Here is a 54,599-nt window from a genome sequence, read left to right on the forward strand (position 1 = left end):
AAAGAAAAAACCCATAGGTGTCTTGCGACTTCTCCCGGGGAAGGAAGGAGGGGGGTCCAGACGCCGCCACCGCGTACCGAACTCCCGCTGCCGGACGGCGAGCTGCTCGGTCAGGTACCGCACGGTACGGCTGGACAGATCGATCGACGACGGGCAGACAAGCACGCGAAGCTCCTGGCGGACACGGGTGATCTTGGTCGAGAACCCATCTACCAGGAGCTTCCTCGCTCCGTACAGCCCGCACCGACCAACATCACGGCCCCACGGTCAGGTTGGAAAAGGCTCACGGTTGAATGGACACCGGACTGGGCGCGGAGAAGCGCAAGTACTCGATCACCCAGGAGTTCCGCAATCTCTTCGCCGGCGCCCGGGTACGGGATGTGGCGTCGTTCGACGCGGGTCCGCTGGGTGGCCGCCTGAGCTACGGATACGGCGATGGCCGACGGTGATGGTCGCACGGGCGGGGCAGTCATCTGCGCATGGAGCGACGCGGCTACCCTCGGTGCCCTCACCTTCACGGATGTGACCGAGCTCCCGAAGCCGCCCGCAAGGCCGCTGCCTTCCGGGCAGCCGCGGAGCACTGACTTCCGACACTCCACGGAAAAGCGAGGACCATCCCCGCCACCGGTGGATGCATGGAGCTTGGCCGGGCGCCTGCGGCGCGGGCCGCGTCGGGAGCGGATGGGCGGGATCCCGCGCACGAGCGGTTCCAGGCCGAGGCTGTCGTGCATGTTGGCGCCGGAGATGCCCAGGGACAGGGGGAGCCCGTTCCGGTCGGTGATGAGGTGAATTCTCGATCCGTTCTTGCCACGGTCGGTCGAATTCGGTCCGGTCAGTGGCCCCCTTTTGCTGCCCGGACGCTGACGGAGTCGATCGCGCACCGCGACCAGTCCAGCTCGCCGCGGGCACCGAGTTCGTCGAGGACGACCCGGTGGAGCCTGGCCAAGACCCTTTCCCGGCTCCACTGGGCGAAGCGCCGGTAGACCGTGGGCCAGGCCGGACCGAACACTGGCGGCAGTTGCCGCCAGGTGCAGCCCGAGGTAGCCACGAAGATGATCGCCGCCAAGGTCTCGCGGTCACCTGCTCTGCGTCGGCCCCCGCCCTGCGGGGGCTTCACCTCTGTCGGCGGAACCACCCGCCGAACAACGTCCACAACTCATCCGGCACCAACCGCTCAACCAGATCCGTCATGCACGGCTCAACGAATCACGCCAAAAGAAACGACGTCTTAGGAGACCAGTGATGACGACCATGGAAGCTTTAACCTTCTGCAGCCGTACAAGATCGCCGAGGAGACTTTCGTCATCCCGTGGGCCCTTGAGGCCCCACCGGTCGGCCACTTCCCGATGAATTCGATGGTGATTCGGGGAGCCGAACCGGTCCTCGTGGACACCGGGGCGCCCGCAGTGCGCTCCCAGTGGTTGGAGGCAGCCTGGTCCGTCGCGGATCCTCTGGACGTACGGTGGATCTTCCTCGCCCACGACGACCGCGACCACGCCGGCAACCTCCTGGCGGTCCTTGCGGAATGCCCGAATGCGACCCTGCTGACGACATGGTTCTCCATCGGCCGCATGGCCGAGGAGGGGGAGACCCCCATCAACCGGTGCCGCTTCATGACCGACGGCGACACGATCGACACGGGCGACCGCCCCTGTACGACAACCCCACAACCCGCGCCCTCTTCGACCCGAAGACCAACGTCCTGTGGGCCGTGGACACCTTTGCCACGAACGTGCCGACCCCCATGCCCGGAATGGCAGCGCTGTCGCCAGACGAATTCCGCGACGGCCAGTTCTTCGGCGGAAGCCTGGTCGCTCCCTGGGTCGCCCTGCTGGACGCCCAGAAGTTCAGGACGGTCGTCACCGACTTCCAGCACCTGAACGCCGAGGTCATCGCCGGATGCCACTGCCCTGTCCTTCGCGGCTCCCAGATCCCCGAGGCCTACGACCTTCTCCGTCAGCTCCCCGAGATCCCACCGTGGGTGGAGTTCACCGAGTCCGACCTGGACCAGTGGATGGCGGTTGCCGAGAGCTCGGTCCCGCCGGAGCAGCCGCGGCCGTCGGGGGCGTGAGCGGCGCCGCCGCGGAAACTTTGCCGTAACACGTACGCAACACGCCTACGCCGTCCGAGAGTTCGCGCCTCGGTGCGAGGGACCAACCATCGGAGCCCGGACCGATGGTCTATTCGCGTACCAACCCACAGACCGGCGGCGATTATTGCCCATTCTTTGGCAAGAATTTACCCTTCCGCGGGAGGTAATGCAAAGGCAAAGTGGAGGTGTGGCTGCTGTCAGTCGTGCCGGGGACCAGCCCTGGGCTCACACCATTGGCGCGCCGAGAACCTCAACCCTCTGACCCGACCACACCGCGCTCCGGCCCCCACGCCGCAGCGGCGCAGGAGGCAGGCCACCATGAAGTCACTGATCGACCATGCCCGTTCGTTCGCCACAGCGCATGTGGCGGACCCCCAGCACACCGCGCGGTTCCGCGCCCTGGAAGCGGGGCAGTCCCCGCAGGCCCTGTTCATCACGTGTTCCGACTCCCGCGTCGTTCCCGCCCTGATCACGAGGGCCCGGCCGGGCGAGCTCTTCGAACTGCGCACGGCGGGGAACGTCGTCCCGCCCTACCCGGAGGGCGACCGCCCCCAGGGCGAGGCGGCCACTGTCGAGTACGCCGTACGTATGCTCGGTGTCCGCGACATCGTGGTCTGCGGACACTCGCACTGCGGTGCCGTCGGCGCCCTGGTCCGCGGCGACGACCTTTCCACCATGCCCGCCGTGCGGGGCTGGTTGGAGCACGCGGTGCCGCACGACGCCTCGCTGCGCTCGCTCCCCGGCACCCCGGCCGTCGCCGAGGCCGTACAAGCCCATGTGCTCGCGCAGTTGGCGACGTTGCGGGGTTATCCGTGCGTCAGTGAGCGTCTCGCCGACGGGTCGCTCACCCTGCACGCCTGGTACTACGAGGTCCACACCGGCGCCGTCCGCGCCCATCGGCCCGCGCCGTACGACGCCACCGGGGCCGGGGCGCGCGTCGCGGCCGTCAGATCCGGCGAAGAAGGGCACTCCGCGTTCGGGCCTCTCTGAGCGCTCTCACTGCGGGACTGCGTGCTTACGGCGCGCAGCACGCTTCGCGGAGACCGCCCGTCCGAGACGCGTCTGGGTCCGCATGCGTAGGCACATCCGCACGCGCATGAGCATGTCGACATGCTCATGCGCGTGCGGATGGGCTGCCGCTTCACATCCCCTTCTCCTGCCGAGCCGAGCCGAGCCGCGCAGCGCGCACGCGCTCGGGGGCACGCCCGTGCCCGTAGCCGTGCCCGCGCCCGCGATCCGCGGGCGCCGCGCCACTGGCGGTGCTCGGCACCCCTGAATCTGTCCCCCGGCCTGTCAGACCGACCGAGGAATTCCCACATGCCCCCAGTCCCTCCTTCCTGCCATCCTCCTTCGGCGAGTTGCGCCGCCCGGGCGTGCTGCGCCAGGACGTGCTCGCCTCGCTCGTCGTCTTTCTGGTGGCCCTGCCCCTGTGTGTCGGGGTCGCCGTGGCGTCGGGCGTCCCGGCCGAACTCGGCCTCGTCACCGGTATCGTCGGCGGCCTCGTGGTCGGCTTCCTGCCCGGCAGTGCCCTGCAGGTCAGCGGTCCCGCGGCCGGCTTGACCGTGCTCGTCTTCGAAGCCGTCCGGGAGTTCGGGCTCAGCATGCTCGGCGCCATTGTGCTGCTGACCGGCGCCCTCCAGATCGTGCTCGGCCTCCTGCGCTGCGGACGCTGGTTCCGCGCGATATCCGTCTCCGTCGTCCAGGGAATGCTGGCGGGCATCGGCCTGGTGCTGATTTTCGGTCAGCTCTACACCATGGCAGGACAGAGCCAGCCCCGCTCCGGCCCCGACAAGATTCTCGGGCTTCCCGGACTCATCGCCGACGTGGTGCGGGACGGCACCGCGCTGACCGCCACCGCGGTGGGCCTGGGCACGATCGCGGTGCTCGTGCTGTGGCCGCGGCTGCCCGCCAGGGCGCGGCTGGTGCCCGCACCGCTGGCGGCCGTCGCGCTCGCCATCGCCGTGGTCGCGGCCCTGGACCTGGACGTGGCGAACGTGACCGTGCGCGGCCTGGTGGACGCCATTCAGCCGCCCGGTCTCGGGGACCTGGCCGACCTGGGCGGCGTGGCCGTCCTCGGTACGGTCCTCGCCTTCACCCTCATCGCGTCCGCCGAGTCCCTCTTCAGCGCGGCGGCCGTGGACCGTATGCACGACGGCCCGCGCACGCACTACGACAAGGAACTGGTGGCCCAGGGTGTCGGCAACACGGTGTGCGGCATCCTCGGCGCCCTGCCGATGACGGCGGTGATCGTACGCAGTTCGGCGAACGTCCAGGCGGGAGCGCGCACATCGCTCTCGCGCATCCTGCACGGTGTGTGGCTGCTGCTCTTCGCGGTACTGCTGCCCGCGGCGATCGGCATCATCCCGCTCGCCGCCCTGGCCGGGGTGCTGGTGCACGCGGGCTGCAAGCTCATCCCGGTCAAGGACATCGTTCCGCTCTGGCGCGCGCACCGCGGCGAGGCCATCGTCCTGGGGGTCACCGCCGCCGCCATCGTGCTGACCAACATGTTCGACGGCGTGATACTGGGCCTGGTCCTGGCCGTGGCCAAGTCCGCCTGGGAGACGTCGCACATCCAGGTCGACGTGCACGAACTGACCGGCGGGCGGCTGGTGGTGCGGCTCGTGGGCAGCGCCACGTTCCTGCGGCTGCCGCGCATCCTGGAGACCCTGGAGGCACTGCCCGAAGGCCGGCCCGTCGAACTGGACCTGACCGGTGTGCGCCACCTCGACCACGCCTGCCAGACCACCCTGGAGAGCTGGGCGGCACGGCACAACCGCGTGAACGCCGAGCCCGTACGGCCGACCCCGGAGCACCGTGACCGCGAGTCGCCCGCCGAGCCCGTCCCGGTGCTCCCCGGCACCGTGAACGCGGCCCCCGCGGTCGCGGCGCACGGCAAGGGGGGGGGAACGGGGAACCCCACCCGCGGGGCCCGGGGGGGGGGGGGGGGAAAGGGGTTAGAGGGGGGCGCAGCCGGGGGGGGGCCGGAGCGTTCCCCCCCCCACACTCCGCCGAGTCCCCGGCTCCGGCTGTGACCCAGCGGGCAGCCCGGCCGACGAAACAGCAGCTGGAACGTCCGTCAGGGGCCCTCCCCGGCGGGGCGCTCCGCCCTGCCCGCGTGCCGTCCACTGCGGACGGCGACGAGGTGGGCCACTTCCCGCCATCCTCTTGACCCTTCATTGACGATCCATTGGGCTTTTCTTTACCTTTGGTGAGCGGGTTGCCGGAGGTCCGTCCCCCCGGACCCGTGCCCACCGATTCCGTACACACGAGGAGGTCCCTCATGGACAAGCTCATCAAGCAGATGACCCAGGACACCGTCTGGACCAAGTGGGTCGCGGCCAACTCGGCGCAGGGCGCCAAGGACGGCTGCATCAGCGCTGCGCCGAAGTCGGGCTGCATCAGCGCCGTCGGCAAGACCGGCTGTATCAGCTGACCCACCCGTACCTCACCAGCTGACCCACCCGACACCTGCGGGAGCCGTGCGTCGCGTCTGCGGCAGGCGGCTCCCGCCCCTTTCCCCGCGCGACCCCACGGAGGCCCCATGAGCCCGCAGCCCAGCCCCGACGTCGTGGACCGGGTCCGGGACATCCCGCTCTACCGGGCGTCCGTCGCCCGGGGTGACTTCCCCATCCTCGAAAAGCCGGAGATCGCCCGCGACTTCCCCGACAACTGGATGACGCCCCGTCTCGCGGACGCCCTGGAGGCGGGCGAGGCCGAGTACGTCATGTCGACCGGCACCAACCACGCCCGGATGCAGCTGATACGGCCGCCCTACTTCCTGCTCCGCTCCTACTACCGGCTGTGGAGCGAACACCCCGACCTGCGCGCCACCTGGGAGGCCGGGGCCGCCCGCATCTCCCTGACGACGGTGCTCGCCACCGAGCACGTCGCGCGCGTCAACTCCGGCAAACCGGGGGCCACTCCGGGCGACCGGTGGCTCGACGGCCGCACGCTCTACCTCAACCGCACCCTCGACCCCGCCGACTGGGACCGCGCCGAGGTTCGCCGGATGCTCGCCGAGATCCGCGACGTCAGCCGGGCCCACCCGGTCGGCGCCTACCACCTGGACTGCTCCGGCTACCACCTCGCCCACCTGGTGCGGAAGGTCGACGCATGGGGGTTGTGGGACGAGTTCCCCCGCCCCGGCAGCATCGTCCACGCGTACGAGTACACGCCCTCGAACGTCCGCGCCCTGCTGCGCGAGCGCTTCGGCTGCCCGGTCGTGGACCTGTTCGGCAGCACCGAGCTCGGCTACCTCTACTCCAGTGACCCACACACCGGCCGCTACCGTCCGCACCTGGACGACATGAGCGTCGAACTCATCCCGGTCGCCCCCGGCAGCGGCATCCACAGCCTCATCGTGACCAGCCTCCGCAACCCCTATATGCCGCTGGTGCGTTACCGCTCCGGAGACTGCGTACGCACCCTGGACGGTTCGAGCGACCCCACGCGCATCGGTGTCTTCTGCGGTCGGGAGAAGGAACTGCTCCCCACCCCGCACGGCCCCGTCGCCCAGGCCGACCTTGACGCCCGTATCGCTGCGGTATCCCGCCGAGTCTTCCTGCACCAGCTGCGCCTGACCCGTGCGGCCTCGCCTGCCCGGCCGGGCCCCGAGTCCGTCAACACCCGTAGCCTGTCCGGTCCTTCGGACATCAGGGCTGCGGCCGTACCGACGCACCCAGAAGGCTCAGCAGGTGCACCGGGGGAGAGCGGCGCAGCCCTGCACTACACCACGTTCGACGGCGCCCCGCTCGACGCGACGGAGACGGCGGACCTCATGGCGCAGGTCTGCGAACTCACCGGCCGCGACTGCACGCTGGTCCACCGCACACATCTGCCGATCGGCCGCTCTGGCAAGTACGCCTGGCTGGCCGGCCCCTCCTGAAACCGCAACACCACCCGGCCACAGGCGCACACCCGGTCACCCAGGCAGCGCCCACCCGCACCCGCCGACCCCAAGTCTCCGAGCCGCCGAACCCCCCTGTCCCTCCGCGTCCGAACGGGATCCCGCCCATGACGCTGTCCGCAACCTCCGCGCCCCTCGCGGTCGCCACGTCCCCTGCCACCCCCGCGCCGACCGCCGTCGAACTGCTCGGTACCGCGTTCCACGAGGAAGTCGTCGGGCACTTCACGGCCACGACCGGCCACGACAGCTCCCATGTGCGGCACCAAGTACGCGAGTGTCTGCGTTACTTGTACCTGGTCTCGCAGCACCCCGAGCGGCTCGGCGGACTGTTCCTGCCAGTGGAGCAGGAGATCGACGAGATTTGGCACTTCCTCATCCTGCAGACCCGCGAATACCGGGAGCTGTGCGAAGACCGCCTGCCCGGCGGGTACTTCATCCACCACCGCAGCATCGCCTACGCCAACTACACCGCAAGCCCTGACGAACGGGCCGAAGAGAAGGCGCGAGTAATCGCTGCCGAGGAGGCCCTGCGCTGGATCCCGCTCTACACCGCCTCGTTCGGGCCCTTCGACGAGGACGCGCTCCCGCACTGGACCATCGTGTGCTTCCTCAACGAGCAGTTGGGACTCGACCTGGCGGAGATCTCCGCGCTGGATCCGTCCGGCAGGACGACCGAGTGACCTCCGCGCCCGCCCGGGACCCGGGGCCCGCCCCGCCGGAGGTCCAGCTCCGCATCCTGAAGGTGCTGGTCTTCTCGCAGGCACTCGGCGGGGCGGGGATGGCTGCGGGCATCACCGTCGGAGCACTGCTCGCCCAGGACCTGCTCGGCTCCACCGGGCTCGCCGGACTGCCGGTGGCCCTGTTCACGGCGGGCGCCGCGGCCGGGGCACTGGGCACCGGACAGATCTCCCAGCGGTGGGGGCGCCGCCCCGGACTGGCACTCGGCCACGCCACCGCCGCCGTCGGCAGCGTCGGGGTGGTCGCTGCCGCCACCGCCCGTACCGTCCCCCTGCTGCTGTTCTCCCTGTTCGTCTACGGGGCCGGAACGGCCACCAACCTCCTCGCCCGGTACGCCGGAGCCGACCTGGCCGCGCCCGAGGAACGCGGCCGGGCCACCGGGACCGTACTGCTGGCCACCACGCTCGGTGCCGTCGCCGGGCCCAGTCTGGCCGGACCCACCGGAGCCGTCGCACATGCGTGGGGCCTGCCCCGCCTGACGGGCCCCTTCCTGCTCGCCGTCGTGGCGTATACGGCTGCCGCGCTCGTGCTGGCCCTGTGGTTGCGCCCCGACCCATTGCTGCTGGCGCGTGAGCGGCAGAGCGGACAGGCGGCGGAGTCCGGCGGGCGGCACGGTCACTCGGGTGGGGCGGGAGTGGTCGCCGGCGCGGCGGTGATGGTCACCGGGCAACTGGTCATGATCGCGGTCATGACGATGACTCCGGTGCACATGACCGGCCACGGGCACAGCACCCAGGCGGCAGGGCTGGTGATCGCGCTGCACGTCGGGGCGATGTTCCTTCCCTCGCCGCTGACGGGGTTGCTCGTGGACCGCGTCGGGCGGCTGCCGGTGGCCACCGCGTCCGGCGGGGTACTGCTGGCGGCCGGGGTGCTCGCCGCACTTGCCCCGCCCACCGGAACCGCCGGGACGGTGCTGCTGGCCGCGGCCCTGGTACTGCTCGGCGTCGGATGGAACCTCGGCCTGGTCAGCGGGTCGGCACTGGTCACGGACGCCGCCGCACCCGAGGCACGAGCGGCTACCCAGGGCCTGGTGGACGTGGGGATGGCCATCGCCGGGGCGACCGGCGGCATGGTCTCCGGGCTGGTGGTGGCGGGGAGCGGGTACCGGTGGCTGGCCCTCTGCGCGGGCGTGGTTGCCCTGGCCGTCATTCCGCTCGTGGCCCATGCCTCCCAGTCCCGCTCGTACGGCGCGCCGTCCCTGTCGCGCTCGACGGTGTAGCGGGGCGGGGGTTTGAGGGCTTGGGCGATTCACTGGTCTGCGCCAGCCGGGAGGTGCTGGTGACCCTGGATGGTGCGGTATTCGGAGGGGGTGATTCCAGCGGCGATGCGGAAGGTGCGGGAGAACCGGTCGGGCTGGGGGTAGCCCCAGCGTGCGGCGATGGTGTGGATCGTGAGGTGCCGCAGGGCCGGGTCAGCCAGGTCCCTGCGGCACCGGTCGAGCGGTTGCTGGCGGATCAGGGCCTGGGCGTGGTGCCGTGGTGCTGGAAGACGCGGTGCAGATAGCGCAGGGAGACGTGGTGGGCAGCGGCGACGGCTTCCGGTCCGAGCGCGGGGCCCGGCAGATGCTCGGCGATGAAGGCGGTCATCCGAAGGAACAGCGCGTTGTGGCCGGACGCGCCGGAGATGGCCGGGCCGCCGGACGAGGCGTCATGGTCGAGGTGGTGCTCCAGTACACACCCGGCCCGCGACGACATCGGCGGCCAGGTCGTACGCCACTTCGCCCTCCCGAGCAGGTGCTGCATGCCGTCCGGGGTCCTGTCCCCGGCCCACTCGGCAATGGTCCAGCAGTTCTTGCGCGGCAGGTCCGACAACAGGCCGAGTACCAACTTCCGGGCCCGGCGTCGGGATTCGACCCGTGTGAAGCGTCCCGCTATCCGGCTCGTCAGGCCCTCGAACGCCTCCTGCCAGCAGGCAGGGTCTACGCTGTGACCTGCGGCCACCGCATGATCGTTTGTCTTCACACACCGATGATCAACGGTGGCCGCACCCGTCTCCACACCGCGTCAGGTCGCGCAGCGTCTGCCTGCCGTCCTGTGTATCGGAGGGCATGTGCAACGTGGCGAAGTCTGGTGGGTCCAGTTCGACGAGCGGAGGTTGGTCGTACTGCTGTCAGGAGACGACGCGTCCGGGTTCCAGGTGATGCAGGTCGTCGCTCCGGCGGGCCTCGACATCAGCGGTCTGGGCATCGAAGTGACGGTCGGCGCCGGTGAAGGGATGCCGCTCGAAGGCGTGCTGCGGCTCGCGTTCCCGCGTCCAGGCTTCACCCCGTGCACGTGGCTGACCACCGTGTCCCGGGACGACCTGATCGAGCGGGCGGCCGTCCTGCCCTCCAGGAAGCTCAGCGAGATCGACGATGCCCTCCGACTCGCTGAACAAGCACAGGAGCGGACCCCGGCAACGACCGCGAAGCTCAGCGAGATAAGGGACGCCCTCCGTCGCGGTGAACTCGGGTAGACGGAGAAGGAGCCGACGCCCGCGACGGCATGGGCGATCTCGGGCGAGATGATCCACGCTGGACACCTGCCGCCTCGACGCCCCTCACCATCGAGATCACGATCTACGGCTGGAGTACTAATTGCAGTACTAATCGTCTGGACCGCTCCCGCACCTGGCAGCGCAGGATCTCCTGGATCCGCTGGTCAAGGCCGTCCTGGCGCGACAGAGTGAAGTAGTAGAACACCGACGACCAGGCCGGGAGGTCGTGCGGCAGGAGCCGCCACTGATCACGGCGACCCCCTGGGTCGCTCAGCCGGCAGCCGCGACACGGGCCATCTGCTGGTCTGCCAGGGTGCGCCGGGTGCGGAAGTTCTCGCGGTAGGCGTCGTGGACCGTCGCGTCGTCGTACTTGAGGAGCGCCTCGTCGTTCGTCGTCAGGGCGCTCTTGGTGTACGGGTGGCTGCCGGTGAAGACGAGGGGGCCGATCGCGTCGTAGCCGCGTGTGTGCCGCAGCGGCCGCGGAGGCGGCTCTGATGCTCCGGGCAGCTCACCCCGGGCGGGCGCACAGTCCTCGCGCTGATCGCCGAGGGCCGCGCCGCTCCCGCGTGAAGCGAGGGCAAGACATCACATTGGCGGTCCTTGCTTGGCCGCACGCCTCGATCCAGGGTTCGCGGAGGCGGCACATACGGCGGCTGCCAGCGCGGCGACCAGCACAGCTGGGTTGATGTAGCCGGGAACGGACTCAGCAGCGTAAGCCCCGCCCCCCTTCGTCTCGCAGACGAACCGGAGAGGCACGTAGTTGACGGTGTAGTCGACGACGTGCAGCGCTCGCTCCCATTGGCCCGGCGTTCGGCAGGGCCGAAGAGGCGATGAGCCGGCTCCGCCGTCTTCCGCTTCCAAGACCGCACCGGCGACGACAAGCAAGCCCCACGTATAGAGGGCCGCCGCGACCGCTCCCAGGAGGGCGGCGGTGCTTCGCAGCCATACCTTGCGGTCGGCACGGCGCAGGCCTTCCCGATCAAGTGCGCCCAATCCATAACCGACGAGGGCGAAGGTAACGCCCAGCCCAGCTGGGATCAGCAGCAGAAGCAGCAACACCATCTGTCGAGCCCACCAGAACAAGGATCTGATGACTGTGGTGGATCCCATAATTCCCGCAACAAGAGCGTCACAGTTCACGCGCGGATTCCGAGCAATCCGATCCGGGAGCCGCCGTGCCCCCCGGCGCCGTCCGGGACGCGGCGGCACCCTCTGAGCCGGGCCTCGCTCAGCTGGCCGCCAAAGGGCTGCGCTCGCAGAGGGGCTCCCCCACTCACCCGTGCCCGACTGCCCGACTCCCGTGCAGCGGCGAGCCCACGCCGCGCCGATGGAGGCGGGTTGGTCCACGACCACCAGGACGGTGCCGAACCTGGCCCTGCGCTTGTCGAAGTGCATCACGGTGGCGGCGCCGCGGCGCGGTCGGGCCGTGGGGGACGCCCCGCTGTCGCGCCCGTTGCGCCCGTTGCGCCGGTCCGGGGTGTCCCGGCCGGACACGCAGCCCGTCGCGGCGACGGTCCCGGCCACGACGCTACGGCGCGCCGGGCCCCGGCTGGGCTGCGGTATCACGGTCTCCCCCTGGCATGACGAACACACGGGCACCCCGGCCCGGCCCCGGCACACCCGCCCCGGGGTCGGTGGGTGGGGGGCTGAGGGTGATGCGGGGGGCGCCGGGCGGCGTCAGACCATCGACGGTGCGGCGTCAGACATCCGACGGTGTGCGCCACCGCGCGCTCGGCCTTCTCCAGCCAGCCGGTGTACCAGCGGGCGAAGGTCACCGGCTTCTCGTCGTCGTCCAGGAGCGGCACCAGATCGGCGTCGTCCGCCCGGCCGTCGGACCACCTCGTCCCCCGGTGGCTGCCGCTGATGATCAGCCACTCGCGCTGGGCGCAGCCGAGGTGGCAGAGCACGATGGCGCCGGCGGTTCGCTCGGGGGCGAACAGGAGGGCCTCCCACCGCTCGTCCCACGCTTCGATGGCGTCGTCAAAGTCCTCGATCTCGTCGAAGTCCTCCTCCTCGGGGCGCTGGGCGAGGAGTTCTTCGAGGGGCTCGGGGTCCGGGCCCTGCTCGGGAAAGGGCAGGGCGAGCAGGGAGAGGTCAGCCAGGTCGGCGCCGTCGCCCTCCCAGCCACCGGCCCTGCACCCGCTGTACGGGAAAGAGGCCGTAGGCGGGACCGGCACCGCCCGCGGCGACGTGGAGGAGGAAGGTCCGGTACTCCTCCGGCAGCCGGACGCCTATCTGCTCCTCCAGTTCAGCGAGGGCGTCCTCGGTGAGCGGTTCCTCCAGGAGCCACCGATGCCCGAGCGTCCCGAACACGTCCTTGCTCGCCGCCCGAGCAGCCACCGCCTCGACGCGTTCGCGTATGCCTGCCCACGTCCCTGCCCACTGATCACCGTTTGCCCACGGTAAGTGGGGTCACTGACAGGGGGCGGGGTGGCAGGGGTATGGGGCGGCGGAGCGGGAGCCGCCGCCGCTGAGCCGGTGGCGGGCGGGCGGGCGGGGCTGCTGGTGCGCGCGGCGGGCACGGAGGGCACCCTTGCCGAACAGCAGGCCCAGGGCGTAGCACGCGTCGCCGCACCGTTCTCTGAAGTGCAGGCTCGGGGCGGGCACGCCGTGTGCATAGCGTCCGCTCACAATGGGGCCGTTGTGCGCCCACACCGCGACTTTGGCAGGCACGCCGTCACCAATGGCGGATGTCTGGCACCTACCTCAGCTATCTGCTGTCCTCTCTTCTGGCCCGACGCGGTGCGGTGTTTCGACTACGAAAGCCCCGAACCGTTTGTCACTTTCCATTCGGATTGATGGAGCAATACGCAACAACCACTACCAGGCTGACGCAAAAGGCGACCACGACCGGCGTGAACCTTTCCTCCGATGCTGGAACCACCAGCGCCACGGGGGGACTTGGCCTGACCATTATGCCGGTTCCTCCGCTCCGGTAAGCCGTCGCCAGGGTGCCCTGACGGGTCGCCGGGGGCGGCACGGCAGAGGCCGGGACAGGAAGTGGCCTGCTTTCGTGCGCCTTTTGGCGCGAGCCGGGTCCCGGCGAAAGGCTCGCAACCCGTTGTTGGGACGACAAGACGAGAACGAGGCAGGGGACGGCCGTTTCTGCACCGGCAGACGTGCTGTGGCCCTCCGCAGGGTCGGACCGGCAGGCCCACACGCGAGGGCAGCGTCTGCCACCCTCGGGAGGAGCGACACCGACGGCGGGGAAACGCCGACTGTTGTCAATCAACCCGCCCTACGACGAAACCCTGAGGCAACATGCCAACCGAACCACGAGGAGGGACGCCCCCCTGGGCCCGGGCTCTGGGGTTCCTCATCCTGATTCTCCTCGCTCTGACGATCTGGTCCCTGGTGTCCTTCCAGCAGTCCGGCGCCATCCCTTGGTGAGGTCGCTGACCCGTCCGTACACGGCGCTCACATCCGGAGTCGCTGCCGTGCACAGGCCGGAGAGGGGGAAAGGGGAACGTCAGCCGCGCCGCGCGAACACTACGGCGATCAGGACGTACGTCACGCCGGTCACTCCCGTCACTCCGGTCACTCCGGTCACTCCGGTCACGCTGCAGAATCATGGGAGGCCGCTGTGGCCTCGGATCAGTCGTCTGCGCGAAGGAGCGTGCTGGTTCCAAGTGCCTTGGATTCGGCGCGTTCATCCCTATGGGTGATTGGTCGGCCACTGCTTGTTGCAGGGCTCTTCCGTGGACTTCACTTGCCTCAGCCGAGCAGGCGAACGCTGAGGAGTAGACGTGCGTACATGGAGGACGGCGGCCACGGCCGCTTCAATGGCGGCCCTGGCACTCGTCGGTGGTACTTCGCCCGTCGCCGCGAGAGGAGCGGGAGGTGGCGACCCGTCCGCTCCGGCCGCCGTATCCAACGCTCAGGGAGCCGTCGGCGGCAGCGCGGAGGCCGGGAAGTTCGGTTCGGACGCGGACGCCTCGGCGGTGATCAGGTGTACGGGGCAAGTGCAGCGCCCGCACAACTCCACGCACGTACCGGGCACCATCAACGTCGTCGTGACGGTCTCCTGCACCGCGCCGGTGCCCCAGATCACCACGCGGGCCGCTCTCTACAAGAACGGACACCTCGTCAACCAGTCCGCGCTGAGGACGCAGAGGAACACCGCTTCCGCGCAGAACAACGCGGCGGTACGGTGCAGCCCCGGCAAGTACCGCGGCTGGATGTACTTCAAGGTCGTCTTCCCGCCCGGCTACCAGCCGCCGACCGCCTCCTCCAACGGTTTCGGCCAGGAAGTGGCTCTCCACTGCTGACGCCGGGACATTGGTAGGGCGCCCGCGCGCCCCCTGTTGTGAGGGCGCCGCCGGGGCCATCGGGCCCCCGGCCCACCGGCCCACGGGAAGGAGTCCGGCGTGCACCCCATCACCGCGCGGATTCTGCGCCTGCGCATGGCGGAGCTCGACCGCACGGTCGATGATCCGGTCACTGACGCGGGCATTGGTCCGGCCGCCGACGCGGGCGCCGCGCTGCGCCACTTCACCTCCGTCATGACGCGGTGGACCGAGCCCGAGATGACCGCCCTGGCCGGCGGTACGGCCGTCCTCGAACCCTCCGAAGTCCCGGGGGCAGATGAGATGGCCGACCGCTGCCTGCTGCTCGGCCGGCTCGCCCGGGACGAGAGGAGTCTCGTCCTGGGTCCTCTCGACCCGAGCCGCCAGCAGTGGATCGGCACCAGCCCGCACGAACTGGCGCCGCAGCGGCACCCCGCCCTGGCCCGGGAGCGGTTCAGCGCTCCGTGTGCCCAGCCCCGTACGCCCAGCACGAAGCCGTTCCATCTGGGGCTGTACACGTCCACCGCGTCACGGGACGGCGGGCCGGGCATGTGGCGGATGTACCTCGACCAGGGGTCGAATCTCCACCCCCGACCCTGGCAGACGTGGCACCTGCCGGTCACCGTCCCCGCCACCGCCGTTCTCGACATCACCGGCGCGGGCGACTGGGCGGCCTTCGTCCGGCGCTATCCGCTCGTCCACGGGCGCGACGTCTACCCAGACTGGTCCGCCGTCGCCCGTGACTTCGCCGGGGTGCACATGACCCTGCGCGCGATCGTCGCGGCCCAGGGGTTTCGTATCCTCATGGACGACGGGCTGGCCGCGGCGGCGCCGTTCTGGGACGTCGAGTCGGTACTGTGGCTGCGCTGGTGTTTCGCCGACCCGCGCCTCGTAGAGGTCACACCGTCCTCGTAGAGGTCACGCCGTCCCGCGCCTCGTAGAAGTCACGCCGCTCTACGCCGCTGACAGATGGCGCGTCGAACGCCGGCCTTCTGGCCGCTGTGCCGCAGTGGCTGCCGGCTTGCTGGACAGCAGAAACAGCCGGGTGTCGTCCCGGCCGTCAACCATCGCTCCCATGTGCTCTGCTCACCGCCCAGCCACGAGCAGCACCGGCTTGCTGGCGCTCGCGAGCGCGCCAGCGTCCCTCGCTCACGCGGGCCGGGGCCTCCTGGTTCCCTTGCGTCCACACTGGTATGACCGTGCTCATCATCGAAGCCCAGTCCCCGCCCCTGGAAAGCATGCTGGGGGAAGCTGCTCGGGGATAGCAGTAGTCCGGCTCAACGGCAGGTGATTTACCCCGGGGGAAATACGCGATCGTCCACAAGGGGGTGGTCCGGGGAGTCGAGCCACAAGGTGTGCTCTCCGTCCGCGTGCACCGTCAGTCCGTGTCGGCCTACGCCGGCGCGGCCGTTGTTCTCCCAGGACGCGTAGGCGGCGGCGATCTCGTCCCACAGGCGGCGGGGGCCTGCTTGGGTGACGGTGAACTCGGTGGTGTGGGCGCCGTCGTAGTCAACTGTCGCCCACGAAGTGCTGGTGGTGTCCTCGACACGGAGGCGGACGGGGGCGTGTTCGCCGGTGGTGTCCCAGGCGAAGAACGCGCCTGGCACGGTGAGTCCGATGTGGAATTCGGCGTCCAGGTCTCCGCCGGCCACTGCCCACGGCGAGAGGTCCGTCGCGGACGTGGACTCCTGGGCCCCGGTCACCTGAGCGTTCACGCGGTTCGCGGTTTGCTGTTCGCTGCTGGGGCGCATGGGCATGAAGGAGGCGAAGTCGTGGAACTGGCCCTGTGCGGTGCCGGTCGCGCTGACGGTGAGGGCGAGGGTGCCATAGCAGCACCAGGCTGACGTCCACGGCGTCACGATCCGTCCGCCCGGGGCGGTCTGGGCGATCCAGGCGGGCGGAACCTGGTCGACGGAGAACGTGGCCAGCACCCGGGCATAGGGCGCCGAGCCCGGGTAGCCCTTTGCTGCATCTGCCTGGACCACGGTGGGCGCGTACCCGGCGGCCTTCAGGTTCCGCTCGCCCTGTTCGGCCAGCGCTGGGTCCAGCTCTACCGTGGTGACGGCGCCCTGCCCGAGCAACGCGCACAGCAGCGCCGCGTTGAAGCCCGTCCCCGTGCCCAACTCGATGACCTTGAAGGACTGTTGCCGGTTCCGTTCGGGGGCGGTGACGCCGGTGTGCTGGAGCATGCGCAGCACCATGGAGGGCATCGATGCCGACGATGTGGGCAGGCCATCGGTGAAATGGGTGACCAGGGTCTGGTCCGCGTACGCCGCGGCCATCCACTCTTGCGGCTCGGTAGTGCGGTTGATGGGGCGGTAGCCGCCTTGGCCACCGTCGAGCGCGGACTCCAGCAGCCGCTTCGTCAACTGCTGGAGCAAACCGCCCTCGCCGGTCAGCTGCAACCCGTGCGCCTGGGCCCGGGACACGAGCTCCTCAATGAACCGCTCGCCCAGTCCTGCTTACGGTGCCTTCTTCACGACCTCTGCCCGGGACTCTGCTGTGGCTATGTTCTCGCTGGTCATACAGGTGATCCTCCATGATCGGAGTTACACCGTTCTATTTACAGGCCCTCGCGTCGTCGGCGGTAGTGGGCCTTGGCGCCGGATGAGGCGGTCAGGGAAGCGAAGGACCAGAGGTAGCCGGCGTGGTTGAGCCGGTCGTTCTTCACCCGGCGTCGGGTGATGCTGGACTTCTTGCCGGAGGCCCGGGTGATGGGCGAGGAGCCGGCGTAGGCCTTGAGGCCGCGGGCATCGGTGAACCGGGTGTGGTCGTTGCCGATCTCGGCCAGCACCCGGGCGCCGAGCTGGAGGCCGAGTCCGGGGAAGCTGAGGATTACGTCAGCGTCCGGGTTGAGGGAAAGCCTCTTCCACCGCCTGGGCCAGATCGTCGGCGGCGGTACAGGCGGCATCGAGCTGGCAGAGGAGGGCGAGCATCTGCTTGCCGAGGGCGTCCTCGACCAGTGGTGGCTGGTGGGCCCAGTCGGCGTGCAGGGCGTTGCGGAGCCGTTCGGTGTTAGCGGCGAGGCCGCGCTTGCGGCCGGCCCGCTTGAGGGCCGCCGTGATCTGCGGGCGGGTCAGGCGGCCGGCCTGGGTGGGGGTGGGGGCGAGTTTGAGGAGTTCGCGGGCCTCGGGGCGGCAGAGGCCGTTGGTCCAGGCGGCGAAGGCGTCCAGGGCGGCGGGGTAGTACTCGCGCAGCAGGGAGCGGAGCTGGTTGGAGATCTGCTGGCGGTTCCACGTGGCGTCCTGTTGAGCGCGGGCCAGGACGGCGATCGCGCGGGCCAGGTCGGAGTCGTTGGGCAGGGTGCGGTGGGCGTGCATGTCGGTGCGCAGGGTGTTCGCCAGGACGAGTGCATCGCCCGGGTCGGATTTCTTGCGGGAGACTGAGTGCCGGTCGCGGTAGCGGGAGGAGGCCAGCGGGTTGATCGCGAAGACCTGGCGGGTGCCCTGCCGCAGCACGGCGACGAGCAGTCCGCGGGACGTCTCGATGGCCACCGGTATCGGGGCTTCGGCGGTGTCGCCATGCTCGGCAAGCAGGTCTAGCAGGATCTTGTAGCCAGCGGCGTCATCGGTGATGTGCCGCTTGGCCAGTAACGTTCCGGTGTCGTCGACTAGAGCGACGTCGTGTGTCTTCTCCGCCCAGTCGATTCCGCAGTAGATCACGGGGTTCCTCCCCAGAGTCTGTTCGGATGTTTGCGCTGGTCACGAGCGCATGCGGGCCACGCAGCGACCTAATTCTGGGCCTCAGCCGCGAGGGCTGGGCCGACGCCTCACTAGCCGTGTTCGTGGCACCAGCGCACCACGCGGGCCTCGGTCTATCCCGGAGCTCAGACGGCTCGCGAATATCGAGAGGTCACCGTGCGGTGGGCTCGTCCCACCAAGACCAACGAGGGATCAACAGGTAGGTATTGACGCTACCCACGAGCCAGGGGTTCGGCGAAGTGGTGTGCCGTCCGTTTCGTGATCACGTGAGTCCGAGGAGGGCGAGCGGCCTGCTGGCGTCGCGGGCGTTGTGTCGCAGGCTGGCGGCGATGTTGGTGCTCCCGGCGAGGCGGAGGGCGCCGATGGCGAGGTTGCGCCAGGTGGCCATGGCGCGGGGTGCGGCGCCGGTCCGCAGCTGGGAAGCGTCCTCGGCGAACGTCACGTCTCTGACATGGTGCAGGGCCTCGACCTTCCAGTGGCCGCGGATCAAGGTGGCGAGCTCGGCGGGTGTGGCCTTGCCGGCCGTGAGGCTGGTGACCGCGTAAACGGTCTTGGTGCTGATCCTGCCGGTCTTGCGGTCCACGCGGCGGCGCTTGAGCTGGACGGCCTGGCGGGCCCCGGGGAAGAGCAGGTTGTTCACCGTGCACACCTTGGTCCGGCGGATCTCGCCCCGGCCGTGCCCGGTGTCGCGGGTCCGTCCCTGCAGCGGAATCTGCTTCCACGGAAGGGACTTGAGCTGCCTGCGGAGCTTCTTCTGATTCCCCTTCACGATCACGATGTAGTGCGCGTCCCGGCCGAGCAGGTACCAGGCGTGCTCGCGTTGGGTGTGCATCGCGTCGCTGGTCACGACCACGCCCGCGAGGTCGGCAACCGTCTCCAGCAGCGGCTCGAAGCAGGTGATCTCGTTGGTCTTCTCACCGACATCGAGCTGGGCCAGGACCAGGCCGCCGACGTGGTCGCACGCAGCGAGCAGGTGGATCTTCCGGCCCTCGGCCCTGGCCGCGCCGCGCAGGCTCTTGCCGTCGACCGCCAGCCCCCGCAGCCGGCCGTCAGTGCCGGAGCGCCGGTCGGCCAGCCAGTGGCCCACCGCCCGGTCCAACGCGTCGCCGTCGATGCGGCCCAGCAGCCGCCGCACCGTCGTTTCCGCAGGCAAGCACCGCTTCGGGAACAGCGGATCTGGCCGAACGCCAAGGCGTTTCAAGACAGAGGACGGGGCGTCAGCGACCCACTCGCCGACCGCGAGCAGGGAAGTTGCTCCGGCCAGAACCGCGCACGCGGTCAGGGCGAGCACGACGACCAGTGCGTGCCGCACACCGCGCGGATCTCGCGGGTCGGGCACCTCGCGCAGTCGCTCCAACAGGCCCGGGATCTCCTCGAGCACGGCCTCGGGCTGCTGACAGAGTTGGTCAAAGGCAGGCGGGATCGGCGATGATGCGTCGGCAGGCACGGTCTTCCACTCGGATCACGGGGCGTCGAGAACTCCATGATCTTGGAAGCCCGTGCCTGTCACCGTTCCCGGAACCTCACCGACCCCGCAGACTGCCACGAACCGGACGCCAAGCAACTACGCCGAAGCCCTGACCCACGAGCACCCGCACCGCCCGCCGCTCTGATGCAAGGCGTCGATCGCCATGCAACGTTTAGGCATCACGGTGCGGTACTCGAACAGCACGAAGGAACCGCGGGTCCCACTCGGCGCTGCTACGAAGGAATTAGACACCTCAGGCGATTAGCAGGTCAAGCGGCGACCGGGAGTTCGGTGGGGAAGGCCGTGCTCTCATCGAACAGTGTGTGGTTCTGGAGGCAGTGGTAGAGCTGGCCGAGCATGCGGTTGAAAAGGTTGCGCTGTGCGGCGGCATGCCAGTCTCCGAGGTCGTCGCGCCGCCTGCGGTAGTGGGCTTTGGCGCCAGGTGAGGCAGTGATCGCGGAAAAGGCCCACAGGTAGCCGGCGTGGTTGAGTCGGTCGTTCTTCACCCACCTGCGGGTGATGGACGATCTCTTACCGGAGGCGCGGGTGATGGGTGAGGAGCCGGCGTACGCCTTCAAGCCGCGGGCGTCGGCGAACCGCTGCCGGTCGTCTCCGATCTCGGCCAGGACCCGGGCGCCGAGCTGGACGCCGAGACCAGGGAAACTGAGGATCGCGTCAGCGTCCGGGTGCTGGGGGAAAGCCTCCTCGACCGCCTCGGCGAGGTCGTCGGCTGCGGTGCAGGCAGCCTCCAGTTGGACCAGAAGGGCCAGCATCTGCTTGCCGAGCGCCTCCTCGACGAGCGGCGGCTGGTGGGCCCACTCGGCACGGAAGACCTCGCGGAGCCGTTCGGCCTCGGCTTCGATGCCTCGCTTGCGGCCAGCGCGCCTGAGCCCGGCCTGGATCTGCGTGCGGGTCAGCCGGGCGGCCCTGGCGGGGGTGGGGGCGGTCTTGAGGAGTTCGCGGGCCTCGGGCCGGCACAGGCCGTTGTTCCACTTGGCGAAGGCGTCCAGAGCTGCCGGGTAGTACTCACGGAGCAAGGACCGGAGCTGGTTGGCGCACTGTTGCTTGTTCCACGTTGCGTCCTGCTGGGCGCGGGCGAGGACGGCGATGGCCTGGGCCAGGTCGCTGTCCTGGGGCAGGGGGCGGTGGGCGTGCATGTCGGTGCGGAGGATGTTCGCCAGCACGAGGGCGTCGCCGGGGTCCGACTTCTTGCGGGAGACGCTGTGGCGGTCGCGGTAGCGGGCGGCAGCCATCGGGTTGATCGCGAAGACCTGCCGCTTCCCGGTCCGCAGCACCGCCACGAGCAGGCCCCGGGAGGTTTCGATCGCCACCGGAATGGGGTTGTCCTCGGTATCGCCGTATTCGGCGAGCAGGTCCAGCAGGATCCGGTAGCCGACCGCGTCATCGGTGATGTGCCTCTTGGCCAGCAGCTGGCCGGAGTCGTCGACGAGGGCGACGTCGTGAGTTCGTTCGGCCCAGTCGATTCCGCAGTAGATCAAGTTACTTCCCCCCTGAGCGTTGACTGTTTGCGCTGGTCACGAGCACATGCGGGCCACGCAGCGACCTAATTCAAGGACTCGACCCCATGGCCGGTCCGCCACCTCAGCAGCTGTTCGTGGCGCCAGCTCACCCCACGGGCCTCGGTCTAAGCGGGAGCTCGAACGACTCGGGCGTATCAAGAGGTCACCGTGCGACGGGCTCGCACCACCAACACCAACGAGCGATCACGCGACGGGTGTTGACGTGGTGGCGGCCGCGAAGGCACCGAGCGTCACCGCTCTATGCGGAGGCATCAGTGCCGTGTTCGCCGAAGGCATCCCGCTCGATGCCCACGCGACCGCCACCACAAGATCCGCCGGACCGTCCGCCGCTCTGATGCGAGGCGTCAGTCGCCAGGCAACGTTTAGACGTCACGGTCCAGTTCGAACAGCACCGCAAGGCTCACAGCTCCTCGTGGCTCCGCTAACACGGAATTAGGCAACGTTCGCCCTTTCGACGGGCATGACTCCGTCTCGTGTGGAGCAGCAAGTCATGCGCGATGGTGCGACGCGGCCCAGGATCGCTATGTGAACAGGCGGACGTCGCCGTCGCCTGATTCCGGCCCAGACGTGGCAGCCCCATGCCGCGTCTCCGCGATCTGGAAGGACCCAAATGCCGATCGTCCTCATCTCCCCCGAGTTCACACAGGAGCAGTACGAGGAGACCAACCGCAAGTTGACGGGGGGCAAGAACCGGATGGAATCTCCAGCCGACTGGCCCGTAGAAGGTTTGCTCGCACACATCGCGGGACAGGGCGAGAGCACCTTCCGCGTCGTCGACGTCTGGGAGTCCGAGGAGGCCCTCAACCGCTTCGCCGAGATCCTCATTCCGATCCTCCGTGAGGCCGGTGTCGAGGGCGACCCGGAGGTGTATCCGGCACTCACATATGTGTCCGCCTAGGTGATCAGCTGCCTCGGGGCAGTGCTGTGCCCGTCCCAGCGGCGTGGATGCCGCCGACGGGGAGCCTTTTCACGCGATCGAACAGCGTCAGGTCAGCCAGTGCCGCAACAGGAAGGAGCTCGCGGCGGAGTACCGCCTGGTCATCTGGGAGCCGCAGTCCCGGGAGCCTGTCATGAACCACCGGGTGCTGCGCTGGCTCAGGCCACGTTCGCGCGGGTGACGACCGCGCGGAGGCGTTCGTCGGCAGCGTGCTTGTTCCGCCAGATGATGTAGCGGCGGATCATGCTGCCCTGCTCCTTGTGGCTGGTGTGGTCGGTGCCGGCCAGCGCGAAGTAGCGCAGGGCGGTGAACTGGGCCTCGATGCGGTTCAGCCAGGAGCTGTTAGTCGGCGTGTAGGCGAGCTCGACGTTGTGCGCCGCGGCCCAGTCGCCGACCCGGCTGTCCTTCTTCGTGGCCAGGTGCGGGGAGAAGTTGTCGAGCACGACCGCGATCCGGACCTGAGGCGGGTAGAGGCTGCGCAGGTAGCGGCAGAACTCCAGGAACCTCGTGCGGTGCTTTCTCGGCTTGACATGGCCGTAGAGCCTGTCCTTGCCCAGGTCGTAGGCGGCGAACAGGTGCCGGACCCCGTGCGGGCGGGTGTAGGTCGCCCGTCGGCGGGGCCTCGGCTCCCGGCCGGGGTCCTTGTGCTGCCCTCCGCGCTCCGCCCACTGCCGCTCCGGGTGGGGCTGGAGGTTGAGCGGCCCGAACTCGTCCAGGCAGAAGACGACTTCGGGCTCGCCGTCGTCGGGTATGACCTCTCTGTCGGCGATCGCGTAGAGGTGCTCGACCCTGGCCTTCTTGGCGGCGTAGTCGGGGTCGCGCGAGGTCTTCCATGTCTTTATGCGTTGAAAGGAGACGCCCTCCTCGCGGAGCAGGATCCGAAGGACCTCGTGGCTGATGTCGTCGACCACCCCCTCGGCGACCAGCAAGTCGGCCAGTTTGGCCAGGCTCCAGGTCGAGAACGGCAAGCCGTGCTCGATCGGCTTGGACTTGGCGATCTTCTTGATCTCCCGGCGCTCGGACAGCGTGAAGGTCCTCGGACGGCCGCCCTTGTACTTCGGGTAGAGCGAATCGAAGCCGTCCACGTTGAAGTTGTGGATCAAATCCCGGACCCGGTCCGCGCTGGTGAACGTCACCCCCGCGATCTTCGCCACCGGCATGCCCTGCGCGGACAGCACCACCATCTGCGCGCGCCGCCATGTCACCACCGACCCAGTACCCCTGCGGACGATCCGCAGCAGCCGCTGCCCCTCATCGTCATCAATCTCTCGGACGCCTACCCGTTCTGCCACGCGCACAGCCTGGCGGCACCCCGCTGGCAGGACCAGCATCCGAACGGTACGTCACATGACAACAGCGCAAACGGTTGCTGATACGGCACTGTGTTCCCGTCGCAACGGACCGCGGCTCCGGCTACGTGCCGCGCCCCGCCGAGCCGGAACCGCAGCTGGTTTGCGAGGAGCTCATGGTGGTTCGCTTCGCCCGGCCGGAGCCGTTCCGCGAGCCGGCGTGCATGCCGGCCGGGATGCCCTGGTGGCGGCGCTGGGCGCGCCAGATACTGCCGCGCCGCAAGGGCCCGAAGCTGCTGCTGCTACCACGGCGGTGACTGGCGCACGGTCAACTCGATGGCGCTGGAGGTGCTCAAGCGGGCCCGGGCGCAGTCTGTGGACCCCGAGGACGTGGAGGAGTTTGCCATTGCCCACGCTGACGCGGCGGGGGCCAGCCGGTGGCAGATGGAGGCGCTGGCCACCATGTTCAACACCGCGGACGCGATCCAGCCCGACAGCGACAACGGCTACATCAACCGCCAGCACCGAGCCCAGGCCATGCTGGAGCAAGGCGTACGCCGCACCATCGTCCTGCGCCACATCGACGAGCCGTAGCCGCCCCGCGCTCCCGGCGTGCGCCCGCATCAACTCCGCGCCAGACATCACCCCGGCGATCGGTGCGGGGCTGTAGTTCACCAGGGTTCGGGCTGTCCGTGTGTGTCGGTATCCGGGTACATGAGTTTCTTCGCCTCGGTGAGGTTCCGAAACCCCAGGGGCGACAACATCAACACGGGCAGCCGATGCACTAGCTCCCAGAGTCAGACCTCCCGCGACATCCTGTTGTCAGACCCCGCCCGTAGCGTCGAGAGGGAGGGTCTGGAACAGCCGGGCCTCCGTTGGCGCGGGAGCGGCCCCATGGGTGAGATCAACATCGGTAGCAAGGACCTCAACCGACTGCTGACCGACAGCAGCACCCACGGGTCCTCCTACCAGCAACAGTTCGCTCGGCTGGCGGCCTCGCACCGGGGCCGGCCCGTGGCCGACATCCTGCCGCTGCTGCGCCAGGCGGCGGACCAGGCACTCCTGGGGTTCACCCCCGCTGATCTGGTCGAGCAGGCTGAGGCGATCAGCGCTGGTGCGCGGTACGTCCTGTGCATCAAGGTCACTTGATCAAGGAATTGCCGGGCGTGGTCCTGTGAGACGCGAGTGGCTGATCAGTGGGTCAAAGCACCGGCCCGGCGGGGACGCTGCCCCAGCGTTGTCGACCTCAGTCGAGCACGCCGAGGGCGGTGTCGGGCCTGCAGAAGCCGCACGGTTCGACACCGTCGGCCAGGGCCTGGCGGGCTGTGTCGCGGTCGACGGAGGTCATACGTTTGGCGTGGCGGAGCAGCCAGCAGTCGCCGGTGTGGACTGCGGTCAGCAGGTGCGGTCCTCCGAGGGCGTGCTCGATGGTCCACTCCGGCGGTGGCGGCCGCCGCCACTGGCCTTCTTCGCGTTCGGCTTCCTGCCGCCTCACGTCGGCGATGGCCTGGTCGATGCGGGCCAGCCACATGCTGTGCCAGGCCCGCAGCGTCTCCAGCCGGGGAAGATCGGGCGGCAGCAGGCCCGGAGGAAGCGGCTGGGTCATGGGGTGAAGTCCCGTCGCGTCATGGTGGCCGCGTCCCATCAGTACCAGCCGGCGCGGCGGCCGCCGGGCAGAGCGGGCCACAGCATCAGGTGATAGGCGCGCCGCTCATCGGGAGTGTCGTAGTGGGCCATCGCCACGGCCCGGTGGCGGCGCCTGCCGATCCACAGACTGATGGCAACGACCTCGTCGGGGGTGTAGTCGCGGGTAAGGCCGGCGGGCGGAGCTGGAGCTGGCGCCGCATCACGCGGGACCCGGGGCACGTTCATCAGGGGGACTGGCCCGCATGAGTCGCGATGGTCCGGTCGTGCCGAAGAGGAAGGATGTCATGTTGCGCCATAATCCAATTAGAGCACCTGTTCGATTAATGCGTCACGCGGAGAGCCCGGCCTGTAGGGCTACCCACCAGAGACGGATCGTCGTACCCGGATCAGCTGCGGCCCGCATGGCGGAGGGCGTCGGCGAGCTGGTCGTGGGTCATGGCGGAGCGGCCCTTGATGCCGGCCTTGGCTGCTTTGTCGTAGAGCTCGGTCTTGGTCAGCGACTGAAGCGACCCAGCCTTCGAGCTACTGGCGCGTTTCTTTGCTGCGGGCTTCTTCGAGCGTGCGTTCGTCTTGGAGGTGCTGGCTTTCTCGCCGGTGTCCTTGGGGGAGCGGGCGCGTTCGACGGAGGCGCGCAGGGCTTCCATCAGGTCCACGGCGCCGGTGGCCTTCGGTGCCGGTTCGGCCTTCTCGACGCGTCCGCCGGCCTGCTTGGCCTCGATGAGCTGGGCGACCTTCTCCTGGTAGACGTCGTGGTAGTCCTCCGGCTGCCAGTCGATGGCGAGCGCGTCGATGAGCTGGCGGGCCATTTTCAGCTCGCCGGCGCTGGCCTGCCCGGCGGTCTTGGGGAGATCGGGGATCTCTTTGTGCGGGTCGCGGATCTCATCCGCCCAGTGCAGGGTGTGCAGGGCCAGCAGCCCCTTCTCGGCCTTGACCGCCACGAGGTACTCGCGGCCGCGCATCACGAACGTCGCGATCCCGGCCCGGTTCGACGCCGTAAGTGCCTGTCCCAGCAGGCTGTAGACCTTCGTGTACTCCCTGCCCTTCGGACCGAGGTAGTAGGTCTTGTCGAAGAAGACCGGATCCACACGGTCCAGGTCCACGAACCCGGAGACCTCCAGACTCTTCGAGCGGCCCGGAGCGATCTCGTCCAGCTCCTTGGGCTCCACCAGCACATACTCCTCGCCGGTGTCGAAACCCCTTGACGATGTCCTCGAGCTCTACCTCCTTGCCGGTGCGCTCGTTCACCCGCTTGTTGCGGATCCGGTCCGAGGTGCCGCGCTGCAACTGGTGGAAGTGGACCGTGTGGCTGTCAGTCGCCGTATAGAGCGCCACGGGCACACTCACCAGGCCGAAACTGAGAACCCCGGTCCATATGGGTCTGGCCATCCGCTGCTCACCACCTCGAAGACATTCCCCGAGGCCGGGCGTATGCCCCCAGCGAGAGCCGTCATTCGCCCGTACCGGGCTGCCAACTTCAGTGACCGCCCGGCCGCCGGCCCGGGTGGCGCCACCCCCCTATCTGCGCATACTCCGGCGGCGAGACAGGCCTCCTCGCGAACTCCGAGCCCCCCACCCCCCCCGTCGTCGGCTCCCTGCGCGCACCCGGCGGCCCGGGGGCCGGGTGTCGCAGACCGCGTCAGTCCCGCCCTGTCGTTGTCTCGCCCGCCGTATGACAGCCGGCAAGACCTGAGCAAGGTCGATGTCCAGCTCCGTGAAGCCGATGGCCGGCTGAGGGTGTTCACCCGAGTGCAGCCCCTGTTCGCCCTGCCGCCCCGGCAGCGACGGCCCCCGGCTGTCCGGCTCGTCCCTGGCCAATGGGTCCGCTGGCAGCTCAACTACCGCTTCAGCAGCGCCCTGGGGATCCGGGACTGGACGTACTGGCTGGACACGTTCAACATCGCGTATGGGCCTGTGGATGCCGACGCGTTCTTGTCCGCGCCCACCGTGTTCATCGACGAGTGCGGACCACTCCGGTAGTTCAAGTGGCTGTGGTCACGCATCAGATCGTTCTGCCTGGGCCCTGGTCTGCTGGAGGCGGTAGGAGTCGGTCTCGTCGATGCAGAGAAGGTCGACGCGTCCGTAGCGGCGATGGTCTTGGCCAGCTTTTTCTCGTCGGCCGCTTCGACGAGCTCGTCGACCAGCTTCGTCGCCAGGACGTACTTGACCCGGTAGCCCTTCATCGCGGCCTCGGTGCCGAGCGCGATCAGCAGGTGGGACTTGCCGGTGCCCGAATCGCCGATCAGGCAGAGCGGGTGGCCCTTGCGGCCCCAGTCGCAGGACCGACGTTACCGGCCTGCAGTTCCTTGACGTCGGCGGGTGAGTTTCCGCCCCGGCCCCGTCAGCGCGAGCTCGTTACGGCAGTGGCTCCCGCCTGCCCGCGTGCCAGGTCTTCCCCCGGCCAAGGGCAAGCCCCTGTGCTGTGGCGCGGTGCGGGGCCTGATGGCCATGGCTCGGCCCTGAGCGGTGGCAGACGGTGGGGGACAGGCGCACCGGACCGGCGGAGAGGCGGGTCGGGCGGTGGAAGCCCCGATCGGGGTGGGGCAATGGGGTCGGGCCGGTGAAGCGCGGCATTCGGCCCGTCGTTTTCCTCTGATTTCGAGGTGATTGCTACGTCCCACCGGCATCTCCGGGGGGTACGTTTGGTCACTCTTGGTGATGCTCGGGCGTCCCAAAGGTGAGCCGCCCCATAGGACCTACGTCACGTACGAGCGAGGATCGTAGCTCCGCGGGTCGCCGTACCGCGGTTTCACGTGGGCTCCCACCTGCACGAATCGCCCCTGGGTGGCGGGAGGGGCGCTGGTCCCCGGCTGCGATGCTCCCTAGTAAGAGGGGTCGTTGCCAGGCCGTCGGGACGCCGGTAGAACTGGATGAGTCGCCGCAGCGGCCGGGTGTTTCTCCCCGCCGCAGACGAACCCCTCTCCCTCGCGTGAGTGGCTCACGCATGCCTCCGGCATGCCGCGACCGTCCTTGTCCCCTTTGGAAGGCCCATCTGTGTCCAACTCCGTCATCCGCCGCATCGCCGCTTCGAAGAAGACCCTCGCGGGTACCGTCGTGGCCCTCGGTGCCGCCGGTTCCCTGCTCGCCACGGTTCCCGCCCAGGCGGCCCCGACGAGCGCCAAGGCGATCGCCCAGCAGATGATCAAGGACCCGGCGCAGTTCGCGGCCTTCAACAACATCGTTTCCCACGAGAGCGGCTGGGACCACACCGCCACGAACTCCTCCTCGGGCGCCTACGGCCTGGTCCAGGCCCTGCCGGCCTCGAAGATGGCCTCGGCCGGCGCGGACTGGAAGACCAACCCGGCCACCCAGATCAAGTGGGGCCTGGACTACATGAACGACCGCTACGGCAGCCCCGTCGGCGCCTGGAACTTCTGGCAGACCCACCACTGGTACTGAGCCACCAGCGGTAGCAGACACATGAAGACGCTCGGCCGGGACCACCCGGCCGGGCGTCTTCGCGTATACGGCGGCGCGCACGGGGCGGTATTGGGCGTCGGCGTCGTTGCCTGCGCAGTGGGCCGGTCAGGCCGGCCACTGTCCTGATAGCCGTCCGTGACGGATTAACGACGGACGGGCAGCCCTGAAATGTGAGTCGTCGGTGACAGCAAGGTCTTCGTCAGTGGCGCCGGTGTCCGGTCCACGGTCTTCGACGATCCATACGCGGTCGAGCCGGGCCGTTTCGACCATGAACGGTGAGTGGGTCGTGTAGATGACCTGGGAATCGGGGCGAGGCGCTCGTTGATGAAGCGCAGGAAGCCGGCCGGGGCGCGGCCGAGCAGGCCACCCCGGCGTTCACAACTCTCCTGAGAAGGGGGCCTGGTTGATGCCGTCGGCGACGCTGAGCCGCTCCACGTCGACGCGGACGGTCAGGTGGTGAGCACCGAGTCCTGACATGAGGGAGGATCCGCACCCTTCGTCGTTCTCGTGCTGGACGGTGAGGGCTGTCATTCTTGTCTGGCTTCCGGCTCCAGTTCCCCGGCAGCGCTGAACTCGGCGAGGGCTTCTTCGCTGGAGAGCACGGCGATGAGTTGGAGGGCTTGGCCGCTGTTGTCCGTCGGGAGGTTCAGTAGGTCGTCGATCCAGATCATTGCGGCGCGGAGGTGGAGGCCGGCGAGGTGGCTCTCGGGTGCCTTGTCGTAGCGGGTTGGCGTTCCCTCGACAGGCCTTCATTTTGTTGATCAGCCGCTCGACGGTGTTCCGCTCTCCTGGTAGAGATCGGCGTGGTGGCTGACGGGCCGGCCGCCCCTTGCGCCCTTGTTCTTCCGGTTGGCAGCCTGGTCCTTCTACTCCGGGATGACCGCTTTGATGTTGCGTTTGTGCAGGTAGGAGCGGTTGCCGCAGGGCGAGTAGGCCTTGTCCATGGCGACCGCGCCGGGCCGAGTGCGGGGACGGGCCGGCGGGCAGACGGCCCCGCACGGGCCCGGCTCCGACGCACGGCACACCTCGGGGTGTGAGCCAACGCGGCCACAGGTAACCGCCGTTGCCATTTCGTTGGCGCTCTCGCCACGCTGCTTGCTAGATTCGGCGCGATTCGAAGCGGTGAGCATGTGAAGCGCCGCCGCCCACGGAGACGACCCGATCAGCAGCAGGGCATGGGCGGGCGGCCTCCAGAACCGGAAGGCACGCCGGCATGCTTGGCTACTACAGGACCCATGTACTGATATTCATCGGTGTGAGTGCGGCGCTCACTGGGGTGCTGACGCCCCTCTTCGGCTGGTGGGGCGCCGTGTTCGCCGGAGCCGCCGCGAGTCAGGTCGCCTACCTCACCGCCAGGGCCTACCTGAAAGAGGCACCCGCGCTGTGGGCGACCGGCATGACCTTCACCGCGATAGGTGCGATCAAACTCAACATCGAGGACTGGCATACTCACGGCGCTGCCGTCGCCATCCCGGAGACGGTGTGCCTGGTGGCCCTCGCCTGCGTCGGGACCCTGTGGGTGGTCCGGCGGTTGAAGAGGGTGGCGGGCGATTTCAAGACCAACTTCAAGGCCTCAACCGTCGAAGCCGCCGCCATCAGGGAACGAGCGGAAGCCGAGCGCGCCCAGCGAGCAGTCGGCCAGCCCGAGGGCTACGGCGAGTTGGGGTTGCGCAGGTCGGCCCGGCTGGGCGCCCTCACCACCACGCTCATGGATCACGCCCGCAAGGTGGCCGCCGCCGGTCGCCCGGCCGTCGACACGGTCGACGCGGTCGCCGATGTTCACACGAGGCTGGCCAAGGACCCTGGGCTGCTGCCGCACCTGCGCTACAACTTGGGCAAGGCCGACGTGGACGAGAACGTACGAGCGGTCGCGGCAGCCCTGCTCGCCGAGGCCGAGGCGGCCGGGCAGCTGCCACAGGCTCTCTAGGGCCTGCGTGATGTTGTGATCAGTTGATGGGGTCTGCCTTCTTCGTGGGGTGGAACGCGGTGGGACATGGGGCGTGACACGCAGACAACTCACCGATGCTCAGTGGAAGTTCATCGGGTCCTACCTGCCGATCGGCAGGTTCGGCCCGTACCCCGAGCGGCTGCGGGAGCAGTTCGAGGGGATGATCTGGCGGCTCCGGTCGAGTGCCCCAGTGGAGGGAGATGCCCTCCGAGTTCGGCCCGTGAGCCACCGGCTACGGACGTTTTCGGGTCTGGCGGGACGCCGGTGTCTTCTCCGCGGACTGGCTGACACCGAAGACCGCACCCGCGACCTCCTGAGTGAGGTTCTTGCGCATCAGGCAGACCACCAGCATCGCCGACTGGTACAGCCTGATCGCCGCGGGTCGTCCGCCCGGCCTCACGACCTCGCCGCGCAGCTCCGCGCACCGCCCGTACAGCAGAACCCGTTGCCCGCTGTAAAGCCCCGTGAGAGCATGTCCACGATTTTTGAGCAATCCAAAGGTGTGCGAATGGCAGGTACTGTTTAATGTACACAACAGAGTCAGCAGAAGCCTGCATCGAGGATGCGGGCAACATCTTGGTTTCGCCTTCGATTTTGCAAGATAATAGCTTGATCAGGGACTTCTTCGGGTCCACAATCACGCCAGAGGACCTTGCTTCTGGTTCGCCCAATCTTGCACAGAAGACCGTCTACCTGTGTGGCGATATATCTGGGATCAGCGGCCGCAAATTGCATGCGGCTGCCCGGGTGTTCGTTATCCGGGAGCTATCGCACGGTTACCATGAGGACGTCGACAAACCTTGGCCCCTCGTCGACCTCGGCCGAGTTCCCATCCGCGTACACGGCGTCGGTGTGTACTACCGGCGCTTTTTCGGACTCGGCGCCGATCACTTCGGACGGATCCGTGCGGAGCACGCGTTCCAGTCCCTGACGGAGTCCACCAAGCCTGGAACAGCCCATCGCAGCGGAATCTATCTGACGCCCGTCACACGAAACGGTGACGAACTGCATTTCCGCCTGCTCCGGTGCTCCACGAATCTCTCGGGGCCGACCGAGAACTTTCGCCCGACCGACACGCGCATCGTCGATGCTCTGAACCGTGAGGCCGCCGCCGTCTTCCGGAACCAGGCACCGCTAAATCACGTCCTCGCTCAGATCTACCACAACACGCTTGCCACGGCCGAGCGCAAGCAGTCCAAGGCCAAGATCTCGGCCCATGCCGACAAGACCAAGGACATGCCCATCAATGGCATCATGGCCTTCTGCACCTTCTATGACCGGGTCGACAAGCTGCAACCCCTGGCCGAAGACGCCTTCGACTACGGTGTGAAGGGTGCCAGCGGGCTGACCAAACTCCACTTTCGCCTCAAGGAGCCGACCGAGGAGCGCGACGAGGTCGCGCTCCCCCCGCAGTTCACCCTGACCCTTTTCCCCGGCTCCGTGTTCTTCATGCCGCTGTCCATCAACCGCCTGTATACGCACGAAATCCGGCCCTCAACGTTGGACGCCGAGTTGCTGCCGACCCGCCTGGGGTACGTGGTGCGCTGTTCGAGCGCCGAAGCCGTTCACAAGAGCGGCCACACGTTCCTCAAAGTGACCGGAGATTTGGTGAAGCTGGGGCCACCCACACCGGCCGGCATGAGCGAGCTGCGCAGGTTGTATGCCGAGGAGAACAGGACCTCGTCCTTCATTGATTACGGCGACGAATTTCTCTTCAGTATGAACACGGGAGACTATGTTGCCCCCCGAGTCTAGGATCTCGGATGAGATCATCTCGTGCGCTTCGCCAACCGAGGAGAGTCTCTTTTCGGAGCTGTCTGCGTCGGCTTGTTTGGAAGATGTAGGAAAAGGGCGGCGAGGCGCCGTGCTTACCAAGATCGACGAGGCGGGTGGTGTACCTCTCGTACGTACTACGACTCGGTACAGCAGCCCGGCGCAGCGCTTCCGGGCGGTGCACGAACGGCTGGCACAACAGATTCAAGAACGTGCGGCGCTTTCGGTCGGCTTCAACAACGCTCTCATCGAGAGCTACACGAACGCTTACACAACCATGGGGAGCCATTCCGACCAAGCCCTCGACCTGGCCAACGAGTCGTTTATCGCCGTCTTCTCCTGCTACCAACGTCCCGAAGCGAGCCCGCCGAGGAAACTGATCTTCGAATCAAAGGGGTCCGGTGGTGAGAAGTTCGAGATCCCCCTCGCCCACAACAGCGTCGTCGCGTTTTCTGTCGACTCGAATCGGCGACTCAGGCATAAAATTGTATTGGACGCGCCCGTCCAGACGGACAACCAATGGTTGGGTGTAACCTTTCGGACGTCAAAGACCTTCGTTCGGTTTCGCGACGGCCATGTATACCTCCCGCAGGGTGCACGCCTCATGTCGGCCGGCGATGAGCAGAGGCGCGAGTTTTATCAACTACGGCGCCGTGAGAACAATGAAACGGACTTCATCTACCCCCTGTTGACGTACACCATCAGCGAGAGCGATCTGATGCCGCCCGTCTGACCTTGAGGGCTTTTGAATAACCTTCAAGAATCGTGGGGGTAGTAGTCGTAGGTGCTGGGGCAGGAATGATGGCGACCCAGATCGCTTCCGCATCAACTGGCCTCGAAGCGGATGCTCATCTGCATGATTCCTTCCGTGACTCGCCCAGGGCTGATTCAAGTTCTTGGCGGTTCCACGAACCCGCAGGTCAGAGCAGGGCGACGGTCTGCCACAACACCCTCCCCGTACGCAGCGAAGCTCCGACGATCAAGGTGACCCTCAGTCACCCGAGCCGCCGGAGCCTCGATGTGCCGTCAGTCCGCCACGCCTTGCCTGACCAAGTCGCCCACCAGCGCTCAGCGTTCGCTGCCAGACTTCGCCGCGAGGCTCGCGGTCCTGCGCGCCATGCCGGGGTCGGCTCAGCCACACTGCACCGGCACTTCCCCTCCGGGTTCTCTACCTGTGGAGGTGGGCCCTCGCCACGCTTCTTGAGGTAGAAGTCCCGGTTCGCGCGCCGCTCGGTGAAAGTGAGCACCAGGGTGGCGTGTTCGGCGGAGTGGGCGCCTGTCACCTGAGTTTTGTCGGTGTTGCGGGCCGGTGTGCAGGTTCTTCCACGGCGTGTGTTCACCCCCGCCCCGCCGGTCATGCAGGCGGTGCGACTTCGTCCTTGAGACTCCATGGATGTGGTGCCGCCGCGACGCGGCTCGAGGCGTGGTGGGGTCTTCACAAGTGTGCGGGACGGATCGGATCGGACGTTGCCGGGCGTGATCGTTCACGTTCGGCGCCCTTGTTGCGGCGGCCGGGCGGTGTGCCTGCGGCCTGTCAGGGTTCGAGGTCGACCGCTCCCTTGCCGCTCGGGATGTCGAGCGGCACCGAGACCTGGTCGTGCGTGATCAGCCAAGTGCCTTCGATCTTCTGGAGGCCGTACGTGACCCTGACCCACATACCGCTCGTCGCCGTCCCGTTCTTCAGCGTGCCGCTGAGACGGCCGAAGGCGTGCCCGAAGGCCACATCATCGCTCACGGTGAGCGTCAGGTCGCGAACCTCGTAGGTCACGCTCTCGAAGAACGCAAACACGGGCGCCCAGTTCTTGAGTTTCGCTTCCAGCCCCACGTGCTGGAGCGGCGGCTCGATGTCGAAGGACACAATGTCCGCTGCGTATAGCTGTTTGAGACTCTCGGGATCCTTGGCTTGGAGCCCTTCGGCGATTTTGTCGACCAGCTGGCGAATCTTAGCTTCATCTACCTCGCGTTGCGTGGGCATCGCTACCCCAACCTTTCCTTTCGCGGTGGAACCTTGGCTTCTCGCGCGCCGGGTACTGTGGATTTCGCTTCGCCTATCAGTGCAGAATTTCGGCCCGCACCCTCTCTTTCGGCGTTGCGATGTCCCAGTAGCGGGCAGTGCCCCGCGTATTACTGAAGTCGCCTGTACCGCCGGTGATAGCCATGTCGAGCGAGTTTGTTCCGCTCACCCAGAGCGACTGCATCGTCAGGGAGCCACGCTTGAGCTCTATCGTGATCAGGCACTGCGTCGTGAGTTCTTCGCCATCGATGTGAATGACCTGACACGACCCGCCCCCACGTCCGACACTGCGGCCGCCCCTTATCGCGGTGCCGGAGTAGACGTACGCATCACCCAGACTCGGCCCTTTCGGGCCAAGATCAGTATCCGCGTACTGATCGTTCTGAACCTCGAGTTCGAGGACCTCGGCCTGGCCCCTTTCCGGGGTATCGGCGTCTGCGCTGTTTACAGAAAAGACGCCAACCAAAGCGGTGACCAGCGAAATAGCGAAGAATTTTGTGAGCGACGATCGTGTGTTGTTGTTCCTCCGCTCCCTGTCATACACGCCGACGGATCCCAGACTTCTGGTGACCATGATGGAGCCTCCTCATTCGCTCATGCAGGTGCTGCCCCTTGGCGGGCGTTGCCGGTCAGGTGGGCGCCGGAGGGTCGACCTCGCCGACCCCGGAGCGTCCGGCCGGCACGCCGATGAGCTGGACGCCGATGTGATCCCGGATGGATTCGCCGAAGGGACCGACGACCGCGTCAGTGATCGCCCTGATCAGCTGTCCCGGGGCGTCGTCGATTCCCGGCAAGTGCAGCGCGGCCTCGCGCACATGGAGCGAGACGACGGGGGCGTGCACGCCGCCCGGCACACCGCCGACACCCCAGCGGTGCCTCGGGGTGCCGAAGATCTCGGCGACAGCCATGGAACGCGCTCGCTCGCCGCACACCTGGACCAGCGCCTCGGTGAGCGACCGGACCAGCCGGCCCTCGACGTTCCCGTCGAGTTCCTCTTCGTGGACAGGCACCTGCAAGTGCGGCATCGGATTTCAGAATCCGATGGTTTCGCGGAGCAGCAGGACGGTGCCGCGCCCGGGCTGGTATTCCCCGTTGAGGATGAGAAGCCGGTTGACGGCGCTGGGGCACCCGTAGGCTGCCTGGGCGCGCACGTTCTCCAACGGGAGGCAGTGCTCTTCGACGCGCCGCAGCGCGGTGCTCAGATCGGGGACCACCTTCTGCGCCCCGACGACCCAGATCATGCGGGCGGCGCCGCCGGCATTGCCGGGCAACTGGCTTCCGCTGCCCGAGGCGATCACGAGGGAGCCGGTTTCGGTGACCGCGTGGACGCTGCTCACGATGACGTCGGGGGTGGCGGTCAGTCGCCGGATCTCGTCCCTCTGGGTGGCGCGGTCCATGGCCAGGATGCGCGGCTTGACGGCGTCGTACCGCCCGCCGGCGTTGATGTCCTCGGCGATGCCGGACAGGCGGAGGGTCTCGCTGGCCCCGGTGAACACGCTGGCGCCCTCCGGGATCAGATCCTTGATGCGGGTACGCGCGGCGGTTACCCCGTCGAGGACCTCCACGGTGAAGCCGTGTGCGGTCAACGCAGCGGCCGCCCGCTCCAGGTGCTGCGCAGGCGCCGGGTCGATGAACGGTGTCTCAGGCATCGAGATGGTCATGGTGGGCTTCCTGTTCGCTGGATGATCTGTTCGCCTCATCAGGTTCGACAACACAGCCCGCCGGAATGTGAGGCCGGTGCGTCGCCTCACATTCCGGGGGGCTGTGTTGTCGAACCGGTATGAGCAGATGCGACCAAGGGAGCCTCGGCACCATGAACACCCCATCCGAGCCGGGACACGGCCGGCCCGACCCGGGCATGGACGCGATCATGAGCGAGCGGCGCCAGCTGATCAATCTCGCGTACCGGCTTCTAGGCTCCCTGGCCGAGGCCGAGGATGCCGTCCAGGAGACCTACACCCGCTGGTACACGATGTCCCGGCAGCAGCAGGACGTCATCGAGTCCCCCGGTGCCTGGCTGACGACGGTCGCCAGCCGCATCTGCCTCAACCTGCTCGGCTCGGCACGGGCCAGGCGAGAGACCTACGTGGGCGAATGGATCCCCGAGCCGCTGCCCGAGCATTCCCAGTGGATCAGCGGCAGGGTGGGCGGTGCGACCGTCGACCCGGCCGACCGGGTCACCCTGGACGAGTCGGTCAACCTGGCTTTCCTCGTCGTGCTCGAATCGATGACCCCGGCCGAACGCGTCGCGTTCATCCTGCACGATGTCTTCTGCCACTCCTTTGCCGAAGTGGCCGAGATCGTCGGCCGCACCCCGGCGGCATGTCGGCAGCTGGCCTCCTCGGCCCGCCGCCGCATCCGGGGCTCTCGGCCTTCCGCGACTCCGGCGGCACAGCGCACCGGCGTCGTCAGGGACTTCAAGCAAGCATGGGAGGCCAAGGACATCGACGCCCTGATCGGCCTGCTCGACCCCGACGCCACGGCCATCGCCGACGGCGGCGGCCTGGCCACCACCTTCCTGCACCCCATCGAAGGCGGTGAGCAGATCGCGGCTGCCTGGGTTGAGATCGCCCGCCGCAGGCCCGACACCATGACGTTCCTGGAGCGTACGGTCAACGGTCAGCCCGGTGTGGTGGCCCAGCAGGACGGCGTCATCGTGTCGGTGTTCGCGTTCGAGGTCGCGGGCGACCGGATCAAGCACATCTGGGTCGTACGCAACCCCGAGAAACTCCGTCACTGGATGGCGGGCTGAGGCACGCTCACTGCCGTAGGGTCCGCTCACAGCCACTACCCAGCAGGGACACTTTGAGGGAGCGGGATGTCGCACATCATCGGGCCTTCCGGGGCACTTACTACTTCGGCTTGTCAGGGTGACGTTGGGATGTCGAGGGCGAGGCCGGTTCCGGCGATGAAGCCGTCGAGGGTGCCGGGCCGGTACTGGAGGCGTTTGAGCCGATTTCGGACGAGTGTCTCGAGTCGGTCGAGGGCGACGACGGCGAGGTTGGCCAGGCTGCGTTTGACGTGCGCCCACACCCATTCCACCGGGTTCAGGTCGGGCGAGTGGGCCGGCAACAGGATACCGTCAGCCACTCGCGCTGGTCGATCAACTCACGCATGGCGTGGGAGACATGGGTGTTCAACCGGTCCCATACCAGCACGATCGGCGCCTTGACGAGCTGGTGGGTGCCGTCGATCAGCGCGATGAAGTCGCGCTCGCCCATACTTCGGCGCTTGCTCTTGCCCGCCGGGTGCAAGATCAACCGGTGGCACAGCCGGGTGCGCGAACCGGGTCGTATCGCGACCAACCCGGCCACCGACAGTCGCCCCGACCTCCGTCCACTCACCGTCACGACCGGTGTGACCCCGCGCCGGCCCCAGGTGCGTCCTTGGGGCGGACGACGGGTGAAGCCTGCCTCGTCCTCGAAGCAGATGTCACCCCCGCAGACCGTCCGGGCTCTTTTACCTCCGCCCAGGTCGCCTCCTTCCACACCTTCACGGCTTCCTCGTCGCGTTCGGCCACCCGCCGGGCGGGCACCTGCGGAGAGAAGCCGAGCCGGTGCATCAACCTCGTGGCACCCGAGACGCTGTAGGCGACGTGGAACTTCCTGCCGATCAGCGTGGCCACCCTCGCCGCGGTCCACACCTGGTCCTCCACCCAGCCGTGCGCGGCCGGACCCTGCTCAAGGCAGGCGGCGAGTTTCTCCAGACAGCGCGGGGACAGACGGCACCGCGATCCGCTCGGGCCACGGGACGCCAGTGCCCCAGGCCCGCCGTCCCGCCACAGCTGATGCCACTGACAGGCCGTTTTCCGGCTCACTCGCAGGCGCCGTGCGACCTCTGGTGGCTTGGCCTTCCGCTCGAACAACTCGGCCGCCTGCGTTCGCACAGCCTCGCGGCGCTGACGCCCCGCAACCGTCAGCCCGCCCCCATCCGCATACCTCACACACAACGGAATACGGCCAACACCCCAGCAACATCGTGGGTTTCACGAAAGATCACCCTGACGAGCCGAAGTCAGTAAAGGTTGAGCATTCTCAGCGAAGGGGTGTGGCTGCGAGCGAGGGGCCGGGTCAGCACGAGGGCGGTGGTGTCCTCGCGGATAGCCGTTCTCTCAGAACTGCGGGTTCTGAGGCGAGGTCCTGAGGGGCGTTCCCTGACGTGCGGCCGGCATTCAAGATCAGTCTGCCGGGCTGCACTGATGCCCCACGGCCGATGAGGGGTATCACGTGTCGTTACTTTCAGTAGCGAAAGCATCGCATAGTGTGGCGGTCAGGCGTCTGTGCCGTTTCCGTCGTCTCGATGTGCTGGGCCCCCAACAGCATTCGGGACAGCCACGGTCCGCAGAACCCGGCGGCAGCCCGGAGGCAGCCACAGTGGCCGGCCGCGGGCAGTCGCGTCAACCGTTAGCGGTAAGGGAGTGCAGTGAGCGACAAGGAACCGAAGCTGATCTACGGTCAAGGGGCCGAGGCGTGCCCCGAGGGGAACTTCTGTCTCTACCGGGCCAGTAACTTCAACGCGGGCCAGACCCCGGGGCGTGGCGACAAGATCCTGGCCATCCCGATGGGCGCGTACATCAACGACTTCTCCGAGTACGGGTTCGACCACAGCGGTGACGGGGTGAGTGCCGTCGTCAACAACACGGTCGAGGACAACGCACTCTTCTCGGCCGCCAACCAGCAAGGGCATTCACTGCCAGTGGACCGGGGGACCTCGATCGCGAACCTGCAGCGAGTCCCCATGGCCGGAAGTCCGAACGGCTCCTGGAATGACCAGGCCCAGTCCGCGCTGGCGTCCCGCTTCGTTGGGAACCTGCGCGTCGAGCAGGAACTGCGCGGCCACTGGGCGGAAGGCTCGGGGTACATCTACTCCTACCGGCTCACGATGCACGCCGAGGACACCCGCGTCATGAAGTGGGGTGTGGGCTTCGGTGACCTGCCGGAGGGAACCGCGCTGTCCAAGAGCTTCACCGATGCCTTCTGGGGCGAGATCCTCCGCAACGGCACCGACGGCGCCGTCCAGCTCGGCTCCCCCCAAGGTGGTGGACACAGCGTCGATCCCGGCACTGCCCTCCCCATCGACATTCAGGTCCTCTACCCCGACGAAAACCCCGTCTACGAACGCCTCACTGGCCTCAACGCCCAACAACTGGGCTGATCCGACACCCCGCCCACACCGAACTCCACCGGCCGCGTCCGGTGGAGTTCACCCCCGACCGGCACGCCGCTGCGGGCCAGGTCCCGACGCAGGGCCTCGCACGTGCGCCGAACGTGAGGGCCGCAGTCACCCCACCTTCGATGAGATTTCTGGGCAACCCTGACACCGTGATCGCGCAGATCCAAAGGTTTCCCGTCAAGGTCGGCGGCCTCTGGTCAGGACGGCGAAGCGTTCACGGCTGTCCCTTGAACGTCCTGGCGCATCACGAGTCCGAGCGACTTCAGGGGCGCCGCCCCTGGTAGGGCTGTGCTCAGACTTCGGTGAGAACGCTCAACCTTCGCTGCGAGGGGTCAGAGTCCTTGAGCTGGCCCCTGAGTGCCTGAGTTGGCCCGTGAGTGTCGGGGTTGGCCCCGAAGGCAGCGACGGTGCGCCTCATCTGCGATTTTGGCCCCCCCCGTGGCACTGGGTGATCCTGGTCGGTATGCACCATGCGCTCACTCACTGGGACAGCCCCTTCATCAACTTCAAGGACTTCGGCTTCCCAGACGGGCGGGGCCAGGGATACCGATGGGTTCATATCAAGCGCTTCCACCTGCCCCTCGGCTCGCCGACCGACCAGGACTTGCTGACCGCGTTGATCGCCCACCCTGAGTTCCGGGACACCTACGACGGAGCCGGCGTCTGGCTTGAACCGCGCCATGGTCAGTGGTGGGCGGATCGGATCACTCCCGGCACGTACACGGCCGTCGACGAGGCGAGCGCGACCGGCATCATTCACACGTGGGCCACCAGCGGTGTCCCACTTCCCCCAGACCTGGACGCGAGGCTCCACGAAGCGGTCTACACCCCAATCCGCCAGGCGACGAACCGGTACGCACTCGGAGCCCTCCCCGAGGGCGCACACCACGACTACGGTCCCATCCACATCGAGTTCCATGAACTCGTACTGATCGACCGCCGCCTTGGCACCCTCGCCCTCCTGGTAGCCGCCGACGACTGAGACAGCTGCTACGACCAAGTCTTCGGACCTGCCGACGCATCGCACTGAGCGCTCCACTCGGCAGAACGGGCCCACTGAGCTGCTCAGTCTCATCCGAGCCGTCCGCAGGGTCCAGCGGCAACGCCGCGCTGCTCGACTGCCCGGCTGGTGGACGCCCTGGAGAGGGCGCCCCGGAGGCCGAGGCCCTGATCGCGACAAGGGGGACGTGACGCGTGGTGAGCCGCGTTACAGCTGGGCGCTGCGGTACGAGAACCGTGCCGACTACCTCACGGCCCTGGCTCACCTCCGGGCTGGCTGGAAGGCCGAGGGTCTGACGGTCACGGACCTGCCGTCGTGGGATGACCGGCCCGGCGGTCCGGGCCTGCCGGGGATCCGCACGACCGATCACGGCATTGAACTCTCCCTCCAGCATGCCTGGTGCGCCGGTGACCCGACGGTGTACGCCAGCGGGGAGTGCCTGCGCCACCACGAGGAGGGGTGAGCTGCGGGCCGGGCTGCCTGGACGCGACGCGCCGAGGCCAGGGGGCTACTGGTGTGGCTGCGTTTCCGTGTCGGTGTCCAGTGTGATGCCGAGGGCCTTCGCGACCGTGTCGAGGACCTCGGGGTCGGTGGGCGGCCCGGCAGTATCGGCCGGCCAGAGGTCGACGATCATTGGAAGGTAGGGGGCCTGGAACGGGTGGTTGCTGGGCAGGTCATGGAGGAGGATGTGCGGCGCGTCTGCTTCGGCGTGGGGCCGGGCCGGCGCCGGGCCGGGCGCGTCCAGGTCGATCAAGCGCGCCCGCTGGGCGAGGTGAGTGCCAGAGCTGCAGCCAGGTCGCCGGAGGTCGAGGTCTTGGCCTCGCCGCCGCGGCGGAAGTGCCCAGCGGTGAAGTTCTCCTCGGTCATGCGCCGTACGGGCACCAGGTCGGGGCGCGCCGTGTGCGGGGTGGTGAGGGCACGGGCCTGGTCAGCGGTCATGCCGGTGGCCGCGATGAGGGCCTGGACGGTGTGGTCGGGCAGGCCGTCGGCGAGGTGGTCCAGGCGTTCGGTGGCCGAGGTGCCGGGCTCGAGGCCGAGGAGTTCCATGGCCCGGTGCCGTTGGACGCCGGCTGCGGCGGCGACCCGCTGGACGTACGCGTCGAGCCGCTCGGCGGGGCGGGGCAGGGGAGCGGCGGGGATCCGGGCCGGGAGGCTCTGTTGGCGGCCGGTTTGGGCGGCGACGGCCTGGCGGGCCTGGTCCAGGGTGATGTGGGTGTGTGCCCGCTTGTACGCGCGCACGGCGCGGCTCTGCTCCCGGTTGCGGGGGTTGGTCATGACGTCTCACGTCCCTTGTCGGCCTGCTGCCCCACACCCGCCGGCCGTCCAGGAGGAGGCATGGCAAACCGCTCGCGCGAGTCTCAGACGTCTGCGGTCCCCTGCGGCGGTGTGGGCGTCGAGGTGGTGGACCGGGCGCGGCGCGGTTGCCCTTGTGCACCCACCATCGTGGGGGACCCGGCAGACCCGCGAGGCAAGTCCGCAGAGGAGCGTTGATGAAGAACTACCGACCCGCCTGGACCGTGGGATTGAGGCGGACCGCCGTCGTACGTACCTCGGCCGTGCCCTCCTCCATGACCGCGGCCGAGCGCCAGCAGACGAAGCTGACCACAGCAGGCGGTGCCGCATTCGGGCGCATCGTGGCGGGTCCCGGTCGCCGCTGAGCTGTCCTTCCGGGTCAGCGGTTGGAGCGTCGTCAGTGTTCCTAGTCCTGGAGCAGGCCCCTCGCCCTACGCGGAGACGTCGAGGCGCACCATCGTCCAGGTGGACACGTCTGCAGGGACTGCAGCTTGGGCGGCCCGGCCTCGCCGAATTTGTCCCAGGCAGAGCAGGGTGGCCTCGCGGGCGGAGCTGCGGTCCTCATGGAGGAACTGGGGTTGGCCGGGCCGCCTGGACGGCGAGGGAGCATTCCCGGGGGCCCGTCTCTGGTGGATCAGGACCGAGCGACGTCACTCCCGATGACTCCCGCCGTCTGCTCCCCCTTTGCGGGGACGCGAAAGGAGCGGCTGGGCCTCCCCGTTCGGGCCACTGGGCGACATGGGCAAGTCCTGCGCTCACCCGCCGGCGAGAGCCTTCGGCGGTAGGCAGGTGACACGGTCGGCGAAGCCTGGTGGGTAGGGGCCGTCGGGTGCGCGGCCTTCCAGCCAGTCGCTGAGCCACTGGGCGAGTGACTGGCCAAGCGGTGCCAGGGCGTGGGCCTGGCAGCACACGTTGGGGTCCCAGTCCCACACCTGCCCGTCACCGGTCGTGAAGTCGACCAAAGCCCACATGGCGCAGCCCCGGTCCATCAGCGGCACGACTCCCGGCGGGAGCACGCCGGGGTCAGCGAAGTGGACATACGCCTCGGCCATGTCGGCGCTGTCGCTGAACCAGTCGCCGGTGTCGCTGACCGACAGCGCCTGCCAGGAGCCGAACCCTCCGTTGGCGACTTCCAGATACAGACGCCGCAGCAAGCCCGGCATGCTATAGCCGACGATCTCCTCGAACGCCGCTACGTCCTCGGGCGACGCCGGGGCGGGCAGACGGCGGTCGGCAACTGCGGCACGTACCGCGGCGATCAGCTGGTCTTCACCCATCCCGAGATCATCCGCCCGCCGCCCGGCATCTGTCGACGGTTCCGTGCCCCCACCTTGCCCTGCGCACAACGGATGTCAGGGCCGGGGTCCTTCACTCAGTTCGCATGCCCGAAGGATCGCGACGTGGACCGAAGCCGGGCGACTACGCCGTAACCGGCGACGACTGGCCGTACGCGGAGATGAAGGGTGTCCGGCAGGGGCAGGTCGGGCAGGCCGTCGCCCGGGCCCTGGCAGAGGCGATGGAGGCGCGCGGCTATTCCGCCAATGGCCTTGCCATTGCCAGCGGCGTCAACCGACAGGTCATCGGCAACATTCTCTACGGAGTGGTGTGGGCCGACATGTTCACGATCGCGAGCCTGGAAGAGACGCTCGACTGGACGCTCTGGCCGGATCACACGACATGGCCGATGGGCGATGACAGTGTCCGTCACCAGCCCCTTCCCATGCGTCTGCGCAGCGACCAGGGATAGGAACACGCATTCCACGGGGTCAAGGGCGGCGTCCCTTCGAGTGTCCCTCGAATCGGGGCATATTCGTTGACTGCCAGCACATTCCCGAGGAGCCCACGGGGCCGAACGATCGGAGGCGCGCTCGGCTCGGGCGAGGCCTCCGCAGTTCATGGTCGGCGGCCGACGGGCAGGCACACCCGCCGGGAACCAGCCGATCCCAGCACGACCTTCCGTCAGAATTCTGATTGCAACCGGTAGGGCTCGCGGCCGCGGTTTTGGCCACTGCGTGCCGTGTGGGCGAACGTCATGTAGCCGCGGGCTCCGTTGTGGAAGACGACGCCCAGCCCGGGGTGGGAGCGGGTGCTTGTGTCGGGGCGGTGGTTGTGGGCGTACACGCGGGCGATCTCGGGATGGCCGCTGTTGGTGAGGACTGCCGCGAGGTAGGCCTCAGCCCGGTCGGTGTTGATCTTCCCGTCGTGCGGGAGGTCCGGCAGGGGCATGGGTGCCGGCGGGGTGCCGGTGACGGGGGTGTCGGGGCTGGTGTTGGTGGCTGCGGGGGCGAGGGTGGCGGTGACGGTCACCCACAGCCGGCTGTGCGAGGCGAAGGTGATGAGCATGCCGAACGGCGGGGCGTCCTCATCACTCCACGGCTCAGCAGACTCGATGCCGGGGGCGGTGGGCAGGGTGGTCAGGCACAGCTGGCGGAAGCGGTCAGGAAGCACGGTGGTTCCTCGGGGTGGCGGCCCACGGGGCAGGGGCGGGGCTTGCGGGTCGGGGGGCAAGGGCTGCGGGGCGCAGGATGGCGGGTCCCCAGCGGGCGCGGGCGGCGTCGGCGACCTGCTCGATACGGTGGCGCTTGTCGTCGCCGGGATCGAGGACCAGCTGGTGGTAGGCGTGGTCGGCCGGTGACAGGCCCTGGGCGCGCAGCGTCAGCGCCCGCACGCGGGCCCGCTGCAGGCCGAGACTGGTGTAGAGATCGCGGCCGGTCAGAGCGAGGGCCGCGGTGTGGGCGGTGGGTTCGCCAAGTGCGCGGCTGCGGGTGGTCGTTGACTGGTCGGCGTAGCGCACGGTCAGCGCCAGTGTGCGGCACACCTCCCGTGCGCCACGCAGACGCAGGCCGAGCTCCTCGCTGAGGGAGAGCAGCGCACGGCGGTGTGCGGCGGGGTCAAGCTCATCGGCGGGGAAGTGGTGGGTGGCGGAGGTGCTGCGGATGAGGGCGTCGCGCTGGACGGGCCGCTCGTCGATCCCGTGGGCGCGGGCCTGCAGCTGGCGGGCGGGAGTGGCGCAGGGTGGTGGGCGGGGTGTCGGCGAGTTGCCCGACAGTGCCGATCCCGAAACGCTTCAGCGTCCGGGCTGTCGCGGGGCCGACGCCGGGAAGCAGCGCGGTCGGCTGGGGGCGCAAGAACGCGTCGACGGCGGCCGGGTCGGGGCTGATGACGGTGATGCGGCCGGGCGCGGTGACCGCGGCCGCCATCTCCGCGATCATGACTGAACTCCCCACGCCGATCGTCGTGGACACCCCATGAAGGGCGAGCGCGCGAAGCGCCAGGACCTGCGCCACCTCGTAGGGGCTGCTGTTCAGGTAGCGCAGGACCCCGGTCAGGTCGAGATCGACAGCAAGGTCGTGCGGACGGGCCTGGTAGCGCGGGGTGACATCCTCGACCTGCCGCAGCAGCAGGTCGAACACCACCTCCCGCTCCACCTCCCGTTCCCGCGGCAGGTGGAAGAAGATCCGCATGACGCACCGGGGTCTGCTCATGGTGCTCACCCCGCTGCTCCCGGGCTGCGGTGGCCAAGGCGCCGCAGATCGGCCGAGCGCGTCCCCGCGGGCACAAGATCACTCCAGGCGTGCAGGCGCGCACCGGCCGTCCCGTCCACCAGGGCACGGCCCGAAGACCTGGCAGGGCCGGTCTGCGGCGGGGTGGGCGCGGGCGCGCTCTGGTCGAGCAGGCGCAGGGCTTCCTCGGGTCCCGCGTCCCGGCGCGCGGCGGCGATCTCCTCCAGGTCCCAGGCCATCTCGGCGACAACGGTCCTGCGGTTGCCGCGCCGCTCCACCGTCCCCCGTACAAGCAGGAGGGCACTGTGGAAAATTGTGTGGGCGCAGGCGGGATGACTGTCCTCGAAGAACGCCAGATCTGACATGCCGGTGCCATCCTCCAGCGTCACGAAGATCACGCGCTTGCCCGAGGGGATGGGCGGAGTCTGGGTGGCCGCGCGCACCCCAGCGACCAGGACCTTCTGCCCGGCGTGCAAGGTCTGCAGGTGTGCGGCGTCCGTGGCCCCGACCTCACGCAGCAAACGGTGGTGATGCTCCATCAGATGACACGAGACGTCGACGGACAGCACATCCAGCTCGCACTGAAGGATCTCCCGGCTGGTCATCTGAGCCAGCCCCGCCGCCCGGCCGCTGACCTTCTCGCCACTCAGCGGCAGCTGCCCGCTGACGGCGGCACGGTTGCGTGCGGCCCGGTGCAGCTCAGTGGCCTGCAGCAGCAGATCCCGCCGGGTCAGCCCCGGATGCAGGCCCTTGAAGGCGCCGACCTCGATGAGGCGCTCCGCCAGCGGCAGCGAGGGACGCGCCCGCAGCCACACATCCTGCAGCCCCGCATAGGGCTGGCCCGCCTCGAGGCGGGTGCTCTCCGCCTCGCTGATCCCGCGCACCGCCGACAGCGCCAGCCGCACCCCCCAGCCGCTGCCCGTCTGCTCGACGCGGTAGACGGCGCCAGAGGCGTTGACGTCGACCGGCAGGATCGGCACACCCTGCCGCTTGGCATCCTGGACCAGGACGCGCCGCGCTTGTTCACGCTGAACTGTCGTGTCTCGTAAGGCTGGTTGGGTGACCCCTCGAACGCACTTGTCGGGTGTTCCGTGCTGTGTCCCGTTCGTACGGTCGAGGGCATGGAGGTGGCGTTCTACTCGAGTGAGGGCTGGGAGTCCTGGGGGCTGCCGGCGAAGCCGGTGATCCCCGAAGGGATGGCATTCCTGGTCGATGACGATCTGCTCTTTGAGGACGAACGCGGACTGCGGGCGACCTCGGTCGGTAACGAGTGGCTTCGCCTGCAGCCAACGGAGAACTGCTCGGCGCCCTCGTCTTGGGGCACGTACGCGCGGATCCTGCGGGACTGGTTCGTGTCCGCCCAACTGCACGGGGTGGAGATCTTCGACACCCGGGACCGGCTGAAGGCCCTGCTCAGCACGTATGCGGTCGACCGCGCCAGCGGCGATCTCAAGCAGCGGCTCGGAGCGGTGACCTGGAACCAGCACATGAGCGTGCTGGGCATATTCTAGCGGTGGGCGGTCGACGAGTCGTACGCCACGTCGGTCCCCTTCACCTACCAGCAGGCGGCGGTGGTCTACGCGGAGACCGTACGCCAGGTCATGGTGAACCAGGCGAGGCGGCGGGTCCCGCATGCCCACGTGACCATCAAGTACCTGGAGGACGACTTCGCCTCCATGTTCGTGAACGCGCTGGCCGGACTGAGGCCGGACGGCAGCGAGGACGACAGCACGAAGCGGTTCCGCGGGCGGCACCTGGCCCGCAACTCCGCGGTGGTCGACATGGTGCTGTCCTCGGGCACTCGCCTCCAGGAGTTCACCTACCTGCTGGCCTGCGAAGTCCCGCCGCTGCCGGCGTCCCCCAGGCTCATGCCGATCCCGTTCCCTCTCCCGGAGGAGATCACCAAGGGCAGCAAGTTCCGGGTGACCTGGGTGAGTTACACCTCGCTGGCCCGCGTTCACTCTTACATCTCTCTGGAACGGATGCTGGCCTGCGAAGGATCTACGTGGCGGCCGCCGCGGAGGTGGGGAGAGCCGCTGTTCGTGACCGAGATGGACAGCCATGGCGGACGGGTCAACGGGCAGTGGGTCAAGTGGAGTTCGCTGAAACCGTCTCAGCGGCGGCGCCTGGTGGCGCCGGACGGCGGGTCGATGTTGCTGGCCGTCCGGTCCGACGGAGGCCCGTTCACCGCCTGGTCGAGCCTGTTCGAGCGGACCAGCCGCCGGATCGCCGAGCGCTACGAGCCGCGGTTTCCCCACGTTCATCCGCACCGCTGCCGTCACACGATGGCCATGGCCACCATGGAACGGCTGGTGGCCGGCTACTACGAGCAGGCGGCACGGCTGTCGGCGGCGGGCGGGGACGCGGATGCAGCCCTCGCTCACTACTTGATCACGACGGAGCCGCTGCTGGTCCTGCGTGATCTGCTCGGACATTCCTCGTCGCTGACCACGGAGAAGTACCTTAAGGCTCGGGAATTGCATCAGACGGGCGAGAAGCCGCAGGTCGCCAGCTCGTGGCGAGGGCCTGATGGACTCCAACGCTACTACGAAGCGGCCTCCTGATCAGGAGGTTTGCCAGATAGAACCCATCTGATGCAGGATTTGCCCTCCAGGAGGGATGGTCTGGAGTGGTGCAAGAGCGGAAGGTGGCCCTGGCCGGGGCGGCTCATCTGGAGCTCGTCTCCGGGGTGATCCAGCTGCGTCCGGAGGACGCGATGGTCGATGCGATGCTGCGGGGCTGGCGGGCCCAGCAGATGTCCCGGGGCTTGAAGGAAGGCACGATCGCCGGGCGGGAACGGCTGATCCGGCGCTTCCATGAATTCACCAACGAGTACCCGTGGTCGTGGCTGCCGGGCCACATGGACGAGTGGTCAGCCTCGCTGACGGGCGAGAAGCACCTGGCACCGTCCACAATCCGCAGCTACCAAGGCGACGTTCGGCAGTTCACAGAGTTCCTCGTCGACGGCCGCTACGGCTGGGGGCCGGCCTGCGAGGACGCCTTCGGCACCCATCCCGTGGCGATCTGCCACGAGTGGAACACCATCGCCCACCTCAACGACTACGAGGGTGACCCGGAGGCCAGGCCGTTCACCCGGGAAGAGCTGCAGCGGTTCCTCGACTACGCCGACGATCAGGTCGAACGCGCGGTGAAGTCCAAGCGCAAGGGCGCCCTCGCCGCCTACCGCGACGCCACTCTGTTCAAGGTCATCTACGGGTGGGGTCTGCGTCGGACGGAGACTTCGAAGCTGGATGTCGTCGACTTCGGCCGCAACGCGAAGGCACGACAGTTCGGCCGGTACGGCACGCTCAACGTCCGCTACGGCAAGGCGAAGAAGGGCCAGCCGCCACGGCGCCGGAACGTCCTGTCGGTGATGGACTGGGCGGTGGACGCGGTCCAGGACTATGTGGAGAATGTCCGGCCTCGGTTCGGCTGCGAGGACCACCCGGCGTTGTGGGTCACTGAGCGGGGAGGGCGGATCAAGCCCTCCGAGATCAACGCCCGATTCGTGGCCTACCGGGACGCGTTGAAGCTCCCGAAGGAGCTCGTGCCCCACTCAATTCGTCACTCGTACGTCACGCATCTGACTGAGGACGGGGTTGACCGTCGGTTCATCCAGCAGCAAGTCGGCCACGAGTGCGACAGCTCCACCGCCATCTACACGCACGTCAGCGACGACTTCATGAACACTGCCCTGAGCAAGGCACTTGCCCCGGCGTTCGCCGGAACGTGACGAGGAAGGACCCGACGATGGCCGCCAAGCTCGACTACCAGTGGCACCTGCGCAAGATCATGGCGGACCGCGGGATGTTCTCCACGACCGACCTGATCCCTCCGCTCGAGGAACGCGGCATCACACTGTCCTCCAGCCAGGTCTACCGGCTCGTCGTGGACCGGCCCGAGCGGCTCAGTTTGAAGATCCTCATGGCCTTGCTGGACATCCTGGACTGCACGATGGACGACCTCATCGAGCCGATCGCAACGGCTGGCGCCATGAAGAAGCCGAAGAAGGTGGCGGCAGGCGGGGCACCCGCCGCCGACGGAGTCGGTGACCTGCGGCCCAAGCGGGCCCGGATCGCACCGGTGGACCGTTGAACGGGTACGCGGAGGAGGTTCTGACCGATCCGGTCGGCGTGGTCGTGCGGCTGGTTGGGAACGTCGAGCGGCACCTGGACGCCGACCGCATTCGCGAGATCGTCTGCACGGTGATGCGTGAACGAGCCGGTCGTCGGCGTCTCGCCCAGGCCCTGCATGACGATCCGTCGCTACTGCGGACCGGACGGCCTCCGGCACCGTTCTGCGTCGCGCGGTTGCTGATGGCTCTTCGCGAAGCTGGCGCGCAGGACATCGCACTTCCTCACTGCGGGGAGTGCGGCCGCGGACGACCCTACGTGGGCAGCCGCACCGGCGGCCGGTGGGGATGCTCGCCCTGCTTCGACAAGCCAGCCGTCTGCGCGGGCTGCGGCCAGCAGCGGCGTGTCGTCAGCCGGGACCGCCACGGCGACCCTCGTTGCGCAAAGTGCCCGGACATCGACGGCGATCCACTCGCCGAACTCGCCAGACTCGTCAACGCCGTCGATCCCCTGCTGACCGCCGACACTGTTCGATCAGCCCTCGAACGCGCCACCGTCCGAACGGCAGGGCCAGCGTCGCCTGGCCTGGGCCGTCATCGCCCAGCCCGACCTGCTGACCGGCGCCGGCTACGACGCCCCGACCCCCGCCGTCCTGCGGTTCATCAGCGAACTCGTCAAAGCCGGGGCCACGACGGTGGTCAACCCGGCCTGCTTCCGCTGCCAGGAGGTCAAGGCACTGTCGAAGCTGCTGGACGGCAAACGGGTCTGCCGCAACTGCTTCGCCCGCAACTCGGCCGTGTCCTGCATCCGCTGCGGTGCCGTCCGCGAGCCCGCCGCCCGGGATGCCGAAGGGCACCCGCTCTGCCCCAACTGCCTCGTCAGTGACCCCGTCAACCTGGAGGAATGCTGCGGCTGCGGGCGCCGCCAGACAGTCGCAGTCCGCCTTCCCGATGGACCCCGTTGCGCCAACTGCCGGCCCAGGACCGCCACCCAGTGCGGCATCTGCGGACGGACAGCAGTCTGTGAGATTTCCCGGGTCACGGGCGAACCCTGGTGCAACCGGTGCCAACTCCGGTGGACACCATGCAGCAGCTGCGGCACCGTCGACCACGTCCGCGGCGGCACCTGGGACGCGCCTTTGTGCGCGAAGTGCACCAACCCGGATCCGGACTTATGGTCCCGCTGCCCGGTCTGCCGCACCACATGGCAGCTCAGCACCCGCCCCTGCCAGCGATGCGCGCTCGACCAGTTGGTACGCGACCTCCTTGGCGGCGACACCGGCACAGTCCGCCAGGAACTCCTCCCCCTCTACGAGGCACTGTCCGGAGCCGAACGGCCCACCAGCACCATGTTCTGGTTATCGGGCTCGAAGGTCAGCATCCTGCTCCAGCAAATCGGCCGCGACGAACGACCCGTCACGCACGAAACGCTCGACGGGTTGCCCGCGAGCAAGGTTCTCGCGCATCTCCGCAGCGTCATGGTCGCCACCGGAGCACTGCCGGCCCGCGACGAACGCCTCGTCGCGCTGGAGGGCTGGGTCACCGCGGCAGTTCAGGCCCGCACCGATCCCACCGAACGCCGGATCCTGCACGGATACGCGAGCTGGCATCACCTGCGGCGACTCCGACGACGCCTCGGCAGGGAACACACCACCCATCTCCAAGCCCTGAACATCCGCTGTCACGTCACCGCAGCTGCCAACTTCCTCGACTGGCTGACCGGCAACGGCCTGACGCTGAGCGACTGCACCCAGTCTGACCTGGAGCGATGGATTTCAGACGCCGATGCCAGCTACCGGGACGAGACCGGCCACTTCGTCCGCTGGTCGGTACAGAACCGGCACGCCCGCGGCCTCACCTACGGCACTGTCCGCTGGACGGGCCCCCTCAGCACCATCGACAGCGAGAAACGCTGGTCAGACGCCCGACGGCTCCTCCACGACGACACCCTGCCCACCCCGGACCGCGTCGCCGGACTACTGCTGGTCCTTTACGCGCAGAAGATCGCCACCATCAGCCAGCTCACTGTCGACGACGTCCACCTCGACAACGACACCGTCGCGATCACGTTCGGCACCTCGCCGGTCGTCCTACCCGAGCCGCTGGCCGCACTCGTCCGCGAGCTCGTCGTGACCCGCCGAGGCAAAGCCAAGATCGGAACTCCCGAGGACGTCCCCTGGCTGTTTCCCGGCGGCCGCCCAGGACACCCCCTCGGCGATGACCGGATCGGCCAGCGTCTCCACAAGATCGGGATCCGGCCCCGGCAGGACCGCTCCACCGCACTGTTCACCCTCGCCGCCGAACTACCCGCCGCCATCCTCGCCCGGGTACTCGGCGTCCACATCCAAGTCGCCGTCCAATGGCAGAAGGCATCAGCCGGCGACTGGGCCGCCTACGCCGCCGATGTCAGCCGTCGCCAACCAACCCAGGAGCCCACGTGACGCACCACCGTGAACGACCAGCGAATCAGGCCGGGATCTCACCGGAACGGGCCGCCGAGATGAACGAAATCATCGGCAGCATCACGCGCTGGGCCGCAAACCGCCAGGACATCGTCGGTCTGCTCCTTGTCGGTTCATACGCCCGCAATGCCGCGCGCCCCGACTCCGACATCGACATCGTCCTGCTCACGACTGACCAGCACCAGTACTTCAACAACACCTGGGCCAACGAGCTCGCCCTCGGCGAACTCGTCCGAACTCAATCGTGGGGGCCCATCACCGAACGACGCTATGCCACGGCCTCAGGTTTGGAAGTTGAGATCGGCATCGGGTCTCCGGAGTGGGCACGGACCGACCCCGTCGACCCTGGCACACACCGCGTCGTCACCGACGGCGCCCACCCTCTGCATGACCCAGCAGGAGTCCTTGCCTCTCTGATCCAGACCTGCCGACCATGACCACCCCGACAGGGGCATTCAGACAGTTCCAATACCCGACTGCACCATTAAACCGTCCCGGCGGAGCACAAGCCAAGTTCCTCGCCGAGGTCGGCGAGTCAGAACACAACCGCAACCTCGCCCTGACCCTGCAGGCCTTCCGCGACTTCCAAGAGGGCCGCCAGCCGGCCGGTCCGGGCGCCCGTGACCTCGTGAACTTCTTCAAGTCCGTCGAGAACGAGCTCCAGCAGGACGCCGCGGCCCCGCAGATCAAGCACGGTGATCAAGAAGTGATCAACCTACTGTCCCAGCTGGCCGACACCCTGCACCTGGGCATCGCGAACTACTGCTGGTTCATCGACCCGGACAAGGCGCTCTGCCTCAAACTCGCCCAGGCCAAGGACCGCAGCCGTCCCATGGCCGGAATGTGTGACTCTGCCCGCTGCCCCCAGGCCACTCATCACCCCTGCCACCGGCCCGTCTGGGAGTCGGCCGCGGCCAACAGCAAAGTCTTCATCGGCAAGATCGGCCGTTCGCAGAAGGCCGAGAAATCGCGGCTCATGGCAGAGGCCAAGCGGGCCGATCAAGTCGTCGCCGCCATCGACGCGGCCCTGGCCACCGGCGCTGGAGGATCTCATGGGCAGGATCAGTGACACCGACCGAACCCGCAACGAGGAAGCGATCCGGGCTGCCATGGACCGGCTCCTTCGCGGCGAACTCCCGCCCGGCGGCCGATGCGACCTCAAGACCCTCGCAGCAGAGGCCGGGGTGACCCGCACCGGCTTCTATCCGAAGAAGGACCGCGACGGAAGCATCCGCGAAGGCCCCTACCAGCACCTTGGTGACGAGTTCGTACGCCGACTGGCGGCCCTCCGGGAGGCCGGGGAAATGCCGGACCCCAGAGATGCCCAGATCGAACGGCTGAAGGCCCAGAACGACGAGCTGAAAGACCGCGTCGCCGACAGGGACAAGACCATCGCAGCGCTGACCGAGTTCAAAAAGCTCGCGCAGTCCCGACTCGCCGCCCAACACGACGAGATCATGCACCTGCGCAATCCGCAGCCGCCTCCCGCGCCGACCCCGCTCGCCCAGCTGAGCCCCGTCCCTCGCGCCAGGACCGCCGTCATCGGCCCCTGCGGCTGACGCCCACAGGGGCACCACTGCCGGGAGGGGCGGTACTTGCCTACCGCGGCCGGTCGGTGCCGGCGACCGGCGCGAGCGCATCACGCAGCTGCTGGATTCTGGGGCGCCGCATGGACGTCCTGGCCATCAACCGCCCGGCCACCGCCCTCTACACCGTCTTCCAGGCCCGCCCGCACGCCGAGCGCAACTTCCTGCGCTACCTCTTCCTCGACGAGGACGCCCGCACCCTGTACGGCGACCACTGGGACACGGCCGCTGGCGAAACCGTCGCCTCCTTGCACCTGTACGCCGGAAGCCATCCCGACGACCCCCAACTCACCGAACTCATCGGCGAGCTGTCCCTGCGCGACGCGGACTTCCGCAGCATGTGGGCCGATCACGACGTCCGAGCCCACGCCACGGCCACAAGCACGTCCACCACCCGCTCATCGGCGACCTCGCCTTCGACTTCGTGACCTGGACGTCGCCGGGACCCCCGACCAGTCCCTCGTCATCCTCACCCCCGAGCCCGCCTCCCCCTCCGCGGAGGCCCTCGCCATCCTCGCCAGCTGGACCGGCGCGCCGGCTTCCGCACCGGCCGCTGCCGAAGACGCCCGCGACACGGCCGCCGGCTGACACCGGCCGACAGGGCACTGCGCCGAGCGAGGCCGACGGGCCGGGCGGGCCTTCCTGGATGTGGTTGAAGGAGCTCCTGTTCCCTCTGCCGCGGAACGCTACGGCCGTCCGTCGCGTGGGCCCAGCTGTATCACCGGGGGATGGTGACCAGAGTGCGGCCGCGGCCGCCGGCATCGACGCGGTCGTGCGCCTGGGCGATCTCCTCCAGCGGGAAACGGGCGCCGATGTCCACCGTGAGGGCGCCGACGGCGGCCGCGGCCGTGAGATCGCGGGCGGCCTGCCGTCTGGCCTCGGCGGGGAAGTCGTCGCTGCCGAGCAGGCGGAGGGTGACGTTGTTGAACAACAGCGGCCAGAAGGGAATGTCGGTCCGGTCGGCGCGGGTGGCGTAGGCGGCAATGACCGCATCGTTTGCGGCGACGGCGCAGTCCAGGTCGGCGTTGTCGGACAGGGCCACCTCGACGATGCGGTGGACTCCCTTCGGCGCACACGTGCGGATCTCCGCTGCCGGGTCGCCGGAGTCGAGGGCGACGGCATGAGAGACCACGCCGGCATCGACGCGGTCCAGGTCCTTCCCGCGCCGGACCGTGGCGAGCACGGTGGCCCCGGCCCAGCGGGCGAGCTGCGCGGCCAGAGAGCCGACCCCGCCGAGCACACCGTGCACCAGGACGATCTTGCCGTCGACCGGGCCGTC

56 protein-coding genes and 12 pseudogenes (1 of these 68 cut by a window edge) are annotated in these 54,599 nt (G+C 68.4%); 36 read left to right on the forward strand and 32 right to left on the reverse strand.

Translation table 11 applies throughout. The features are described 5' to 3' along the window. The first annotated feature begins 293 nt into the window (after positions 1 to 293). Positions 294 to 449: a hypothetical protein gene (locus ACZ499_RS30710; protein WP_468679581.1), complete on the forward strand. Its 156-nt coding sequence runs from the start codon at positions 294 to 296 to the stop codon at positions 447 to 449. Between the two features lie 174 nt (positions 450 to 623). Here ACZ499_RS30710 and ACZ499_RS30715 read toward each other — a convergent pair. Beyond that, a pseudogene (locus ACZ499_RS30715) lies at positions 624 to 1,191 on the reverse strand (IS5 family transposase); the annotation flags it as partial. Between the two features lie 164 nt (positions 1,192 to 1,355). Here ACZ499_RS30715 and ACZ499_RS30720 point away from each other — a divergent pair. The 7 genes from ACZ499_RS30720 (at position 1,356) to ACZ499_RS30750 (ending at position 8,955) form a co-directional block, all read left to right on the forward strand. Further along, on the forward strand, positions 1,356 to 1,880 hold the full coding sequence (locus tag ACZ499_RS30720) for an MBL fold metallo-hydrolase (RefSeq protein ID WP_468679478.1): 525 nt from the start codon (positions 1,356 to 1,358) through the stop codon (positions 1,878 to 1,880). A gap of 530 nt (positions 1,881 to 2,410) precedes the next feature. Further along, on the forward strand, positions 2,411 to 3,082 hold the full coding sequence (locus ACZ499_RS30725) for a carbonic anhydrase (protein ID WP_468679479.1): 672 nt from the start codon (positions 2,411 to 2,413) through the stop codon (positions 3,080 to 3,082). A gap of 368 nt (positions 3,083 to 3,450) precedes the next feature. Continuing rightward, positions 3,451 to 5,124, forward strand: a complete 1,674-nt coding sequence (locus ACZ499_RS30730) for a SulP family inorganic anion transporter (RefSeq protein WP_468679480.1) — start codon at positions 3,451 to 3,453, stop codon at positions 5,122 to 5,124. Positions 5,125 to 5,372: 248 nt separating this feature from the next. Beyond that, positions 5,373 to 5,525, forward strand: a complete 153-nt coding sequence (locus tag ACZ499_RS30735) for a hypothetical protein (RefSeq protein WP_468413253.1) — start codon at positions 5,373 to 5,375, stop codon at positions 5,523 to 5,525. Between the two features lie 108 nt (positions 5,526 to 5,633). Next, a complete protein-coding gene (locus ACZ499_RS30740) occupies positions 5,634 to 6,977 on the forward strand; it encodes a hypothetical protein (RefSeq protein ID WP_468679481.1) in 1,344 nt (447 codons plus the stop codon). 128 nt (positions 6,978 to 7,105) lie between these two features. After that, on the forward strand, positions 7,106 to 7,678 hold the full coding sequence (locus ACZ499_RS30745) for a glycine-rich domain-containing protein (RefSeq protein WP_468679482.1): 573 nt from the start codon (positions 7,106 to 7,108) through the stop codon (positions 7,676 to 7,678). Next, positions 7,675 to 8,955, forward strand: coding sequence for an MFS transporter (locus tag ACZ499_RS30750; RefSeq protein ID WP_468679483.1), 1,281 nt, complete (start codon positions 7,675 to 7,677; stop codon positions 8,953 to 8,955). The genes ACZ499_RS30745 and ACZ499_RS30750 overlap by 4 nt, the downstream gene beginning before the upstream one ends. 29 nt (positions 8,956 to 8,984) lie before the next feature. Here ACZ499_RS30750 and ACZ499_RS30755 read toward each other — a convergent pair whose 3' ends face one another. Together ACZ499_RS30755 and ACZ499_RS30760 are read right to left on the reverse strand one after the other, a co-directional pair. Continuing rightward, positions 8,985 to 9,194, reverse strand: a complete 210-nt coding sequence (locus tag ACZ499_RS30755; protein ID WP_468679576.1) for a helix-turn-helix domain-containing protein — start codon at positions 9,192 to 9,194, stop codon at positions 8,985 to 8,987. A gap of 254 nt (positions 9,195 to 9,448) precedes the next feature. After that, positions 9,449 to 9,676: pseudogene (locus ACZ499_RS30760) on the reverse strand (IS701 family transposase); the annotation flags it as partial. A gap of 109 nt (positions 9,677 to 9,785) precedes the next feature. Between ACZ499_RS30760 and ACZ499_RS30765 the strand changes: the two are divergent. Next, positions 9,786 to 10,190 (forward strand): type II toxin-antitoxin system PemK/MazF family toxin, encoded by a 405-nt coding sequence (locus tag ACZ499_RS30765; RefSeq protein ID WP_468679484.1) that lies wholly within the window; start codon positions 9,786 to 9,788, stop codon positions 10,188 to 10,190. 130 nt (positions 10,191 to 10,320) lie between these two features. On the opposite strand, the pseudogene ACZ499_RS30770 reads toward ACZ499_RS30765, so the two are convergent. The 3 genes and pseudogenes from ACZ499_RS30770 to ACZ499_RS30780 form a co-directional block, all read right to left on the reverse strand. Further along, positions 10,321 to 10,458: pseudogene (locus ACZ499_RS30770) on the reverse strand (IS5/IS1182 family transposase); the annotation flags it as partial. 338 nt (positions 10,459 to 10,796) lie between these two features. Continuing rightward, entirely contained in the window at positions 10,797 to 11,273 is a 477-nt protein-coding gene (locus ACZ499_RS30775; RefSeq protein WP_468679485.1) for a hypothetical protein, read from the reverse strand. A gap of 665 nt (positions 11,274 to 11,938) precedes the next feature. Next, positions 11,939 to 12,572: pseudogene (locus ACZ499_RS30780) on the reverse strand (SMI1/KNR4 family protein); the annotation flags it as partial. Between the two features lie 1,421 nt (positions 12,573 to 13,993). Here ACZ499_RS30780 and ACZ499_RS30785 point away from each other — a divergent pair. After that, positions 13,994 to 14,479 (forward strand): hypothetical protein, encoded by a 486-nt coding sequence (locus ACZ499_RS30785; RefSeq protein WP_468679486.1) that lies wholly within the window; start codon positions 13,994 to 13,996, stop codon positions 14,477 to 14,479. Positions 14,480 to 14,578: 99 nt separating this feature from the next. After that, positions 14,579 to 15,412, forward strand: coding sequence for a hypothetical protein (locus tag ACZ499_RS30790; RefSeq protein WP_468679487.1), 834 nt, complete (start codon positions 14,579 to 14,581; stop codon positions 15,410 to 15,412). Between the two features lie 377 nt (positions 15,413 to 15,789). On the opposite strand, the gene ACZ499_RS30795 is transcribed toward ACZ499_RS30790, so the two are convergent. The 4 genes and pseudogenes from ACZ499_RS30795 to ACZ499_RS30810 form a co-directional block, all read right to left on the reverse strand. After that, positions 15,790 to 16,926: a methyltransferase domain-containing protein gene (locus ACZ499_RS30795; protein WP_468679488.1), complete on the reverse strand. Its 1,137-nt coding sequence runs from the start codon at positions 16,924 to 16,926 to the stop codon at positions 15,790 to 15,792. Between the two features lie 143 nt (positions 16,927 to 17,069). Next, positions 17,070 to 18,159 (reverse strand): annotated as a pseudogene (locus tag ACZ499_RS30800) (IS110 family RNA-guided transposase); the annotation flags it as partial. A 301-nt stretch (positions 18,160 to 18,460) separates the two neighbouring features. Continuing rightward, positions 18,461 to 19,579 carry an ISAs1 family transposase gene (locus ACZ499_RS30805; protein WP_468679489.1) on the reverse strand — a complete coding sequence of 373 codons (1,119 nt, stop codon included), beginning with the start codon at positions 19,577 to 19,579 and terminating at the stop codon, positions 18,461 to 18,463. A 356-nt stretch (positions 19,580 to 19,935) separates the two neighbouring features. After that, positions 19,936 to 21,165 (reverse strand): IS110 family RNA-guided transposase, encoded by a 1,230-nt coding sequence (locus ACZ499_RS30810; protein ID WP_468679490.1) that lies wholly within the window; start codon positions 21,163 to 21,165, stop codon positions 19,936 to 19,938. Positions 21,166 to 21,817: 652 nt separating this feature from the next. Between ACZ499_RS30810 and ACZ499_RS30815 the strand changes: the two genes are divergently transcribed. After that, complete coding sequence (locus ACZ499_RS30815; protein ID WP_067010458.1) at positions 21,818 to 22,105, forward strand: hypothetical protein; 288 nt, start codon at positions 21,818 to 21,820, stop codon at positions 22,103 to 22,105. Positions 22,106 to 22,302: 197 nt separating this feature from the next. On the opposite strand, the gene ACZ499_RS30820 is transcribed toward ACZ499_RS30815, so the two are convergent. Then, positions 22,303 to 23,436: an IS630 family transposase gene (locus ACZ499_RS30820; RefSeq protein ID WP_468679491.1), complete on the reverse strand. Its 1,134-nt coding sequence runs from the start codon at positions 23,434 to 23,436 to the stop codon at positions 22,303 to 22,305. 173 nt (positions 23,437 to 23,609) lie between these two features. Here ACZ499_RS30820 and ACZ499_RS30825 point away from each other — a divergent pair, with 173 nt between their 5' ends. The 3 genes from ACZ499_RS30825 (at position 23,610) to ACZ499_RS30835 (ending at position 24,582) form a co-directional block, all read left to right on the forward strand. After that, a complete protein-coding gene (locus ACZ499_RS30825; RefSeq protein ID WP_468679492.1) occupies positions 23,610 to 23,750 on the forward strand; it encodes a hypothetical protein in 141 nt (46 codons plus the stop codon). Positions 23,751 to 23,769: 19 nt separating this feature from the next. Beyond that, positions 23,770 to 24,027: a hypothetical protein gene (locus tag ACZ499_RS30830; protein WP_468679493.1), complete on the forward strand. Its 258-nt coding sequence runs from the start codon at positions 23,770 to 23,772 to the stop codon at positions 24,025 to 24,027. A 300-nt stretch (positions 24,028 to 24,327) separates the two neighbouring features. Next, the gene (locus ACZ499_RS30835; protein ID WP_385541939.1) at positions 24,328 to 24,582 is read left to right on the forward strand and encodes a hypothetical protein; all 255 of its coding nucleotides are present in this window, start codon (positions 24,328 to 24,330) and stop codon (positions 24,580 to 24,582) included. A 97-nt stretch (positions 24,583 to 24,679) separates the two neighbouring features. Here the strand turns inward: ACZ499_RS30835 and ACZ499_RS30840 are convergent, their stop codons facing one another. From ACZ499_RS30840 to ACZ499_RS30855, 4 genes and pseudogenes are all read right to left on the reverse strand, one after another. Then, on the reverse strand, positions 24,680 to 25,039 hold the full coding sequence (locus ACZ499_RS30840) for a DUF6233 domain-containing protein (protein WP_385541941.1): 360 nt from the start codon (positions 25,037 to 25,039) through the stop codon (positions 24,680 to 24,682). Between the two features lie 38 nt (positions 25,040 to 25,077). Then, a complete protein-coding gene (locus ACZ499_RS30845; protein WP_385541943.1) occupies positions 25,078 to 25,305 on the reverse strand; it encodes a hypothetical protein in 228 nt (75 codons plus the stop codon). A 161-nt stretch (positions 25,306 to 25,466) separates the two neighbouring features. Next, a complete protein-coding gene (gene ku / locus ACZ499_RS30850; RefSeq protein WP_468679494.1) occupies positions 25,467 to 26,246 on the reverse strand; it encodes a non-homologous end joining protein Ku in 780 nt (259 codons plus the stop codon). Between the two features lie 79 nt (positions 26,247 to 26,325). Continuing rightward, positions 26,326 to 26,466, reverse strand: a pseudogene (locus ACZ499_RS30855) (Ku protein); the annotation flags it as partial. 261 nt (positions 26,467 to 26,727) lie between these two features. Between ACZ499_RS30855 and ACZ499_RS30860 the strand changes: the two are divergent. Then, positions 26,728 to 27,057: a hypothetical protein gene (locus ACZ499_RS30860; protein ID WP_468679577.1), complete on the forward strand. Its 330-nt coding sequence runs from the start codon at positions 26,728 to 26,730 to the stop codon at positions 27,055 to 27,057. Positions 27,058 to 27,093: 36 nt separating this feature from the next. Here ACZ499_RS30860 and ACZ499_RS30865 read toward each other — a convergent pair. Then, positions 27,094 to 27,356, reverse strand: a pseudogene (locus ACZ499_RS30865) (ATP-binding protein); the annotation flags it as partial. Positions 27,357 to 28,071: 715 nt separating this feature from the next. Between ACZ499_RS30865 and ACZ499_RS30870 the strand changes: the two are divergent. Further along, the gene (locus tag ACZ499_RS30870) at positions 28,072 to 28,476 is read left to right on the forward strand and encodes an aggregation-promoting factor C-terminal-like domain-containing protein (RefSeq protein WP_468679495.1); all 405 of its coding nucleotides are present in this window, start codon (positions 28,072 to 28,074) and stop codon (positions 28,474 to 28,476) included. Between the two features lie 396 nt (positions 28,477 to 28,872). Here the strand turns inward: ACZ499_RS30870 and ACZ499_RS30875 are convergent, their stop codons facing one another. From ACZ499_RS30875 to ACZ499_RS30885, 3 genes and pseudogenes are all read right to left on the reverse strand, one after another. Further along, a complete protein-coding gene (locus ACZ499_RS30875) occupies positions 28,873 to 29,028 on the reverse strand; it encodes a hypothetical protein (RefSeq protein ID WP_468679496.1) in 156 nt (51 codons plus the stop codon). Further along, positions 29,025 to 29,168: a hypothetical protein gene (locus ACZ499_RS30880; protein WP_468679582.1), complete on the reverse strand. Its 144-nt coding sequence runs from the start codon at positions 29,166 to 29,168 to the stop codon at positions 29,025 to 29,027. The genes ACZ499_RS30875 and ACZ499_RS30880 overlap by 4 nt, the downstream gene beginning before the upstream one ends. Beyond that, positions 29,145 to 29,496 (reverse strand): annotated as a pseudogene (locus tag ACZ499_RS30885) (transposase); the annotation flags it as partial. The gene ACZ499_RS30880 and the pseudogene ACZ499_RS30885, both read right to left, overlap by 24 nt. A gap of 214 nt (positions 29,497 to 29,710) precedes the next feature. Here ACZ499_RS30885 and ACZ499_RS30890 point away from each other — a divergent pair. Both ACZ499_RS30890 and ACZ499_RS30895 read left to right on the forward strand, forming a co-directional pair. Then, complete coding sequence (locus ACZ499_RS30890; protein ID WP_468679497.1) at positions 29,711 to 30,424, forward strand: hypothetical protein; 714 nt, start codon at positions 29,711 to 29,713, stop codon at positions 30,422 to 30,424. Positions 30,425 to 30,497: 73 nt separating this feature from the next. Continuing rightward, positions 30,498 to 30,666 (forward strand): annotated as a pseudogene (locus ACZ499_RS30895) (transposase); the annotation flags it as partial. Between the two features lie 11 nt (positions 30,667 to 30,677). On the opposite strand, the gene ACZ499_RS30900 reads toward ACZ499_RS30895, so the two are convergent. Beyond that, positions 30,678 to 30,797, reverse strand: coding sequence for a helix-turn-helix domain-containing protein (locus ACZ499_RS30900; protein ID WP_468679498.1), 120 nt, complete (start codon positions 30,795 to 30,797; stop codon positions 30,678 to 30,680). 173 nt (positions 30,798 to 30,970) lie between these two features. Between ACZ499_RS30900 and ACZ499_RS30905 the strand changes: the two genes are divergently transcribed. Further along, positions 30,971 to 32,200, forward strand: a complete 1,230-nt coding sequence (locus ACZ499_RS30905; protein WP_468679499.1) for a hypothetical protein — start codon at positions 30,971 to 30,973, stop codon at positions 32,198 to 32,200. Continuing rightward, entirely contained in the window at positions 32,184 to 32,951 is a 768-nt protein-coding gene (locus ACZ499_RS30910) for an alpha-ketoglutarate-dependent dioxygenase AlkB (RefSeq protein WP_468679578.1), read from the forward strand. Before ACZ499_RS30905 ends, ACZ499_RS30910 begins: the two co-directional genes overlap by 17 nt. An 801-nt stretch (positions 32,952 to 33,752) precedes the next feature. Here the strand turns inward: ACZ499_RS30910 and ACZ499_RS30915 are convergent. From ACZ499_RS30915 to ACZ499_RS30930, 4 genes are all read right to left on the reverse strand, one after another. Then, on the reverse strand, positions 33,753 to 34,193 hold the full coding sequence (locus ACZ499_RS30915; RefSeq protein ID WP_468679500.1) for a YybH family protein: 441 nt from the start codon (positions 34,191 to 34,193) through the stop codon (positions 33,753 to 33,755). A gap of 76 nt (positions 34,194 to 34,269) precedes the next feature. Beyond that, a complete protein-coding gene (locus ACZ499_RS30920; RefSeq protein WP_468679501.1) occupies positions 34,270 to 34,806 on the reverse strand; it encodes an allene oxide cyclase barrel-like domain-containing protein in 537 nt (178 codons plus the stop codon). Positions 34,807 to 34,861: 55 nt separating this feature from the next. Next, a complete protein-coding gene (locus ACZ499_RS30925; protein ID WP_468679502.1) occupies positions 34,862 to 35,257 on the reverse strand; it encodes a hypothetical protein in 396 nt (131 codons plus the stop codon). A 6-nt stretch (positions 35,258 to 35,263) separates the two neighbouring features. Continuing rightward, positions 35,264 to 35,893: an LUD domain-containing protein gene (locus ACZ499_RS30930; protein ID WP_468679503.1), complete on the reverse strand. Its 630-nt coding sequence runs from the start codon at positions 35,891 to 35,893 to the stop codon at positions 35,264 to 35,266. Positions 35,894 to 36,045: 152 nt separating this feature from the next. Between ACZ499_RS30930 and sigJ the strand changes: the two genes are divergently transcribed. Then, positions 36,046 to 36,984, forward strand: coding sequence for an RNA polymerase sigma factor SigJ (sigJ, locus tag ACZ499_RS30935; RefSeq protein WP_468679504.1), 939 nt, complete (start codon positions 36,046 to 36,048; stop codon positions 36,982 to 36,984). A gap of 113 nt (positions 36,985 to 37,097) precedes the next feature. Here the strand turns inward: sigJ and ACZ499_RS30940 are convergent. Continuing rightward, a pseudogene (locus ACZ499_RS30940) lies at positions 37,098 to 38,175 on the reverse strand (IS630 family transposase). A gap of 479 nt (positions 38,176 to 38,654) precedes the next feature. Here ACZ499_RS30940 and ACZ499_RS30945 point away from each other — a divergent pair. The 3 genes from ACZ499_RS30945 (at position 38,655) to ACZ499_RS30955 (ending at position 40,867) form a co-directional block, all read left to right on the forward strand. Then, entirely contained in the window at positions 38,655 to 39,386 is a 732-nt protein-coding gene (locus tag ACZ499_RS30945) for a hypothetical protein (RefSeq protein ID WP_468679505.1), read from the forward strand. 481 nt (positions 39,387 to 39,867) lie between these two features. Beyond that, on the forward strand, positions 39,868 to 40,386 hold the full coding sequence (locus tag ACZ499_RS30950; protein WP_468679506.1) for a hypothetical protein: 519 nt from the start codon (positions 39,868 to 39,870) through the stop codon (positions 40,384 to 40,386). Between the two features lie 205 nt (positions 40,387 to 40,591). After that, complete coding sequence (locus tag ACZ499_RS30955) at positions 40,592 to 40,867, forward strand: hypothetical protein (protein ID WP_468679507.1); 276 nt, start codon at positions 40,592 to 40,594, stop codon at positions 40,865 to 40,867. A 45-nt stretch (positions 40,868 to 40,912) separates the two neighbouring features. Here the strand turns inward: ACZ499_RS30955 and ACZ499_RS30960 are convergent, their stop codons facing one another. Both ACZ499_RS30960 and ACZ499_RS30965 read right to left on the reverse strand, forming a co-directional pair. Then, positions 40,913 to 41,158: a hypothetical protein gene (locus ACZ499_RS30960; protein WP_468679508.1), complete on the reverse strand. Its 246-nt coding sequence runs from the start codon at positions 41,156 to 41,158 to the stop codon at positions 40,913 to 40,915. Then, positions 41,155 to 41,679, reverse strand: coding sequence for a TniQ family protein (locus ACZ499_RS30965; RefSeq protein WP_468679509.1), 525 nt, complete (start codon positions 41,677 to 41,679; stop codon positions 41,155 to 41,157). Before ACZ499_RS30965 ends, ACZ499_RS30960 begins: the two co-directional genes overlap by 4 nt. A 215-nt stretch (positions 41,680 to 41,894) precedes the next feature. On the opposite strand from ACZ499_RS30965, the gene ACZ499_RS30970 reads away from it, so the two are divergent. Then, a complete protein-coding gene (locus ACZ499_RS30970; RefSeq protein ID WP_468679510.1) occupies positions 41,895 to 42,062 on the forward strand; it encodes a hypothetical protein in 168 nt (55 codons plus the stop codon). A gap of 390 nt (positions 42,063 to 42,452) precedes the next feature. Here ACZ499_RS30970 and ACZ499_RS30975 read toward each other — a convergent pair whose 3' ends face one another. Continuing rightward, complete coding sequence (locus ACZ499_RS30975) at positions 42,453 to 42,974, reverse strand: SMI1/KNR4 family protein (protein ID WP_468679511.1); 522 nt, start codon at positions 42,972 to 42,974, stop codon at positions 42,453 to 42,455. Positions 42,975 to 43,078: 104 nt separating this feature from the next. On the opposite strand from ACZ499_RS30975, the gene ACZ499_RS30980 reads away from it, so the two are divergent. After that, a complete protein-coding gene (locus ACZ499_RS30980; protein WP_468679512.1) occupies positions 43,079 to 43,444 on the forward strand; it encodes a helix-turn-helix domain-containing protein in 366 nt (121 codons plus the stop codon). Positions 43,445 to 43,656: 212 nt separating this feature from the next. Here ACZ499_RS30980 and ACZ499_RS30985 read toward each other — a convergent pair whose 3' ends face one another. The 3 genes and pseudogenes from ACZ499_RS30985 to ACZ499_RS30995 form a co-directional block, all read right to left on the reverse strand. Continuing rightward, positions 43,657 to 44,145, reverse strand: a complete 489-nt coding sequence (locus tag ACZ499_RS30985) for a hypothetical protein (protein WP_468679513.1) — start codon at positions 44,143 to 44,145, stop codon at positions 43,657 to 43,659. Further along, positions 44,135 to 45,161: pseudogene (locus tag ACZ499_RS30990) on the reverse strand (DNA polymerase Y family protein). The gene ACZ499_RS30985 and the pseudogene ACZ499_RS30990 overlap by 11 nt, the downstream one beginning before the upstream one ends. A gap of 26 nt (positions 45,162 to 45,187) precedes the next feature. After that, positions 45,188 to 46,219: pseudogene (locus tag ACZ499_RS30995) on the reverse strand (helix-hairpin-helix domain-containing protein); the annotation flags it as partial. A gap of 102 nt (positions 46,220 to 46,321) precedes the next feature. On the opposite strand from ACZ499_RS30995, the gene ACZ499_RS31000 reads away from it, so the two are divergent. The 9 genes from ACZ499_RS31000 to ACZ499_RS31040 all read left to right on the forward strand — a co-directional run bounded on the left by ACZ499_RS31000 (position 46,322) and on the right by ACZ499_RS31040 (position 53,748). Then, the gene (locus tag ACZ499_RS31000) at positions 46,322 to 46,711 is read left to right on the forward strand and encodes a hypothetical protein (RefSeq protein ID WP_468679583.1); all 390 of its coding nucleotides are present in this window, start codon (positions 46,322 to 46,324) and stop codon (positions 46,709 to 46,711) included. Between the two features lie 60 nt (positions 46,712 to 46,771). Continuing rightward, positions 46,772 to 47,764, forward strand: a complete 993-nt coding sequence (locus tag ACZ499_RS31005) for a hypothetical protein (protein WP_468679514.1) — start codon at positions 46,772 to 46,774, stop codon at positions 47,762 to 47,764. 65 nt (positions 47,765 to 47,829) lie between these two features. Then, positions 47,830 to 48,933: a tyrosine-type recombinase/integrase gene (locus tag ACZ499_RS31010; RefSeq protein WP_468679515.1), complete on the forward strand. Its 1,104-nt coding sequence runs from the start codon at positions 47,830 to 47,832 to the stop codon at positions 48,931 to 48,933. Between the two features lie 17 nt (positions 48,934 to 48,950). Then, complete coding sequence (locus ACZ499_RS31015) at positions 48,951 to 49,295, forward strand: helix-turn-helix domain-containing protein (protein ID WP_468621528.1); 345 nt, start codon at positions 48,951 to 48,953, stop codon at positions 49,293 to 49,295. Between the two features lie 1,227 nt (positions 49,296 to 50,522). Further along, positions 50,523 to 51,713 carry a hypothetical protein gene (locus ACZ499_RS31020; RefSeq protein WP_468679516.1) on the forward strand — a complete coding sequence of 397 codons (1,191 nt, stop codon included), beginning with the start codon at positions 50,523 to 50,525 and terminating at the stop codon, positions 51,711 to 51,713. Beyond that, complete coding sequence (locus tag ACZ499_RS31025; protein WP_468679517.1) at positions 51,710 to 52,171, forward strand: nucleotidyltransferase domain-containing protein; 462 nt, start codon at positions 51,710 to 51,712, stop codon at positions 52,169 to 52,171. Before ACZ499_RS31020 ends, ACZ499_RS31025 begins: the two co-directional genes overlap by 4 nt. Further along, entirely contained in the window at positions 52,168 to 52,803 is a 636-nt protein-coding gene (locus ACZ499_RS31030; protein ID WP_468679518.1) for a hypothetical protein, read from the forward strand. The genes ACZ499_RS31025 and ACZ499_RS31030 overlap by 4 nt, the downstream gene beginning before the upstream one ends. Continuing rightward, the gene (locus ACZ499_RS31035) at positions 52,787 to 53,293 is read left to right on the forward strand and encodes a hypothetical protein (protein WP_468679519.1); all 507 of its coding nucleotides are present in this window, start codon (positions 52,787 to 52,789) and stop codon (positions 53,291 to 53,293) included. The genes ACZ499_RS31030 and ACZ499_RS31035 overlap by 17 nt, the downstream gene beginning before the upstream one ends. A gap of 110 nt (positions 53,294 to 53,403) precedes the next feature. After that, a complete protein-coding gene (locus ACZ499_RS31040) occupies positions 53,404 to 53,748 on the forward strand; it encodes an MmyB family transcriptional regulator (RefSeq protein WP_468679520.1) in 345 nt (114 codons plus the stop codon). A 290-nt stretch (positions 53,749 to 54,038) separates the two neighbouring features. Here the strand turns inward: ACZ499_RS31040 and ACZ499_RS31045 are convergent, their stop codons facing one another. Beyond that, positions 54,039 to 54,599: the 3' portion of an NADPH:quinone reductase gene (locus ACZ499_RS31045; protein ID WP_468679521.1), read on the reverse strand. 420 nt of this gene lie beyond the right edge of the window; only the last 561 of its 981 coding nucleotides appear in the window; the start codon falls outside the window, past its right edge; its stop codon occupies positions 54,039 to 54,041.

Source organism: Streptomyces sp. NPDC031265, from assembly GCF_055570295.1.

Bases quoted from the DNA above. Each gene is read 5' to 3' on its own strand.
- ACZ499_RS30710 (WP_468679581.1), top strand. From the start codon at position 294: ATGGACACCGGACTGGGCGCGGAGAAGCGCAAGTACTCGATCACCCAG.
- ACZ499_RS30720 (WP_468679478.1), top strand. From the start codon at position 1,356: ATGGTGATTCGGGGAGCCGAACCGGTCCTCGTGGACACCGGGGCGCCC.
- ACZ499_RS30725 (WP_468679479.1), top strand. From the start codon at position 2,411: ATGAAGTCACTGATCGACCATGCCCGTTCGTTCGCCACAGCGCATGTG.
- ACZ499_RS30735 (WP_468413253.1), top strand. From the start codon at position 5,373: ATGGACAAGCTCATCAAGCAGATGACCCAGGACACCGTCTGGACCAAG.
- ACZ499_RS30740 (WP_468679481.1), top strand. From the start codon at position 5,634: ATGAGCCCGCAGCCCAGCCCCGACGTCGTGGACCGGGTCCGGGACATC.
- ACZ499_RS30745 (WP_468679482.1), top strand. From the start codon at position 7,106: ATGACGCTGTCCGCAACCTCCGCGCCCCTCGCGGTCGCCACGTCCCCT.
- ACZ499_RS30775 (WP_468679485.1), bottom strand. From the start codon at position 11,273: ATGGTGTTGCTGCTTCTGCTGCTGATCCCAGCTGGGCTGGGCGTTACC.
- ACZ499_RS30785 (WP_468679486.1), top strand. From the start codon at position 13,994: ATGGCGGCCCTGGCACTCGTCGGTGGTACTTCGCCCGTCGCCGCGAGA.
- ACZ499_RS30815 (WP_067010458.1), top strand. From the start codon at position 21,818: ATGCCGATCGTCCTCATCTCCCCCGAGTTCACACAGGAGCAGTACGAG.
- ACZ499_RS30825 (WP_468679492.1), top strand. From the start codon at position 23,610: ATGGTGGTTCGCTTCGCCCGGCCGGAGCCGTTCCGCGAGCCGGCGTGC.
- ACZ499_RS30830 (WP_468679493.1), top strand. From the start codon at position 23,770: ATGGCGCTGGAGGTGCTCAAGCGGGCCCGGGCGCAGTCTGTGGACCCC.
- ACZ499_RS30835 (WP_385541939.1), top strand. From the start codon at position 24,328: ATGGGTGAGATCAACATCGGTAGCAAGGACCTCAACCGACTGCTGACC.
- ACZ499_RS30840 (WP_385541941.1), bottom strand. From the start codon at position 25,039: ATGACCCAGCCGCTTCCTCCGGGCCTGCTGCCGCCCGATCTTCCCCGG.
- ACZ499_RS30845 (WP_385541943.1), bottom strand. From the start codon at position 25,305: ATGAACGTGCCCCGGGTCCCGCGTGATGCGGCGCCAGCTCCAGCTCCG.
- ACZ499_RS30875 (WP_468679496.1), bottom strand. From the start codon at position 29,028: ATGACAGCCCTCACCGTCCAGCACGAGAACGACGAAGGGTGCGGATCC.
- ACZ499_RS30880 (WP_468679582.1), bottom strand. From the start codon at position 29,168: ATGATCTGGATCGACGACCTACTGAACCTCCCGACGGACAACAGCGGC.
- ACZ499_RS30890 (WP_468679497.1), top strand. From the start codon at position 29,711: ATGCTTGGCTACTACAGGACCCATGTACTGATATTCATCGGTGTGAGT.
- ACZ499_RS30900 (WP_468679498.1), bottom strand. From the start codon at position 30,797: ATGCTGGTGGTCTGCCTGATGCGCAAGAACCTCACTCAGGAGGTCGCG.
- ACZ499_RS30905 (WP_468679499.1), top strand. From the start codon at position 30,971: ATGTACACAACAGAGTCAGCAGAAGCCTGCATCGAGGATGCGGGCAAC.
- ACZ499_RS30915 (WP_468679500.1), bottom strand. From the start codon at position 34,193: ATGCCCACGCAACGCGAGGTAGATGAAGCTAAGATTCGCCAGCTGGTC.
- ACZ499_RS30920 (WP_468679501.1), bottom strand. From the start codon at position 34,806: ATGGTCACCAGAAGTCTGGGATCCGTCGGCGTGTATGACAGGGAGCGG.
- ACZ499_RS30925 (WP_468679502.1), bottom strand. From the start codon at position 35,257: ATGCCGCACTTGCAGGTGCCTGTCCACGAAGAGGAACTCGACGGGAAC.
- ACZ499_RS30930 (WP_468679503.1), bottom strand. From the start codon at position 35,893: ATGACCATCTCGATGCCTGAGACACCGTTCATCGACCCGGCGCCTGCG.
- sigJ (WP_468679504.1), top strand. From the start codon at position 36,046: ATGAACACCCCATCCGAGCCGGGACACGGCCGGCCCGACCCGGGCATG.
- ACZ499_RS30950 (WP_468679506.1), top strand. From the start codon at position 39,868: ATGCACCATGCGCTCACTCACTGGGACAGCCCCTTCATCAACTTCAAG.
- ACZ499_RS30965 (WP_468679509.1), bottom strand. From the start codon at position 41,679: ATGACCAACCCCCGCAACCGGGAGCAGAGCCGCGCCGTGCGCGCGTAC.
- ACZ499_RS30970 (WP_468679510.1), top strand. From the start codon at position 41,895: ATGAAGAACTACCGACCCGCCTGGACCGTGGGATTGAGGCGGACCGCC.
- ACZ499_RS30975 (WP_468679511.1), bottom strand. From the start codon at position 42,974: ATGGGTGAAGACCAGCTGATCGCCGCGGTACGTGCCGCAGTTGCCGAC.
- ACZ499_RS30980 (WP_468679512.1), top strand. From the start codon at position 43,079: ATGCCCGAAGGATCGCGACGTGGACCGAAGCCGGGCGACTACGCCGTA.
- ACZ499_RS31000 (WP_468679583.1), top strand. From the start codon at position 46,322: ATGGAGGTGGCGTTCTACTCGAGTGAGGGCTGGGAGTCCTGGGGGCTG.
- ACZ499_RS31015 (WP_468621528.1), top strand. From the start codon at position 48,951: ATGGCCGCCAAGCTCGACTACCAGTGGCACCTGCGCAAGATCATGGCG.
- ACZ499_RS31030 (WP_468679518.1), top strand. From the start codon at position 52,168: ATGACCACCCCGACAGGGGCATTCAGACAGTTCCAATACCCGACTGCA.
- ACZ499_RS31035 (WP_468679519.1), top strand. From the start codon at position 52,787: ATGGGCAGGATCAGTGACACCGACCGAACCCGCAACGAGGAAGCGATC.
- ACZ499_RS31040 (WP_468679520.1), top strand. From the start codon at position 53,404: ATGGACGTCCTGGCCATCAACCGCCCGGCCACCGCCCTCTACACCGTC.